Below are 57,671 nucleotides of genomic sequence, written 5' to 3' on the forward strand. Positions count from 1 at the left end.
TATGAATCGTGAGAAAGCACTTCATATTGTCAAACAACAAATGCATGAAAAACGTTACATACACACAATTGGTGTAATGGAGACAGCAATTGAACTTGCTAAGTTATACGGTGTGGATGAAAAAAAGGCTGAAGTTGCAGCTATATTCCATGATTATGCGAAGTGTAGAGCGATTTCTGAGATGGAAGAGATTATTAAAAGTGAAGATTTGCCGAAAGATTTACTTTGTTATAACAAAGAGTTATGGCATGCGCCTGTTGGGGCATACTTAGTAGAAAAAGAAGTAGGCATTACGGATCATGAAATCCTGCAAGCTATTACATATCATACAAGTGGTCATGAGAAAATGACGATGTTAGATAAAGTAATTTATGTAGCTGATTACATTGAGCCTGGGCGAAAGTTTCCAGGGGTGGAGGAAGCTCGTAAACTCGCATATACGGATATAAATCAAGCTTTATTATTTGCGTTAAAGCGAACAATTCAATTTTTAATGGAAAAAAATCAAACGATTTATCCATTAACATTCCAAACATACAACGCAGTTATCAAGGAGGAAATTAGTAAATGAAAGATAAAGAGTTATTAGTATTAGCAGCAAAAGCAGCTGATGATAAGAGAGCAGAAGATATGGTTGTCCTAAATATGCAAGGTATTTCACCAATTGCAGATTATTTCATTATTTGTCACGGTAACTCAGATAAGCAAGTGCAAGCAATTGCGCGTGAAATTAAATCAAAAGCACATGAGTTCCAAATCGACGTACAACGTATGGAAGGTTTTGACGAAGCACGCTGGGTACTAGTTGACCTTGGAGATGTAGTTGCTCATGTATTCCATAAAGATGAGCGTAATCACTATAATTTAGAGCGTCTTTGGGGCGATGTGCCACGTGAGGATATTACAGACGAGCTAGACCAATGAAATACGAACAATTTGCATTGTTGTACGACGAACTAATGAATGATGTTCCTTATGATAAATGGGTGGAATTTACAGAGGAGAGTTTACAGCAAGCGGATATGAAAGAGGCGAAGATTCTTGATGTAGCATGCGGTACTGGTAATGTAACACTTCCGCTTGTACAAAAGGGTTACGATTTAATCGGTGTCGATCTTTCAGAAGAGATGTTAACGGTCGCTCAGCAAAAACTGGGCGGAGAAGGATACTTTATTCCTTTTTACCAACAAGACATGCGAGAGCTTGACGTTCCAGGTGAGTTTGACTGTGTAACGATCTTTTGTGATTCATTAAACTATGTATTGCAAGAAGATGGAGTGCAAGAAACATTTCGAAGAGTGTTTCACCATTTACGTCAAGATGGTTTGTTTTTATTTGATGTACATTCTTTATATAAAATACATCATGTATTTCAAAATGAAACATACACAGTGAATGGAGAAGAAATATCTCTTATTTGGAATTGCTTCCCTGGTGAAGAATCAAATAGTGTAGAACATGATTTAACATTCTTTGTTCAAGACCCAGAAGAAGATGTGTACCATCGTTTTGACGAATGTCACGTGCAACGTGCATATCAGGTCGAAGAGTTAACGAAATGGCTTGAAGAAGCTGGTTTTACCGTGCTTCGCGTCACTGGTGACTTTGAGCGACTTGAAGTTACAGAACAAACAGAGCGTATTTTCTTCATGGCGAAGAAAAACGGGTAAAACAAAAGCAACCGAGAAGGTTGCTTTTGTTTTGTAAAGAAGTTGTAATTTTAGTTCTAGCATAATAAGAAGATGATATACGTGAAGTGTGAAAATACTAGTTTAAGTGAAAGTGTAATGTAAAAAAGTAAGTATTTATAAAAAGGATTTGGAATGACGATGACGTATTTATTATGTGTGTTTATTGAATTGTTGATCGACGCATTTTAAATCTTCATCAAATTTCTCATGTGTCCGCTCAATTAATTTATGAAACATATCCCCAACATGTTCTTCTAAAACACGAATGCCTTCTCCTGTAACGCCGCCTTTAACACATACTTTTTCTTGTAAAGTAGGCAATGTGAAAATCTCTTTTTCAAGTAGTTTCCCCATTCCAACGACCATTTCACTTACTAAAGTAGTGGCTTCTTCATGTGTAATATTTGTTTTATCTACAGCAGCGTTAATGAAACATTGTAATAAATAACTAAAGAATGCAGGGCCGCAGCTTGCTATATCAGATGAAACGCGCGTTATATCTTCTTCTATCATAAGGGGAGTAGAAATGTTTTTGAATAGGCGAAATAGCTTTTGTTGCCACTCTTCAGAGCATTTACTTCCAAATGTAAATAGTGATGCACCAGACAGGGCGCGGTTTGTAATGCTTGGAATGATACGTGCAACGTGGCAAGGTACAAGTGTCTCTAATTGTGACGGAGATATTGGACTTGTGATAGAAACTAAGCACTTTTCATCAGAAAAATGTTCAGCGTATTTTTGTAGGATCGGGTATATATCTATCGGCTTTACACAAATAAAAATAAGATGTGATCGTTCGATTACCTCATCGATAGTTTTGGCTATATGAACAGAAGGGTATTTTTCCTTTATATGATATGCTTTGGCGGGCGTTCGATTAATGATTGTAAGGCACGAAGGTTTGACAGCACGGGTTTCTAAAAATGCGTCGATTAGTATATTCCCCATGTTCCCTGTCCCTATAATTCCTATGTTCAATGTTTCATCCCTCCTTCGTAACAGCTTTCTCCTAAACAATATGAATGATGTTATAAATTTATGATTAGAGGTGTAAAATGATGTGGGATTTTCCAAAGAAATGGTTAGGATTAGTAGCTATTATTGGAACTGTACTTTTTCTTCTTTTTTGGAAAACGAACCAGCATACAGAGCGAACGGTCATTGCAACGGATGTTCAAGCGAAAGAGCTAGAGAAGAAAAGTAAACCAAAAATATCGGATACAAAGCAGCAAAAAAAAATAATTGTAATTGATATGAAAGGGGCTGTTGTTAAAGAAGGGGTGTATGAAATGAAAGAAGGGGACCGGGTCAAGGATGCTATTGAAAAGGCCGGTGGTTTTTTACCCGAGGCAGATAGGAAGAAGGTGAATTTAGCACAAATGGTACAAGACCAAATGATCCTTTATGTACCGAATGAAAACGAACAAGTGCAAGAGGTAGCTGCTATTTCAAAGGGGGAGGGGAAAGTTCAAATAAATGTGGCTTCTAAAGAACAACTTGAAAAAATTACAGGCATTGGTTCTCGGAAAGCAGAAAATATTTTGAAATATCGAGAAGAACATGGTCCTTTTCAGAAAATAGAAGATTTGTTAGAGATTGATGGGATTGGTGTGAAGTCATTGGAAAAAATAAAAGATCAAATTATTATTCCGTAAAAGATTGACGAAGTTTTTCTTCATTCGCTACACTACAAGTAGACAAAAAAGTAGGTGAAAAATATGGAACGAATTTCATGGGATCAATATTTTATGACGCAAAGCCATCTGCTATCTTTACGTAGTACATGTACAAGGCTTGCAGTAGGAGCGACAATCGTTCGTGATAAACGAATTATTGCTGGTGGATATAATGGTTCAATTAAAGGTGGCGTACATTGTATAGATGATGGATGCTACGTTATTGATAATCATTGTGTTCGTACAATTCACGCAGAAATGAATGCTTTATTACAGTGTGCAAAATTCGGTGTGAAAACGGAGGAAGCGGAAATTTATGTTACGCATTTCCCTTGTTTACAATGCTGTAAGGCGATTATTCAAAGTGGTATTACAGCAGTTTATTATGCGCAGGATTATAAAAATCATCCATATGCCGTAGAGTTATTTGAAAAAGCGAATGTAACAGTGAAACACGTTCCGCTAGAATATAATATTGCAGCATTAGAGGATCAAAAGCGTCATATGGAGTTAAAAGAACTATTTGCATCTTTAGAAAAAGAAAACTTATCAATGGAAGAATTACAGCATGTATTCACGAAAGCAAAAATGATGCTATAAGGAGTGAGTATGAGTTGTATGGACAATGGGGCTATGTTGCAATCTCGTTTATCATAGGGATTGCAATTGCCTTTTCCACTTCAGTTTTATTGCTGACTTGTTGTCTCGTTTTGTATGTTTTCTATTGTTTATACCGTGCTTCGCTTAAAACCTTCTTTTTTTGTATGTTAGCGTGTTTTAGTGGCGCTATGTACACTACGTATATTCAAGGGCAAAACAAGCCTCTAGGAGGATCTTACGAAGTTACAAGGGGATTAATACAAAATACACCTCTTATTAACGGGGATCGCCTAACATTTCAAGTTGAAGATCAGAATAAAAATATAGTGCAGTTAAGTTACAAAATTAAATCGGCCTTGGAAAAGAAACAACTGCGACAATTACATGCAGGAGTATCATGTGTATTCGAAGGTGAGAGGAAAGAACCACCAATAGCTCGGAATTTTCATGGTTTTAATTATCGTGATTATTTGTATAAGCAAAATATTCATTTCATATTGGAGGCTACATATATTTCTGAATGCCAAAAAACATCGTTGTCACTCGTGCAATGGATTCTTCTTTTGAGACAGCAAGCAATCTCGGGCGTTACAGAAATGTTTCCAGCGCAATCAGGTGCTTTTATGAATGCATTAGTATTCGGTGATAGACAACAAATGACATTTGAAGTTGAAGAGCAATATCAGCAATTTGGTCTTGTACATTTGTTGGCGATTTCAGGATCGCATATCGTATTGTTAATGGTGATTGTGTATTTTATTTTGCTAAGAAGTGGTGTAACGAGGGAGGTAGCGACAGTATGTCTTATCTTTTGTATTCCTCTATATATGATTTTAGCAGGAGCATCACCGTCTGTTCTAAGAGCTTCTATAACAGGAGTGTTGATGTTGATTGCTTTCATATGTTCTATTCGTTTATCTAGCTTAGATGCTTTAAGCGTTACAGCTATATGTATGCTTATATTTGATCCGTATCTTGTTTTTAATATTGGCTTTCAGTTTTCGTTCGTTGGTAGTTTCGCCTTGCTTTTGTCAGCCCCGCTTTTACTAGATAGTAGTAATGGAGTAATCCGAAATTCCATTTATATTTCTTTTATTTCACAACTCGTTAGTACTCCGATTTTGTTATATCACTTCGGTTATTTTTCTCCATATAGTATTTTTCTTAATATCCTATACGTTCCGTTTTTATCTCTTATTGTATTGCCGGGTAGTATTATCGTTTTGGTATGTATACCAATCGTCCCGTTTCTTGCAAAAGGACTTGCGAATGTACTATCAATAGGTTTGAATCTTTCTAATGATTTTCTAAGTTATTGTGAAAATTTACCATTTATCCGCCTTGTTTTCGGGCAAACATCTATACTTCTTGTAGCTCTATATTACGCGAGTATTGTCAGTATATTGATGGTTTGGGAAAGGCGGGTGTCGAAGAAAATTATGTTCGTAGCTTCGGGTATATTTCTTTTTGTTTGTACATGTCATTATGTATATCCGTATTTTCGAGAAAGTGGGAGTGTTACATTTCTTGATGTTGGACAGGGAGACGCAATTTTAATTCGCCTCCCGTACGATAAAGAGATTTACCTCATTGATACCGGTGGCACAATGCGTGCAAATAAGGAAGAATGGCAACGGAAAAAGCATGAATTTTCTGTTGGAAATGATATTTTAATCCCTTATTTACAAAAGGAAGGGATTAAAACAATTGATAAATTAATTGTAACGCATGGAGATGCGGATCATATAGGTGCTGCGCAAGAGTTATTATCAAATATAACCGTAAAAGAAGTTGTATTTGGCCGAAAAGAACAAGATGCGGTATTAGAAAAATTATTAAAGAAACAGGCATTAGAAAAGGAAGTGAAAATAAGTGAAGTGGGGGAAGGAGAGAGTTGGAGCGTAAATGAAGCAGAATTTTTTGTGTTAGCTCCAACAGGAAAAGCAAGAAGTGAAAATAATGCTTCAATTGTAATATGGGCAAAATTAGGAGGGGCAACGTGGCTGTTTACAGGTGATTTAGAAGAAGAAGGAGAGAAATTTTTAATAGCTACGTATCCAGATTTACGGGCGGATGTTTTAAAGGTTGCTCATCATGGGAGTAATACGTCATCTATAGTGCCTTTTTTGAGCGCTGTACAGCCTGATGTAGCGATTATTTCTGTCGGTGAGCGTAATAGGTATGGGCATCCTCATAAGGAAGTGATAGAGCGTTTGGAGAAGATGGGGATTGAAATATGGCGTACGGATAAGCAAGGCGCTATTTCCTATGTTTTTAAAGTGGAACACGGAACCTTTCGTAGCAAAATCACATATGATGAAACACATGATAGATAAAAAAGAAGACTGCCAGTAAGCAGCAGTCTTTAAGAACCGATAAATTTAATAACAGTTGCAATGATGAAAAGTGTTGCGAAAAAACCAAATGAGACGATAAATCCTACCCCTGAATCAATAGCGTCATTGCGTTTACTTTGAACGTTCTGTTCAAAATCATTCATTTAGAATCCCTCCCCAACATTCCACTTTAGTATAAAATATTGTCAGAAAAAAATCTACAATTTCCATGTGAAGAGAAATCGAGCGTTTTTACTACTTTAGATCATTAAGGAACGCGAGTTTTTTGTTTCCAAGCATGTTAACAGTTGGCACTTATACTCGAATTTTTATTGTGAATAATAAAGGGAAGGTGATTACCGCACACCAATAAGAAACCCGGGGCTTATTGCGTGGCGTTTAATATAAATAAAGGAACGGGTCATAAAGCCTGTTCCTTTGTACTTGTAAAACGAAAGCTAGGGCATTAGTATAAATATATATTGCCAAGTTAGGGAGTAGGAAAAAGTATGAGTGATATACATAAAAAGATTAAAAAGAAGCAGTTTGCTCCAGTGTATTTACTGTATGGAACGGAAGCGTTTTTTATAAATGAAACGATAAAGCTTATTACAACAGAAGCGCTTGAAGAGGAAGATCGCGAGTTTAATGTTGTGACATATGATTTAGAAGAAGCGTATTTAGAAGATGTGGTTGAGGATGCACGTACACTTCCTTTTTTCGGGGAACGTAAAGTGATATTAATAAAATCACCACTATTTTTAACTTCACAAAAAGAAAAATTAGAGCAAAATATAAAAATTTTAGAAGAATATATTGGGGAGCCTTCTCCATTTTCTATTCTTGTTTTTGTTGCGCCTTACGAAAAACTTGATGAACGAAAAAAAATTACAAAACTATTAAAGAAAACAGCGGATGTAGTAGAAGCGAATGCGATGCAAGTGCAGGATGTTCAGAAGTGGATTGTTGCTCGGGCAGATGAAGTGCATGTGCATATAGATAATGCAGCTGTTAGTTTGTTGTTAGAGCTTGTGGGAAGTAATGTAACGATGTTGGCGAAGGAAATGGACAAGTTAACGTTATACGTCGGTATGGGCGGAGAGATTACACCGAAACTCGTTGGGGAGCTTGTGCCAAAATCGGTTGAACAAAATGTGTTTGCTTTGACAGAAAAAGTGGTAAAAAAAGATATCGCGGGTGCGATGCAAATTTTGGATGGATTATTTACGCAGCAAGAGGAACCAATTAAACTGCTTGCGTTATTAGTAAGTCAATTCCGCTTGCTCTATCAAGTGAAAGAGTTACAGCAACGTGGTTATGGACAAAATCAAATTGCGTCTCATATTGGTGTGCATCCATATCGTGTAAAGTTAGCGATGAATCAAACGAAGTTTTTCTCTTTTGAAGAATTAAAAAAAGTGATTATAGAATTAGCGGAAGCTGATTATAGTATGAAGACTGGAAAAATGGATAAGAAACTTGTACTTGAGTTTTTCTTAATGCGGTTAAATCATATGTGATGAAACAAAAAGTTCACGTGCTTAGCACGTGAACTTTTTGTATATAAAAAAACGATCCAAATGGATCGTTTTTTAAACGCCTTACGCGTTTACTTGTTTCGCTAAGCGAGATTTTTGACGAGCTGCAGCGTTTTGGTGGATAAGACCTTTACGAGCTGCTTTGTCAAGTTTTTTAGAAGCAGTTTTGAAAGCTTCTTTAGCATTTTCAAGATCGTTATTAGTAACTAAAGCTTCTACAGTTTTAACAGCAGAACGCATGTCAGACTTGATAGAAGCGTTATGTGAACGACGCTCTTCGCTAAGTTTAGCGCGTTTGATAGCAGATTTGATGTTTGCCATACTTTTCACCTCCCTGGTGCAATCGAATGACTCGATTCTTAACATAGAACAAGTGATATTCTATCAAACGGTGAAGAGAATTGCAATAGTATATCAATGAAATTTCACGTAAAGGAAAGAATGACCTTATATAACTTTGGGAAATCTAACGATATTTACTATGAATTACGGAGGAGATACGATGAAAGAACCATTAGATTTAAGTAAATATAGTGTTAGAACGGACCTTGCTGTCGAGGCACATGAAATGCTGCAAGAGAGTCAAGAAGAGCAAAAAGGGATACAAGGAGTTATTGTCAAAGAGAGGGAAGAAGAAGGTATTACCATTACAAAAGTAACGATTGATGAAATTGCCTCTGAATCGATGGGTAAAAAACCTGGGAGTTATTTAACGCTTGAAGTACAAGGCATACGTCAACAAGATACGGAACTGCAACAAAAAGTAGAGCGCATTTTTGCAAAAGAATTTTCTTATTTCTTAGAAGAGGTTGGCGTTACGAAAGAAGCGAGTTGTTTAATTGTTGGTCTTGGGAATTGGAATGTAACGCCAGATGCGCTTGGACCAATCGTTGTAGAAAATGTATTGGTAACGAGACATTTGTTTCAATTGCAGCCTGAAAGTGTAGAAGAAGGGTTTAGGCCTGTTAGTGCAATTCGGCCGGGGGTAATGGGAATTACAGGAATCGAAACGAGCGATGTCATTTATGGAATCATTGAGAAGACGAAGCCAGACTTTGTCATTGCAATTGATGCATTAGCTGCCCGCTCTATTGAACGAGTAAATAGTACGATACAAATTTCTGATACGGGAATTCATCCTGGATCGGGTGTTGGGAATAAGCGTAAGGAACTTAGTAAAGAAACATTGGGTATTCCTGTTATCGCGATTGGTGTTCCGACTGTGGTTGATGCAGTTTCGATTACAAGCGATACAATTGATTTTATTTTGAAACATTTTGGAAGGGAGATGAAAGAAGGAAACAAACCTTCCCGTTCTTTGTTACCAGCCGGTTTTACATTTGGAGAAAAGAAAAAATTAACAGAAGAAGATATGCCGGATGAAAAGAGTCGGAATATGTTTTTAGGTGCTGTAGGTACACTGGAAGATGAAGAGAAGAGAAAATTAATTTATGAAGTGTTATCTCCTCTTGGTCATAATTTAATGGTGACTCCGAAAGAAGTGGATGCTTTCATAGAGGATATGGCGAATGTAATAGCGAGTGGTTTAAATGCAGCCTTGCATCATCAAATTGACCAAGATAATACAGGAGCATATACACATTGATGGGAAGAGACGATAATCGTTTAAGCCGTTTTTCGCTTTTATGTATATGTAGTGCGGCCTTATGTTTACTTATGATAATAGCAGGGGTGGCACTTGCTAATCATGGTTTGAAAAGTATGAAAGGTTATCAGCAAATGTCGTATGAACAAATCGCTCATATGACAGGAACAGAGGGTGCGGGTGCTGAATCAGAAATTTTGGGAAGTTCGTTTTCCGTTGCTGAAAAACAAAAACAATTAGAAAGCTTAAAAAGCTTTAATGTTGTAGAAGGAATTGGTATGGCAATAGCAAGTGCTACTTATGAAGTAACAAAGTTCGGAACGGATATAGTTGTTGGGAAAGTGAGAGAGATTTTTAGTTAAGGGTAGCAGGAAGAACGGTTGTCTTACCATTTTGTACGACAGCCGTTTTTAGATTTGAAAAAAGTTTGTCTCTTATGGTTTGTTCGCATAAGATATAGATAGAATGATTTGTATTGTAAGCAGCACGAGTTTTCATTGAATCTTTGCTGCTCTATTGATATAATCAGTGCTAGTGTATATTGGCGAGACTATTAGGAGTTGAGAACATAGATGAACAAAGAAGAAAGAGCAAAAAGACAGTCCAAAATCCGTAATTTCTCTATCATTGCTCATATTGACCACGGAAAATCAACGTTAGCAGACCGTATTTTAGAGAAAACAAACGCGTTAACACAACGTGAAATGAAAGCTCAATTGCTTGACTCTATGGATTTAGAGCGTGAGCGCGGTATTACAATTAAATTAAATGCAGTACAACTAACGTATAAAGCGAAAGACGGTGAAGAGTATATTCTTCACTTAATCGATACTCCAGGACACGTCGACTTTACGTACGAAGTATCTCGTAGTTTAGCGGCTTGTGAAGGTGCGATTCTTGTTGTGGATGCAGCACAAGGGATTGAGGCGCAAACATTAGCGAACGTATATTTAGCGCTTGATAATAATTTAGAAATATTACCAGTTATTAATAAGATCGACTTACCAAGTGCGGACCCAGAACGTGTACGTCAAGAGGTAGAAGATGTAATTGGTTTAGATGCATCGGAAGCTGTACTTGCTTCAGCGAAAGCTGGTATTGGTATTGAAGATATTTTAGAACAAATCGTTGAAAAGGTACCAGCTCCAACAGGGGATTCAGAAGAGCCTTTACAATGTATGATTTTCGATTCTTTATATGACCCGTACCGCGGTGTAATTGCATATATCCGTGTTGTAAATGGAACGGTAAAAGTTGGCGATAAAGTACGTATGATGGCAACTGGAAAAGAATTTGAAGTAACAGAAGTAGGTGTGTTTACACCGAAAACAACGCAACGTGACGAGTTAACAGTAGGTGATGTAGGTTTCTTAGCAGCATCTATTAAAAACGTAGGTGATACACGCGTAGGTGATACAATCACACATGCAAAACGTCCGGCTGCAGAGGCGTTAGCAGGTTATCGTAAATTAAACCCGATGGTATTCTGTGGTTTATATCCAATCGATTCTGCACGTTACAACGACTTACGTGATGCGTTAGAAAAATTAGAGTTAAACGATTCTGCTCTTGAGTTTGAACCAGAAACATCTCAAGCGCTAGGATTTGGTTTCCGTTGTGGTTTCTTAGGACTTCTTCACATGGAAATCATTCAAGAACGTATTGAACGTGAATTTAAAATCGATTTAATTACAACAGCACCAAGTGTTATTTATAAAGTTTATTTAACGAACGGTGAAGATGTTATTGTTGATAATCCATCTAATATGCCGGATCCACAATCTATTGATCGTGTAGAAGAGCCGTTTGTGAAGGCTTCAATTATGGTTCCGAATGACTATGTTGGAGCTGTAATGGAAATTTGCCAAGGTAAACGTGGAACGTTTATTGATATGCAATATTTAGATGAAACACGTGTTACACTAACATACGAAATCCCGTTATCAGAAATCGTATATGACTTCTTCGATCAGTTGAAATCAAATACGAAAGGATATGCATCGTTTGACTACGAGTTAATTGGTTACAAACCATCGAAACTTGTGAAAATGGATATTCTTTTAAATAACGAACAAGTCGATGCGCTATCATTTATCGTACACCGTGATTCAGCGTATGATCGTGGTAAAGTAATCGTAGAGAAATTAAAAGAATTAATTCCAAGACAACAGTTCGAAGTACCAATTCAGGCGACTATCGGAAACAAGGTTGTAGCACGTTCTACAATTAAGGCGATGCGTAAAAACGTACTTGCGAAATGTTACGGTGGTGACATTTCTCGTAAGCGTAAACTTCTTGATAAGCAAAAAGAAGGTAAAAAACGTATGAAGTCTGTTGGTTCTGTAGAAGTACCGCAAGAAGCATTCATGGCTGTACTGAAAATGGATGACAACTAATAATGGATTGTTATTTCATGCGGATTGGGATAAAAAAGAAGTCGTTTATACGGCTTCTTTTTTATGTATAATTACTTTTTAGACAACGTAGCTTCTCTCATTTACAATAGTGAGGTGGCTATATTTATGAATGATTGATATAGAGTTAGGAGACTATTAATGTCCGAAAATATTCGAAAAGATATTCACGAAAAAATACAAAATGGCAATTTTAATTGTGAAAAGGAATTGACGCTTTCTATTATTAGCGGGAAGTGGAAAGTTGTGATACTGTGGCATCTTGGTGTGGAAGGGCCTCATCGTTTTAGTGAATTACAACGATTATTCCCAAGCATTTCTCATAAAGTTTTGTCGAACCAATTAAAAGAGTTAATGGAAGATGGGATTGTTGACCGAACGGTATACCCAGAAATTCCTCCGCGAGTAGAGTATTATATGACGGAATTAGGCATGTCGCTTTTACCGATCGTTGAAATGATGTATGATTGGGGAAAAATGCGAATGGAACAAATTCGTAATACGTTAGAGAAGTGAAGATTCCTCCGGAGTGCGGAGGTTTTCTTTTTAGAAAGGTAGGAGTTATATTTGGTTCAAGCTGCATATATTCATATTCCATTTTGTCAGCATATTTGTCACTATTGTGATTTTAATAAAGTGTTTATTGAACGCCAACCGGTCGATCAATATTTAGAGTATTTAGAGAAAGAAATAATAAATACAGTTCAAAAAGTACCGTTTGATAGTATGAAAACGATTTTTGTTGGTGGAGGAACTCCGACAGCGTTAAATATGGAACAGACAAAAAAGTTACTAGATATTATAAACCGTCGCTTACGTCCGTTTGCCCCAAATTGTGAATTAACATTTGAAGCGAATCCAGGTGATTTACCAAAAGAGAAGTTAAATGTATTGCTAGAAGGTGGAGTGAACCGAATTAGTTTTGGTGTGCAAACATTTCGGGATGAGTTGCTTGAGAAAATTGGGCGTAAGCATACGAGGGAAGATGCATTTGTAGCAATTAGAGAAGCGCAGGAAGTGGGCTTTAAAAATATAAATGTAGATATTATTTATGCTCTGCCAGGGCAGACGATAGAAGATGTAAAAGAAACATTAGACATTGCTTTTACGCTTGGTGTACAACATTTCTCAGCATATTCATTAATTGTGGAACCGAAAACTGTGTTTTATAACTTAATGAATAAAGGGAAATTAAGACTTCCAGGTGAAGATCATGAAGCGAAAATGTATGAAATGGTAATGGATGAAATGGAGAAACACGGCTATAGCCAGTATGAAATTAGCAATTTCTCAAAAGGTGATAATGAAAGTAGACACAATCTCACATACTGGAATAATGAGGAGTATTATGGATTTGGAGCTGGAGCGCATAGTTATGTAAATGGAGAACGTATCCAAAATGTAGGGCCGCTCAAGCAATATTTCAATGAAATCGATGAAACTGGATTTCCATATTTAGATGTTCACGCGGTGACGGAGAAAGAAAGAATGGAAGAAGAGTTATTCTTAGGACTTCGAAAAACACAAGGTGTATCTAAAATATTGTTTCAAAAGAAATTTAATATGGAGATGAATCAAGTTTTCGCGAAGCAGTTGCAAAAAAATCAAGAACAAGGATTGCTTGAAGAGAAAGATGGATATGTTCGTTTAACGCGAAAAGGAAAATTATTAGGGAATGAAGTATTCCAATCATTTTTGATTGACTAATTAAATGTTCCATAAACGTGAAAAAGTTTCATTATTTCGTGACGTTTCCGTTGACAATTCAATGTCAATTTTGGTAAGTTATTAATAGATTTAGCACTCGAAGACAAAGAGTGCTAACAGAGGTGATGATGAGATGCTTACGGAACGTCAGCTCTTAATTTTACAAACAATTATTGATGACTTTATTGGATCAGCGCAACCTGTTGGGTCGAGGACGTTGGCTAAGAAAGATGAAATTACGTTTAGTTCAGCTACTATTCGAAATGAAATGGCTGATTTAGAGGAACTAGGATTTATTGAGAAAACGCATAGTTCTTCAGGACGTGTTCCTTCTGAAAAAGGATATCGTTTTTATGTAGACCATCTTTTAGCGCCGCAAAACTTACCGAACGATGAAATTGTACAAATTAAAGATTTATTTGCTGAAAGAATTTTTGAAGCGGAAAAGATTGCACAGCAATCGGCTCAAATTTTATCAGAGCTTACGAATTATACGGCCATTGTTCTTGGACCTAAGTTAAGCACAAATAAACTTAAAAACGTACAAATTGTACCGCTTGATCGTCAAACTGCAGTCGCTATTATTGTAACGGATACAGGGCATGTACAAAGCAAAACGATTACCGTTCCGGAATCTGTTGATTTATCAGATTTAGAAAAAATGGTTAATATTTTAAATGAAAAGCTGTCGGGTGTACCAATGGCAGAACTGCATAACAAAATCTTTAAAGAGATTGTTACAGTTTTACGTGGATATGTTCATAATTACGATAGTGCAATAAAAATGTTAGATGGTACATTTCAAGTTCCTTTATCGGAAAAGATATACTTTGGAGGCAAAGCAAATATGCTTTCGCAACCAGAGTTCCATGACATTCACAAAGTAAGATCCTTGCTGACGATGATTGATAATGAAGCCGAGTTTTATGACATTTTGCGTCATAAACAAGTAGGTATTCAAGTGAACATTGGTAGGGAAAACTCTGCGACGGCCATGGAAGATTGTAGTTTAATTTCTGCAACATATTCGATTGGAGAAGAACAGCTTGGAACAATTGCTATTTTAGGTCCGACAAGAATGCAATACTCTCGGGTAATTAGTTTGTTACAGTTATTTACGAGACAATTTACTGATGGACTTAAAAAGTAAATGAGAGTAATACATTCGCTCAAGTAATGAAATTTTCATTGCTGTGTGTAATATATAATGCTTAAGGAATTGTGTTCAGCATAATACCTAATACCTTTTAAGGAGGTGAATATTGTGGAAGAGCGTAACGAACAAGTGGTAGAAGAAGTAAAAGAAGCGCAAGTTGAAGAAGCTGTCACGACAGAAAACAGTGAAAAAACTGTAGAAGAAAAAAGTGAGGCTGCTCTTTTACAAGAAAAAGTAGATGAGTTACAAGCGAAGCTAACGGAAACGGAAGGTCGCACATTACGTCTACAAGCTGATTTTGAAAATTATAAGCGTCGTGTCCAAATGGATAAACAGGCTGCTGAAAAATATAGAGCACAAAGTCTAGTTTCAGATATTTTGCCAGCTCTTGATAATTTTGAAAGAGCGATGCAAGTGGAAGCAACTGATGAGCAAACGAAATCCTTGTTACAAGGTATGGAAATGGTGCATCGTCAATTGCTAGAAGCGTTGACTAAAGAAGGCGTTGAAGCGATTGAAGCTGTTGGTAAACAGTTTGATCCTAATGAACACCAAGCTATTATGCAAGTGGAAGATAGTGAATTTGAATCAAACGCGGTAGTTGAAGAATTCCAAAAAGGTTATAAACTAAAAGACCGTGTGATTCGCCCATCAATGGTAAAAGTAAATCAATAATTTACATAAAAGTAGGAGGATTCGCCATGAGTAAAATTATCGGTATTGACTTAGGTACAACAAACTCTTGTGTAGCTGTTATGGAAGGTGGAGAACCAAAGGTTATCCCAAATCCAGAAGGAAACCGTACAACACCTTCTGTTGTAGCTTTCAAAAATGAAGAGCGTCAAGTTGGGGAAGTTGCAAAGCGTCAAGCAATTACAAACCCAAATACAATCATGTCTGTTAAACGTCATATGGGTACAGACTACAAAGTAGAAGTTGAAGGTAAAGATTATACACCTCAAGAAATTTCTGCAATCATTTTACAAAACTTAAAAGCTTCTGCTGAAGCATACTTAGGTGAAACAGTAACGAAAGCTGTTATTACAGTACCTGCATACTTCAACGATGCAGAACGTCAAGCAACAAAAGATGCTGGTCGTATCGCTGGTTTAGAAGTTGAGCGTATCATTAACGAACCAACAGCAGCAGCGCTTGCTTACGGTTTAGAAAAACAAGATGAAGAGCAAAAAATCTTAGTATATGACTTAGGTGGCGGTACATTTGACGTATCTATTCTTGAGTTAGCAGATGGAACATTCGAAGTTATTTCAACTGCTGGTGACAACCGTCTTGGTGGAGATGACTTTGACCAAGTTATTATTGACCACTTAGTAGCTGAGTTCAAAAAAGAAAATAACATTGATTTAAGCCAAGATAAAATGGCACTTCAACGTTTGAAAGATGCAGCTGAAAAAGCGAAAAAAGATCTTTCTGGCGTAACACAAACACAAATTTCATTACCATTCATTAGTGCTGGAGCTGCTGGTCCATTACACTTAGAATTAACGTTAACAAGAGCGAAATTCGAAGAGATTTCAGCAGGTCTTGTTGAAAGAACGTTAGAGCCAACTCGTCGTGCATTAAAAGACGCTGGTTTTGCTCCAAGCGAATTAGATAAAGTTATCCTTGTTGGTGGATCTACTCGTATCCCAGCTGTACAAGAAGCTATTAAACGTGAAACTGGTAAAGAACCATATAAAGGTGTAAACCCTGATGAAGTTGTAGCATTAGGTGCTGCAGTTCAAGGTGGCGTACTTACTGGTGATGTAGAAGGCGTACTATTATTAGACGTAACTCCACTTTCTTTAGGTATTGAAACTATGGGTGGTGTGTTCACGAAATTAATCGAGCGTAACACTACAATTCCAACAAGTAAGTCACAAGTATTCTCAACAGCTGCTGATAACCAACCGGCAGTAGACATTCACGTATTACAAGGTGAGCGTCCAATGTCAGCTGACAACAAAACATTAGGTCGTTTCCAATTAACAGACCTTCCACCAGCACCACGTGGTATTCCACAAATCGAAGTAACATTCGATATTGATGCGAACGGTATCGTTAACGTACGTGCAAAAGACTTAGGAACAAGCAAAGAGCAAACTATTACAATCCAATCTTCTTCAGGTCTTTCTGATGAAGAAGTAGATCGTATGGTACAAGAAGCGGAAGCAAATGCTGACGCTGACCAAAAACGTAAGGAAGAAGTTGAACTTCGTAACGAAGCTGACCAACTTGTATTCCAAACGGATAAAGTTGTAAAAGATTTAGAAGGTAAAGTGGATGCGGCTGAAGTTGCAAAAGCAACAGAAGCGAAAGAAGCATTACAAGCTGCGATCGAGAAGAACGAGCTTGAGGAAATCCGTGCGAAAAAAGACGCTTTACAAGAAATCGTACAACAATTAACTGTTAAATTATACGAGCAAGCTCAAGCAGCTGCAGGGCAAGCAGAAGGTGCACAAGGAGCACAAGATGCTGGCGCGAAGAAAGACAATGTAGTAGACGCTGAGTTCGAAGAAGTAAAAGAAGATAAGTAATATAAATAAGTAAGATGACAAAAAGTCAAAGTCAAGCGTGCCTTGACTTTGGCTTTTTTCACGAATGAAAAGAAAAGTGTGAGGTTCTTAAATTTTTTACTTTGCATACTGTAAGTGAGGAAACTTTGTTGCAAAGCACTTTCTTTCGGTGTTAAAATTACGTTTATGTGAAAGATTCGGGGGTTGTAAATTTATGAGTAAACGAGACTATTATGAGGTCCTTGGACTTAGCCAGGGTGCTTCAAAAGATGAAATAAAAAAAGCGTATCGTCGTTTGGCTAAAAAATACCATCCAGACGTAAGTAAAGAAGAAAATGCAATTGAAAAGTTTAAAGAAGTACAAGAAGCATACGAAGTATTAAGCGACGATCAAAAGCGCGCGCAATATGATCAATTTGGTCATGCTGGTGCAAATCAAGGTTTCGGTGGCTTTGGCGGCGGAGGAGACTTCGGCGGTGGCTTCGGTTTCGAAGATATCTTTAGTTCGTTCTTTGGCGGCGGTGGCGGTAGACGTCGTGATCCAAATGCTCCGCGTCAAGGTGCTGACTTACAATATCAAGTTACTTTAGAGTTTGAGGAAGCTATTTTTGGTAAAGAATTAAATGTTGAGATTCCAGTAGAAGATCCATGTGATACTTGTAAAGGTAGCGGAGCGAAACCAGGAACTTCAAAAGAAACATGTAAACATTGTTCAGGATCAGGGCAAGTAAGTGTAGAACAAAATACACCATTTGGTCGTATCGTAAACCGTCAAGCTTGTGGTCATTGTTCAGGAACTGGTCAAATGATTAAAGAAAAATGTACGACATGTCACGGTTCTGGTAAAGTACGTAAACGTAAAAAAATCAATGTTAAAATTCCAGCAGGTATTGATAATGGTCAACAAATTCGTGTATCTGGAAAAGGTGAAGCGGGCGTAAATGGCGGACCGGCAGGAGATTTATATGTTGTTGTTCATGTGAGAAATCATGAATTCTTTGAGCGTGAAGGAGATCACATTATTTGTGAAATGCCATTAACATTTGCGCAAATGGCACTTGGTGCTGAAGTGGAAGTTCCTACTGTTCATGGGAAAGTGAAGCTAAAAATTCCAGCAGGAACACAAACAGGAACAGAATTCCGCTTAAAAGGAAAAGGTGCTCCGAACGTACGTGGATACGGTCAAGGAGATCAATATGTAGTCGTTCGTGTTGTTGTACCGACGAAATTAACTTCACATCAAAAAGAGTTATTACGTGAATTTGCGGGACAAGAAGAGCAGGATGATAGTTTATTTGGAAAGCTTAAACGTGCTTTCAAAGGGGAATAATGGAAATGAAAAATGGAGTTGGTAAATTGTGAAATGGTCAGAAGTTAGTATTCATACAACAGAAGAAGCAGTAGAAGCTGTCTCTCATATTTTACATGAAGCTGGTGCTAGTGGAGTTGCGATTGAGGATCCAGCGGAGTTGACGAAAGAGCGCGAGCAACAATATGGTGAAATTTATGCATTGAACCCAGATGAATATCCGGCGGAAGGTGTATTAATAAAAGCATATTTCCCACAAACGGATTCTTTACAGGAAACGATTGCGGGTGTAAAATCATCTATTGATATGCTTCCATCTTACGACATCGAAATTGGTACTGGAAATATTACCGTTAACGAAGTCAATGAAGAAGATTGGGCTACTGCTTGGAAAAAATATTACCATCCAGTACAAATTTCTGATACATTCACAATTGTGCCGACGTGGGAAGAATATACACCAGCTTCTCCGGAAGAAAAAATTATTGAATTAGATCCAGGTATGGCGTTTGGGACAGGAACTCATCCGACAACAACGATGTGTATTCGTGCTTTAGAAAAAACAGTTCAGCCAGGTGATACTGTCATTGATGTAGGAACAGGTTCTGGTGTACTTAGTATTGCAGCGGCAAAATTAGGTGCCTCTTCTGTTCAAGCGTATGATTTAGATCCGGTTGCAGTGGAAAGTGCAGAAATGAATGTACGTTTAAATAAAACAGATGATATCGTGTCTGTTGGGCAAAATAGTCTTTTAGAAGGTATTGAAGGTCCTGTTGATTTAATCGTAGCTAACTTATTAGCAGAAATTATTCTTTTATTCCCTGAGGATGCAGCAAGAGTTGTGAAGTCGGGCGGATTATTTATTACATCGGGCATTATTGCAGCGAAGGAAAAGATAATTTCTGAAGCGCTAGAAAAAGCTGGATTTACAATTGAAGAAGTATTACGAATGGAAGATTGGGTAGCAATTATTGCACGAAATGCGTAATATAGATTTTAGTTTATAATGAAAAGGGGAGTCTCTCACTATAAGGTGAGGGACTTGCCGTTTGTTATATGAAAAAATGATAACGTTTCGTTCTTTTCGTAAGTGTTGACTTACGAAAGGAACGAAACTCTACTAAGGTGATTATATGCAACGTTATTTTGTAGAAGAGAAATATGTAAATGAGACAAGTATTCGCATTGTAGGTGATGACGTACATCATATCGCAAGAGTGATGCGTATGTCAGCTGGTGATCACATTTATTGCTGTGTAAACGGAAAAACAGCAGTATGTTCAATTGATGAAATTACCAGTGAATTTATTAATACGGCTATTGTAGAATGGGTAGAGGCGTCAAGTGAACTTCCTGTTTTCGTGACGATTGCAAGTGGACTGCCAAAAGGAGACAAGCTAGAGTTAATTTTCCAAAAAGGAACTGAGCTTGGGGCGGCCGCATTTTTACCATTTCAAGCATCTCGCTCTATTGTAAAATGGGATGCGAAAAAAGCTGATAAAAAAGTTGAGCGTTTAAGAAAAATTGTGAAAGAAGCTGCGGAACAATCGCATAGAAGCGAAATTCCAGAAGTGCATGCTCCGGCATCATTTAAGCAATTGCTTTCAATGAGCAGTGAGTATGATGTATGTCTTGTTGCGTACGAAGAGGAAGCGAAACAAGGTGAGAAATCCAATTTTGCTAAAGCTTTAACGACGATGAAACCAGGCCAAAAACTATTGATTGTATTTGGACCAGAAGGTGGTTTAGCGGAGGAAGAGATTACTACGCTTCGTGAACATAAATTTGTACCATGTAGTTTAGGACCAAGAATTTTAAGAACAGAAACGGCGCCGTTATATGCGTTAAGTGCTGCTTCGTATCATTTTGAATTGATGGGGTGATGATCAATGTCAACTGTTGCGTTCCATACGTTAGGTTGTAAAGTAAACCACTATGAAACAGAGGCCATTTGGCAATTGTTTAAACAAGGTGGATATGAAAGAACTGAATATGAAAAGAAAGCTGATGTATATGTTATTAATACGTGTACAGTAACGAATACGGGGGATAAGAAAAGCCGTCAAGTTATTAGACGTGCTGTTCGTCAAAATCCGGATGCGGTTATTTGTGTAACGGGATGTTATGCACAAACATCTCCAGCGGAAATTATGGCGATTCCAGGTGTAGATATTGTAGTTGGTACACAGGATCGTGAAAAGATGTTAGGATACATTGAAGAATTCCGCAAAGAGCGTCAACCAATTAATGCGGTCCGCAACATTATGAAAACACGTGTATACGAAGAACTGGATGTACCTTATTTCACGGATCGTACACGTGCATCTTTAAAAATACAAGAAGGTTGTAATAATTTCTGTACATTCTGTATTATTCCTTGGGCACGTGGTTTAATGCGTTCTCGTGATGGAAAAGAAGTTATTAAACAAGCGCAGCAACTAGTAGATGCAGGTTATAAAGAAATCGTATTAACAGGTATTCATACAGGTGGGTACGGTGAAGATATTAAAGATTATAACTTAGCTGGATTACTTCGTGATATGGAAGCGGAAGTAGGCGGATTAAAACGTCTTCGTATTTCTTCTATTGAAGCGAGTCAGATTTCAGATGAAGTAATTGAAGTGTTAGATAAGTCTGAAGTAGTTGTACGTCACTTGCACATTCCATTGCAATCTGGATCTAATACTGTATTAAAGCGTATGCGTCGTAAGTATACGATGGAATTTTTCCAAGAGCGTTTAGATCGATTGAAAGAAGCGTTACCAGGCCTTGCGATTACATCGGATGTAATTGTTGGTTTCCCAGGTGAAACAGAAGAAGAATTCATGGAAACATACAATTTCATTAAAGAGAATCGCTTCTCTGAGTTACACGTATTCCCTTACTCAAAGCGTACAGGAACACCTGCAGCGCGTATGGAAGATCAAGTTCCTGAAGATGTGAAGAATGATCGTGTTCATCGTTTAATTGAACTATCTAACCAATTAGCGAAAGAGTATGCGTCACAGTTTGAAGGGGAAGTGCTTGAAATCATTCCGGAAGAGCAATTTAAAGAGGGCGACCGTAAAGGGTTATATGTAGGCTATACGGATAACTACTTAAAAATTGTATTTGAAGGATCAGAAGAATTAATTGGTAAGCTAGTGAAAGTGAAAATTACGAAAGCTGGTTATCCATATAACGAAGCGCAATTTGTTCGTGTTCTTGAAGATGATGTAAAAAAAGAATCAGCAAGCGCATAAAATGAAACTTTAATGAGTAGGGTTTTTGTTCCTCCCCACTAATTATCAGCCGGATTTCTACCTAAGTTCTTTGCTTGTGCTGAATCTTGAGATGGGGGTCTTACTGCCCGGCAAATAGCGGGATAAAAAAAGCATGCAAACGGAAACGATTTGCATGCTTTCTTTTTTTCGTGAAGAAGTTAAGTACTGAAAAAGGCAGGTACGTCGAATGAGTAGTTGTTTCGTACATTCCTGCATTAAAAAAGATGTAATGATAAAAATATAGTTGTCTTCAGGGGAAAAGGATAATAGCTATCTACGTAGCTTTTGAACAGGAAAGGGCATCTATTCTTCTTTTATTCTGCCAAATAGTTGACCTGAAGTGATAAAATGTATTATAATCGTAAAAGACATGCTGAAGAAGGGTTTCTTTTTGCATGCTGAAATTAGTATGTAAGTGTGATGTTTCGGAGGGAGGGAAAGAGAATGTCAAAAACAGTCGTTCGTAAAAACGAGTCTTTGGAGGATGCACTTCGCCGTTTTAAAAGATCGGTTTCTAAAACTGGTACACTTGCTGAAGCAAGAAAGCGCGAGTTTTATGAAAAACCAAGTGTAAAACGTAAGAAGAAATCTGAAGCGGCAAGAAAGCGTAAATTCTAAGAGAGGGTGTAAGTGATGAGTCTTCTCGGTCGTTTAAACGATGATATGAAACAAGCGATGAAGAATAAACAAAAAGAAAAATTAACCGTTATTCGTATGGTTAAGGCTGCTTTACAAAATGAAGGTATTAAACTGCAACATACTCTTACTGAAGAAGAGGAATTAACAGTTTTAGCTCGTGAAGTAAAACAGTATAAGGACTCCCTCCTTGAATTTAAAAAAGCTGGTCGTGAAGACCTTGTTAATAAACTGCAAAGTGAAATTCAGATTTTAAGCGCATATTTGCCGGAGCAATTAACAGAAGAAGAACTAGCGAATGTAATTAAGCAAGTTATTTCTGAAGTTGGTGCAACTTCTAAAGCAGATATGGGTAAGGTGATGACTGCTGTTATGCCGAAAGTAAAAGGTAAAACAGACGGATCACTTGTGAATAAGTTGGTTATCCAGCTATTAGCATAAAAAAACGTCTCATTTCGTATGAGACGTTTTTTTATGCTTTTTTTCAGTTTGGACGTGATATTACAAGCTCTTTTTTCATACATATGGGATGAGAGGGGGTCTTTTGAGATGAAAAAATTAGAACAAATGAAGAATTGGTTAACAAAGCAAATAGACCTGCCAGTGGATGTGCTAATGGATCTACCTCGGATCACGCTTGTTGGGCAAGTGCATATCTATATAGAGAATCATCGGGGTTTATTAGTGTTTTCAGATAAAGAAGTAAGATTGTTATTAAAGCACGGTCAATTATTAATTAAAGGGCAATCCTTTATTATTAAAACAATCCTTCCAGAAGAACTTTTGCTTGAAGGAATAATTGAGCAAGTGACGTTTTTAGAAAACGAAAAAAAAGAGGAGTGAGGGAAACTTCCATATGTGAAGTTTTTCTTCGTTATTTTCGTGATTTGACCTTACTATTCAGTTTATCTCGCTATTTATGGGTGGTAGAACTCTTTATTTTATTTTCGTACGAGCTATTTTGCTAATTAAAGTGAAAAAAGTAGTGTGTATACTTTTGGAAAGGTAGTGGAGATAGTAGATGAAAAATAAATGGTTTATAAAATGGCTTGGATATGTAAAAGTACGAATTGAAGGTAGAGGAGCGGAACGGTTCGTTAACGAATGTGTACGTAGAAAATTATTAGTTTGGGATGTTAAGAAGATTGCTGATGAAACGTTAGTTTTTTGTATGTTATTACGAGATGTGAAGAAAATAAAACCAATTTATAGAAAAAATGAATGTAAACTATATTTTATTGGGCGTTACGGTTTTCCTTTTTTGAATAAACGTTTAATTAAAAATAGTGGATTCTTAATTGGTTTTTTAATTTTCTTTTTTGGCATGATTGCATTATCCAATATGGTTTGGAAAATTGAAATTACAGGAGCGAAACCTGAAACAGAATATATATTGATGAAAGAATTGGACAAAATGGGTATTAAAAAAGGAAAATTACAATTCCAAATGCCTAATGTAGAAGATGTACAACGTCATTTGACAGACAATATTAATGCGATTACTTGGGCGGGATTAGAAATAAGAGGAACGACGTACCATTTTAAAATTGTTGAAAAAAACGAGCCGAAAAAAGAAAAGGAACAAAGACCGCAAAATTTAGTTGCAAAAAAAGAAGCGATTGTGACAAAAACATTTGTTGAAGTAGGAAAACCAGTTGTCTTGAAAAATGACCATGTCGAAAAAGGACAGCTTCTCGTATCAGGGATATACGGTAATGAGGAGAGTCCGACGATTGTTTCGGCGAAAGGTATTGTATATGGAGAAACATGGTACACATCTGAGGTGAGTGTACCACTAAAGACGCAATTTCAAGTATATACTGGCAATGCATATAATGAGCATTACCTTACATTTGGGAGTGCGAAAATAAAAATATGGGGATTTCAACATGATAAGTATAAACGCTCTCGTACTGAAAGTGTAAAACACGATGTGAAACTATTTGGTTTTACACTGCCGATCGCGTATGAAAAAGATATTGTACGAGAAGAGGAAGAAGCGAATCGGGAATATACAGAAAAACAGGCAATGAAAGTAGCGAAAGAGATGGCTGAAAAAGAACTAAAGAAAAAATTGGATGAACATGCTATGATTGTAAGTGATAAGATTTTGAGTAAAGAGGTTGAGGCGGATCAACTAAAAGTCACATTGCATTATACTGTGATCGAAAATATTGCAGAGCCACAACCAATATCCGAATCCGATATTCAAGGAGACTGAGTAATGGCAGAACAATTAGTAGAAATGAACCAACAATTGGAAAATGCTAACGAAGCAATCGCTCTTTTTGGAGTCAATGATGCTCATTTGAAAGTAATTGAACGGGAATTGAATGTATCGATTGTAACTAGAGGTGAAACTGTTCATGCATCTGGAGCAGTTGAAACTGTGACACTCGTAGAAAAAATTTTACAGCAATTACTTGTTGTTATTCGAAAAGGTATAACAATTACAGAAAGAGATGTTGCGTATGCAATTCAGCTCGCACAACAAGGGAAAATTGCTCAATTTGAAGAGTTATATGAAGAAGAAATCTTTAAAACGGCAAAAGGTAAATCCATTCGTGTAAAAACAATGGGGCAAAGAAGATATATTCATGCAATGAAGAAGAATGATATTGTATTTGGAATGGGACCTGCTGGGACTGGGAAAACATACTTAGCTGTAGTAATGGCTGTGAGAGCTTTAAAGCAAGGGTATGTAAAGAAAATTATTTTAACGAGACCGGCTGTAGAAGCTGGAGAAAGTTTAGGTTTTTTACCAGGAGATTTGAAAGAGAAGGTAGATCCGTATTTACGTCCATTGTATGATGCTTTGCACGATATTCTTGGACAAGAATATACGCAACGTATGATGGAGCGAGGGGTAATTGAAATTGCACCTCTTGCTTATATGAGAGGGCGTACGCTCGATGATTCATTTGTTATTTTAGATGAAGCGCAAAATACAACGGGTGCACAAATAAAAATGTTTTTAACTAGATTAGGTTTTAGTTCTAAAATGGTTATTACGGGGGACCCTTCACAAGTAGACTTACCAAAAGGGGTAAAATCAGGGCTTTCGCTAGCTTCTAACATTTTATCTGGTGTATCAGGTCTTTCATTCATTACATTAGAACAAACGGACGTTGTGAGGCATCCGCTGGTGCAACGTATTATTGAGGCATATGATAAAATGGAATGATCCTATTTGTCAGGATCATTTCTTTTTGTATTAAGGTTGGCGAACGGCATATTTTTTACTATCATAAAAGATAAGAGAAATAAACTATAGGTGCTGGTGTATCAAAATGTTACTTAAAAGTATTGTTGGCTAGAAGAAATGAAAGCTATAAATAGTTTCACTTTATTTCTGGAGAGGAGAAGGTATTGAAATCATGTTAAGATCTGAAGAAATTTCTAAGTGGTTTCGTAATTTACAACATTCGAAAAAACTAAGTTGGATTTCTTACGTTTTATTAGGAGCAGTGCTGTTTTTTGCACTTATGAATAATGTAAAACCAGAGCAATTAGATGTTGATATGTATTCTATTGCAAAAAAAACAATTCATTCTCCTATTAAAATTGAAGATAAGGTTATAACGGACAGAAAAAAACAAGAGGCCGCTCAAAAAGTTGGAGATCAATATACATATAGAAGTGAATATAAACAAAATAGAGTAGATATTGTAAATGATGTTTTTGCTAAGGTAAATGAAGCAATTCAAGAGATGAAAGCTGCTGGACCTGAAGAGCAAAAAAAGATGACCGATGCAAATAAATTAGAAAAATTGAAGAAGAAGTTGCCATCTAATTTAACAAAGGAATTATCTGATGAGAATTTATTATATTTTATTAATGCAGAACCAGATCAATTAGAATTAGCAAAGAACGCGGCTCTAACGTCTATTAGTGTTATTATGGGTGGAAATATTAAAATGTCCGAAGAAATAGCAGCAAAAGAGCGATTTGTTAATGAAATGAAAAGCCTCAATGTGAATAGTGGATTGAAGGAAGCTGTGAACGCGCTAGGATCATATGCGATTACAGCAAATTATTTTTATGATCCGGCTGTAACGAAAGAGAAGAAGAAAGCGGAAGAAGATTTAATTCCACCTGTTTATATTCTTCAAGGACAAGTTATTGTTAGAGAAGGTGAAACAATTTCAAGTGATATGTATAATCAGTTGAAATTAGTCGGTTTATTAGAGAAAGGTAATAGTTTTCAGCCTTATGTTGGATTAGCAGTGCTCATTGGTGTGTTACTGTACTTTATGCATAAGCAGTTTGAAGTATTTTTACAGCGTAAAAGAGAAGATAGACCGTATATTTTAGCGTATATTACAATTTTATCTATCACGATTGTTTTAATGAAAACGATTAGTTTGTTTCAAAAGCTTGAATATGCAGGAATTGCGTATGTTGTCCCGGTTGCGATGGGAACAATACTTGTAAAACTAATGATTGGCGACCGATTTGTATTTTTAACAAGTATGATTTTTTCTGTGTGCGGAAGTATTATGTTTAATGAAGGGGTAACAAGTACACTGAATTATAGTGTAGGTATTTATGTGTTGTTAAGTTCATTATCAGTAAGTATTTTCTTAAGAGAAAAAAATCGTCGTACGATGATTTTGCAAGCTGGTATACTCGTTTCTATCTTAAATGTGGTCGTCTTAGCGGCGTTATTATTATTACGTAATGGGAATTTTTCACCTCTTGAAATTGGAACGCAATTATTGATGGCTTCCGTTTCAGGAATTATCTCATCCGTTTTGGCTATGGGGATATTACCGTATTTAGAGAGTGGACTTGGAATTGTATCAAGCATGAAGCTTATGGAACTATCAAGTCCGAATCATCCGCTTTTACGTAGAATTTTGTTAGAAGCGCCAGGAACGTATCACCACAGTGTAATGGTAGCGAATCTTTCTGAGGCAGCGTGTGAAGCGGTTGGAGCAAATGGTGTATTAGCACGTGTAGGGGCGTATTATCATGATGTAGGAAAAACAGTACAACCGCAATTTTTTATTGAAAACCAGATGGGAATTGAAAATCCACATGATAAATTAGATCCTGTGACGAGTAAAGATATTATCATTGCTCATGTAACAGATGGAGTCAGAATGCTCGAAGAATACCATATTCCGCAAGAAATTATCGATATTGCTGGACAACACCATGGTACAACATTACTTAAATATTTTTATTATAAGGCGATTAAAGAAGATAAAGAAAAATATACAGAAGAGATGTTTCGCTATCCGGGATCAAAAGCAACTTCTAAAGAGTCGGCAATTGTTGGTATTGCTGATAGTGTTGAGGCGGCGGTACGTTCTATGAATCACCCAACGCCAGATCAAATTAATAATTTAGTACAAAGTATTATTAAAGATCGCCTGCAAGATGGGCAATTTAGTGAATGTGATTTGACGTTTAAGGAACTACAAATCGTTGGAAAAACGTTATGTGAAACGTTAAATGGTATTTTCCATTCGCGTATTACATATCCGGAACCACCGGAAGAGAAGGAGAAAGAATGAGTTTATTAATTGATTTCATTGATGAAACAGAAGAAGTGAAAGAAGAATATGTGAATTTAATTCGTGAGATATTAGAAAAAGCAGCTCAAATGGAAAAAATAGAGGATGGTGCGGAGTTATCAGTGACATTTGTAGATAACGAACGCATTCGCGAGATTAATCGTGATTACCGAGATAAGGATCAGCCTACTGATGTCATTTCCTTTGCTATGGAAGAAATGGGAGAAGGAGAAATGGAAATTGTAGGTGCAGAGATGCCTCGTATGTTAGGTGACCTTATTATTTCTATTCCGAGAGCGAAAGAACAAGCTGAAGAGTATGGACATTCTTTTGATCGTGAACTTGGCTTTTTAGCGTTACATGGCTTTTTACATTTACTTGGTTATGACCACATGACAGAAGAGGATGAAAAAGAAATGTTTGGAAGACAAAAAGAAATTTTAGAGGCATTTGGATTAGGTCGATGAAAAAAGGAAAACTTATAAATAGTTTTGGATATGCTATAGCAGGTATATTCTTTTGTCTTCGTCATGAACGCAATATGAAAATTCATTATGTAGCCGCAGTCATTGTTATATGCTGCGGCTTTTATTTCCATATTACGAAAGTAGAGTGGATCGTATTACTTATTGTAATAGGAATTGTAATGAGTTTAGAGATGGTAAATACGGCTGTGGAAAAAACAGTAGATTTAGCGACTACCGATATACATCCGTTTGCGAAAATTGCAAAGGATGTCGCAGCCGGATCGGTTTTATTGTTTGCGATAATAGCCGTTATAATTGGTGCTATTATCTTTTTGCCGTATGTGGTATAGTTGCATTCCAAAGCTTTTATGAAGCTTTGAAAGTGCCGTAAAGGCCTTTAATGAGAGAGTGTATCTATTCACAGCTGTGGACAGGAAGGATGCGGGAATATGAATAGTAAACAATTAATTCAAGAAGCAATCGAAGCGCGTAAACAAGCGTACGTACCATATTCTAAATTTCAAGTAGGTGCAGCATTATTAACACAGGATGGAAAAGTATATCGTGGATGTAATGTTGAGAATGCATCATATGGCTTATGTAACTGTGCAGAAAGAACAGCTTTATTTAAGGCGGTTTCTGAAGGAGATAAAGAGTTTGTAGCTATCGCGATTGTGGCGGATACAAAGCGTCCAGTACCTCCTTGTGGAGCATGTCGACAAGTTATGGTAGAATTATGTAAACAGGATACGAAAGTATACCTATCAAATTTACATGGTGACGTTCAAGAGACGACAGTCGGAGAATTGTTACCAGGAGCATTTTTAGCGGAGGATTTACATGAATAGAAAAGGTTATAAATCAGGTTTTGTCTCTATTATTGGCAGACCGAATGTTGGGAAATCTACATTTTTAAATCGTATTATCGGCCAGAAAATTGCCATTATGAGTGATAAGCCACAAACAACTCGTAATAAAATTCAAGGCGTATATACAGAAAATGATTCACAAGTAATTTTCATTGATACACCAGGAATACATAAACCTAAACATAAATTAGGCGACTTCATGGTGAAGATGGCTCAAACGACATTAAAAGAAGTTGATATTGTTCTGTTTATGGTCAATGCAGTTGAAGGATTTGGTCGCGGTGAGGAATTCATTATTGAGAAATTAAAAGAAACGAAACAACCAGTATTTTTAGTAATTAATAAAATTGACCAACTTCATCCAGAGCAATTATTAGAGTTAATTGATCAATACCGTAAACTATATGAGTTTGCAGAGATTGTACCAATTTCTGCATTAGACGGCAATAATGTGGATGCTTTAATTGGAACAATTAAAAAGTATTTACCAGAAGGACCGCAATACTACCCAGATAATCAAGTAACGGATCATCCAGAGCGATTTATTATTTCAGAGCTTATTCGTGAAAAAGTATTACATTTAACACGTGAAGAAGTGCCGCACTCTGTAGCGGTTGTTATTGATGCAATTCAAAAACGTGAGGGCGGAGCGGTTTATATAAACGCAACGATTGTTGTTGAACGTGCATCACAAAAAGGAATTATTATAGGTAAGCAAGGAAAGATGTTAAAAGAAGTCGGTAAGCGAGCTCGTTTTGACATTGAAGCATTACTTGGTTCTAAAGTATTTTTAGAAGTATGGGTAAAAGTGCAAAAAGATTGGCGTAATAAAATGTCTCAGCTTCGTGACCTTGGTTTCCGCGAAGACGAGTACTAAAATAGAGTAAAGCTGTAATCAGCGGATGTTTTGTTCATCCGCTGATTATTGGTTTTTATGAGTTTTGATAAATTAGGAAAAATTTTTCTCACATGAAAATGGACAAAATGGGTCAATTTAATAACAACAAAGGAAATTGGTTTATAGGCTACGCTTATTGAGAAAGGTGGATTCTTATGCTAGATTTTACCTGGAAGTTTTTCTCCAAAACAGGAAGCATTGAAACGTACTTGCTTTTGAAAGAAATGGAAAAAGACGTAAACGATGAGATGGATCAACATGAAGAGGAGCTAGCGCATCTAGACTCTCCAATTTCTTGACCCGTTTTGTTCAAACCTTGGATGGTGACGAACATGTTTCAAAAAGTTGAGGGCATCGTTATCCGTACGACAGATTACGGAGAAACGAACAAGATTGTTACAATATTCTCAAGAGAATTGGGTAAGGTAAGTGCAATGGCAAGAGGAGCGAAAAAACCGAAAAGCCGGTTAGCATCTGTTTCGCAACTTATGACCCATGGTAATTTTCTTATTCAAATGGGATCTGGACTTGGAACTTTGCAACAAGGCGAGATTATTTCAACTATGAAAGAAATTCGCGAGGATATATTTTTAACTGCTTATGCATCATTTATTGTTGAGTTAACTGATAAAGCAACAGAAGATAAAAAACATAATCCATATTTATTTGAAATGTTATATCAAACGTTGCATTATATGTGTGAGGGTGTTGATTCAGAAGTATTATCATTAATTTATCAAACGAAAATGCTTCCGGTATTAGGGATGCGCCCGTACTTTGATACATGTGCGATTTGTCATCAAGAAACAGATTTTGTCGCCTTCTCTGTCCGGGAAGGCGGTTTTCTGTGCTCGCGTCATGCTGAGCAAGACCAGTATCGTATACCAGTGGGGGAAGCTGTTCATAAATTATTACGTCTTTTCTACCACTTTGATTTACATAGACTTGGCAATGTATCGGTGAAGGATAGCACAAAAAAACAAATACGTTTAGTATTGAATACATATTATGATGAATATTGCGGGATTTATTTGAAGTCAAGACGTTTCTTAGAACAACTTGATAAGTTTCAAATATAATTTGGGGCCGTATACGGTCCTTTTTACATCCTATCTTTTTCAAATAGCATATTTAGTATATAATATTTAAGAGATAGTATAACTTTTTTCGTTGTGCATTAAAGGTGGTGATTATCATAGAGCTGAATAAACGGCAAGAACATATCATTCAGATTGTAAAAGATCACGGTCCTATTACAGGGGAGTCAATTGCTGCGCAATTAGGATTAACACGTGCAACACTAAGACCAGACTTAGCAATTTTAACGATGGCTGGTTATTTAGAAGCGCGTCCACGCGTAGGTTATTTTTATACGGGTAAAACCGGGGGGCAGCTATTATCTGAGGCTGTTAAGAAAATTAAAGTACAAGATTATCAATCTAGACCAGCTGTAATTGATAAAAATGTATCAGTATACGATGCGATTTGTACAATGTTTTTAGAGGACGTAGGTACCTTATTTGTTGTAGATCAGGCGATTCTATTAGTTGGTGTTGTGTCTCGTAAAGATTTATTAAGAGCTAGCCTTGGAAAGCAGGATTTAACCTCTCTTCCGGTTAATATTATCATGACAAGGATGCCAAACATTGCGATGTGTCGTAGAGAGGATTCTTTATATGATATTGCGATGGAATTAATAGAAAGACAGATTGATGCGATGCCGGTTGTGAAAGATACGAAGCAAGGTTTAGAAGTGATTGGACGAATTACAAAAACAAATATTACACGTGCGTTTGTAAACTTAGTAAATAACGAATAAGTGTAATTTGTTTAAAGTGAGGTAATATAATGGATAATAAAATCGTATATGTCGTATCTGACTCTGTTGGAGAAACGGCTGATTTGGTTGTTCGAGCAGCGATGGGGCAATTCCCATTTGCTCCTGATATTAGACGTGTACCGTATGTAGAAGATACAGGGACATTAAAAGAAGTGATTTCGATTGCTAAGAGCAATCAAGCGCTTATTTGTTTTACGTTAGTAAAGCCTGACATGCGTCAGTATTTAGTGACAGAGGCTGCGAAAGAAGGCGTAGAGGCATATGATATTATCGGGCCTCTTATCGATCAAATTGAAGAAATTACAGGGCAAGTACCAAGATATGAGCCGGGTGTTGTTCGTAGATTAGATGAAGAATACTTTAAAAAGATTGAAGCGATTGAGTTTGCTGTAAAGTATGATGATGGTAGAGACGCGCGTGGTATTTTAAAAGCAGATATCGTGTTGATTGGGATTTCGCGCACATCAAAAACACCACTTTCTCAATATTTAGCTCATAACAAACGTTTGAAAGTTGCTAATGTACCGCTCGTACCAGAAGTAGATCCGCCTGAAGAGTTATATCAAGTGGCTAAAGAAAAATGCTTCGGTTTGAAAATTACGCCAGAGAAGTTGAATCATATTCGAAAAGAGCGATTGAAATCACTTGGACTAAGTGATGGTGCAACATATGCCAATATTAATCGTATTAAAGAAGAAATTGATCACTTTGAGAATGTAGTTGGTAAAATAAATTGTCAAGTAATTGATGTATCGAATAAAGCGATTGAAGAAACAGCCAACATTATTGTGAATGCAGTGCAAAACCAAAAATTGTTTTAGCACATTTACCAAAGGTGAATGTGCTTTTTTCGCTCGTGAGAAACACAATACCTGTTGATTTCGTAATAGATTATAGCGGAGTGGTTATACTTATATTCTTCTGTCTTTTTATTATGCTAAAGGCAGGGTTTCGTTATCCTGAAATAGAAGATGAAAAAATAAAGGGATATGTAGCGTAGTTGAAGAAAATATATTATAATAAAAAATTGTGATAAAAACCTATATTTTACGTTTAGACTTTAATTTTTCAGAATAAACTAGGGATAGGATTTACGAAAAGACATGTAATTACGTTAAATCGACAAAATCTATACAAGAAAACGCACATTATGGAAGGATTCGCAGAAGGGATGTAGAATACAGAAATATGCAAAACATCAATATCGTATTAGTTGATGCAGATGCATAGCCTGTGAATGCTGAAAATTGTGCAAGTTGGAACGAAAGTTCATGTCGAAATTTTGTTTGTCACATCGTATGCTCATCGTTTAAGGAAGTAGCAAGGGAAATTGGATCTATGTAGATACTGAATAAGCTACAGTTGATTTTTTATATGTATCAACATGCAAAAAAACAGATCTCGTGATCACATAGGATATGGTGCTTGCTAGTCTTCTTGTAAAAAGTGTATATGTATTGTCTCCAGGAGGTACATTTGTAACAGGTGAGCAAATGGATACAATTTTATATAGTAGGTACGTATCTGCGAAATTACGCAGAAAAGGGCCTACAAAATCGTTTGATAACGTGATCGACAACACTTTCTAATAAGTTTAGAAAAAATATTGTCGAATTATAAAGGAATTTTTTAATTTTTATCGAATACAAAATACGACACGGAGATGGATTTATGGGGAACAGAATTCCCGAAGAAGTTGTTGAACAGATTCGGACGTCATCGGATATTGTAGAAGTGATTGGTGAATACGTTCAACTTAGAAAACAGGGGCGTAACTATTTTGGCCTTTGTCCATTTCATGGTGAGAATTCTCCTTCATTCTCTGTTTCATCTGATAAGCAAATTTTTCATTGCTTCGGATGTGGAGAAGGTGGAAATGTATTTTCCTTTCTAATGAAAATGGAAGGATTGGCTTTTACCGAGGCTGTTCAAAAGCTAGGTGAAAGAAATGGAATGGCGGTTGCGGAGTATACATCAGGGCAAGGACAACAAGAAGACATATCTGATGACACTGTCATCATGCAACAGGCTCATGAACTTTTGAAAAAGTATTATCATCATTTATTAGTAAATACAGAAGAAGGAAATGAAGCACTTTCGTATTTGTTAAAACGTGGTATTACGAAAGAGATGATTGAGAAGTTTGAAATTGGTTATGCGTCACCTGCTTGGGATGCAGCAACGAAAATTTTACAAAAAAGAGGTTTATCGCTGTCTAGTATGGAACAAGCTGGTCTTCTCATAAGAAGCGAGAAGGATGGTAGTCATTATGATCGCTTCCGTGGAAGAGTTATGTTTCCAATCTATACGTTACAAGGTAAAGTGATAGCGTTTAGTGGAAGGGCATTAGGAGATGACACTCCGAAATATTTAAATAGCCCTGAAACACCGATTTTTCATAAAAGTAAATTGTTGTATAACTTCCACCAAGCGAGGCCGTTTATTAGAAAACGTGGGCAAGTGGTCCTTTTTGAAGGGTATGCCGACGTAATGGCTGCGGTAAAAAGTGGTGTGGAAGAAGCTGTCGCGACAATGGGAACAGCTTTAACTGAAGAACAAGCAAAACTTCTGCGACGTAACGTTGAAACTGTTGTTCTTTGCTATGATGGTGATAAAGCAGGGCGAGAAGCAACGATGAAAGCAGGGCAATTATTGCTAAAAGTTGGTTGCCAAGTGAAAGTTACATCCTTGCCAGATAAGCTTGATCCTGATGAATATGTGCAACAATATGGGACAACTGCTTTTGAAAATCTTGTGAAATCAAGTATAAGTTTTGTTGGTTTTAAAATAAATTATTTGCGTTTAGGGAAAAATTTGCAAGATGAGTCTGGCAAAGAAGAATATGTGAAAAGTGTTTTAAAAGAGTTATCGTTGCTACAGGATGCGATGCAGGCAGAATCATATTTGAAGTCATTATCGCAAGAATTTTCGTATTCAATGGAAACTCTTTTGAATCAATTGCACCAATATCGCAAAGAACAAAAGGTACAGCAAAAACAAGTAAAGCAGGTTTCTAAGCCGTCTCAAATTGTTCAAACAAAACCGAAGTTAACAGGTTTTGAAAGGGCAGAAAGAGAAATTATTTATCATATGTTGCAAAGTCCAGAAGTGGCTGTTCGTATGGAATCCCACATAGAAGATTTTCATACAGAAGAACATAAAGGGATTTTATATGAACTATACGCATATTATGAAAAGGGAAATGAACCTTCAGTCGGAACATTTTTAAGTTGGCTCTCTGATGAGAAGTTGAAAAATATTATCACTGATATTTCGACGGATGAATTTATTAATCCAGAATACACAGAAGAAGTGTTACAAGGCCATTTGGAGACGCTCAGCCGTCATCAAGAAAAACTTGAAAAGATGGAAATCATCTTTAAGGTAAAACAAATGGAAAAAACAGATCCTGTAGAGGCTGCTAAGTATTATGTAGCATATTTACAAAATCAAAAAGCGAGAAAATAGCTTTTTTGATAAATTTTTAGTATAATGAATGTTTGTATCTCGCGTAAGGAGGGGAACAGATGGCTGACAAACCAGCTCGTTCTAAACAAATTGAAACTGAAATGACCCTTGAGCAAGTGAAAGAACAACTCACTGAGCTCGGAAAAAAACGTGGCGTTCTTACATATGAAGAGATTGCAGAACGCATGAATGGATTTGAAATTGAATCCGATCAAATGGATGAATACTATGAATATTTAGGTGAACAAGGGATTGACTTAGTTGGTGACAATGATAACGACGAAGGTCCTAATAATCGCCAAATTACAAAAGCGGAAGAAGAATTTGACCTTAATGATTTAAGTGTACCACCTGGGGTTAAAATCAATGATCCCGTTCGTATGTATTTAAAAGAAATTGGTCGTGTAGATTTACTATCTGCAGAAGAAGAAATTCGACTTGCAACGCGTATTGAAGAAGGCGATGAAGAAGCTAAACGTCGTCTTGCAGAAGCAAACTTACGTCTTGTAGTAAGTATTGCAAAGCGCTACGTGGGCCGTGGTATGCTTTTCTTAGACTTAATCCAAGAAGGGAATATGGGTCTAATTAAAGCGGTTGAAAAGTTCGATTATCGTAAAGGTTTCAAATTTAGTACGTATGCAACTTGGTGGATTCGCCAAGCGATTACACGTGCGATTGCAGACCAAGCACGAACAATTCGTATCCCAGTTCATATGGTTGAAACGATTAATAAGTTAATTCGTGTACAACGTCAATTACTACAAGATTTAGGACGCGAACCATCTCCTGAAGAGATTGGTGAAGAAATGGATCTTGCCCCAGAAAAAGTACGCGAAATCTTAAAAATTGCACAGGAGCCAGTTTCTCTTGAAACACCGATCGGTGAAGAAGATGACTCCCATTTAGGTGATTTTATTGAAGACCAAGAAGCAACATCGCCTGCGGACCATGCAGCGTATGAATTGCTAAAAGAACAATTAGAAGATGTGTTAGATACACTAACAGATCGTGAAGAAAATGTTCTACGTCTTCGTTTTGGTTTAGATGATGGACGAACTCGTACGCTTGAAGAAGTTGGGAAAGTATTCGGCGTAACGAGAGAACGTATCCGTCAAATTGAAGCAAAAGCACTTCGTAAATTAAGACATCCAAGCCGTAGTAAGCGTCTTAAGGATTTCTTAGAATAGGCTACCTTTAAGTTTACTTCACCTTTGTGAAGTAAACTTTTTTATTTTGTTAACTTTTGTTAAACTTTAGCTATCAGCAACGATTACAATTTCTTGTAATTTATTTTACAGAATTGTCTTTTGATTTGCAAATGCTCATTTTTCGATTTTTCGATTAATTTTGTGTATTCTATACAAAAATATATGTAGAAAAGTGAAAAATATGATGAGAAACGTTAATAATTATCGAAATAATAAGCGATATAACAATAAAAAACAATAAACTGAATTTATGGAATATTTTTAACGATTGGTAGTTTACTCTTTTCTGATAGAGCGTTTTCAAGTACAATATAAATGACTGAATCATCTAACTATTTAGGGGTATAGAGGGGGGAGAAGAGATATGAAACGTAATCCGCTGATTCCGTTCGCTCTTATTGCAGCATTAGGTATTATCGTTATGTTTGTATTTTCATTTCAGGGGCTAAATAAATCTAAAGAGTTAGCTGATGCAAAAAATGGCGGGAAGCCAGCACAAACAGCATCAAAACCAGAGGATATTGTGAAGCAAAGCTGTACGAGCTGCCACGGTGATCAGTTACAAGGGGCAGTAGGACCTAATTTACAAAAAATTGGTGGAAAACTTTCAAAAGATGAAATTAAAGAAATTCTTTCGAAAGGAAAAGGAAATATGCCTGCCAATATCGTTCCAGCTGATCAAGCCGCTAAAGTAGCTGATTGGTTATCGAAGAAAAAATAAAGTTCCGTATGACAAGCCTTTTGCTTATGCAAAGGGCTTGTTTTTCTATATTTTCTAAAATACGGTGAGTGATAGAGAAGTGAATTGTTTTTATAGGCTTGCAACAACTACTATAAATTCATTATCATGGAGACAGACTGACAAGAGAAGGAGTAATGGAAATACATGAATGAAGTAAAGCTTTCAAAACGATTAGAAGAAGTAGTGCGTGAAATACCGGTAGGATCTACAGTAGCTGATATTGGATCGGATCATGCGTATTTACCGTGTTATACAATTATAAATAATATTGCTACAAAAGCAGTTGCTGGAGAGGTTGTAGATGGACCATTTCGCTCTGCACAAGCAACTGTAGCTGAAAGTGGCTTACAAGATAAAGTAGATGTGCGTAAAGGGAATGGATTAGCTGTTATCGCGCCAGGAGAAGTAGATGTAATTACGGTTGCTGGAATGGGCGGAGCGTTAATTCGTGACATTTTAGAAAGTGGTAAAGAAAAATTAGAAGGGGTAACTCGTTTAATTTTACAGCCGAATATTGCAGCGCATCACATTCGTGAATGGTTTATTGAGAATGGATGGGAGCTTATCCATGAAAAAATCGTAAAAGAAGATGGGAAAATTTACGAGATTTTAGTAGGCGAGCGAGGAGACATTGCGGTGCCTTATTCTGAAAATAAACAAGCGGAATTATTTATGGGACCATTTTTAATAAAAGAAAAAGGTGAAGCTTTCGTTGAAAAATGGGAAGGGGAATTGAAAAACTTCCAAAATATTTTAAAGCAGTTAGAACGTGCGGCTGATTCTGAAGAAACAAAAGCGAAGCGTGCGGAAGTAGAAGCGAAAATGAAAATGATACGGGAGGTTTTATCATGAGTAAAATTCCAAATGGCCATGAAATTATTTCTTTATTTGAAAGTATGTATCCGAAGCATTTGGCGATGGAAGGAGATAAGATTGGCCTGCAAATTGGAGCGCTTAATAAACCCGTACAACACGTATTGATTGCGTTAGATGTAACGGAGGAAGTTGTGGATGAAGCAATTCAATTAGGGGCGAATGTCATTATTGCGCATCACCCTTTAATTTTTAATCCGTTAAAAGCGATTCATACAGATAAAGCGTACGGAAGAATTATTGAAATGTGTATTAAAAATGATATTGCCATTTATGCAGCACATACAAATGTGGATGTTGCTAAGGGTGGGGTAAATGATTTACTTGCTGAGGCGTTAGGGTTGCAAAATACAGAAGTTTTGGCACCGACATATGCAGAAGAAATGAAAAAAGTTGTTGTGTTTGTGCCAGTAACTCATGCAGAAGAAGTACGAAAAGCATTAGGAGACGCAGGTGCTGGTCATATAGGCAATTATAGCCACTGTACGTTTAATAGCGAGGGTACAGGTACGTTTGTACCTCAAGAGGGAACAAATCCTTATATCGGGGAAACTGGGCAGTTAGAACGCGTAGAAGAAGTGCGAATCGAAACGATAATTCCAGCTTCACTACAGCGAAAAGTGATTAAAGCAATGGTAACGGCACATCCATATGAAGAAGTAGCATATGATGTGTATCCACTTGATAACAAAGGTGAAACATTAGGGCTTGGAAAAATAGGATATTTACAAGAAGAACTGACACTTGGACAGTTTGCGGAACATGTAAAGAAATCATTAGATGTAAAGGGTGCACGAGTTGTTGGGGATTTAAATGATAAAGTGCGCAAAGTAGCTGTACTTGGTGGCGATGGTAACAAATACATCAATCAAGCTAAATTTAAAGGAGCGGATGTATATGTAACAGGTGACATGTATTATCATGTTGCTCATGATGCGATGATGCTCGGTTTAAATATAGTTGACCCAGGACATAACGTTGAAAAAGTAATGAAGCAAGGTGTACAAAAGCAATTACAAGAAAAAGTGGATGAAAAGAAACTCAATGTACACATTCATGCTTCGCAATTACATACAGATCCATTTACATTTGTATAAGAATAATAAAAACCGTTGCTTATAGGCAACGGTTTTTATTATTGTTCTTTTTTCACTTTTACACGAGGTAATATTTTTTGTAATGGTACTTTTCGAACTCTCTCCCATGTAGCGGGATTCATTGGATCATATTGATCTAAGAAAGCGATAACTTCTTTTGTAATTGGAGTTGGAGTAGAAGCACCTGCTGTAACAGCTACGTTTTCTACACCTTGTAGCCACTCTAATTTAATCTCACTTACGTCTGCAACGCGGTATGCTTTCGTACCAGCGATTTCTTGTGATACTTGTGCTAAACGGTTTGAGTTGTTACTTTTCGGATCACCGACAACAATTGTTAAGTCTGCAACATCAGCTTGTTTAGCGACAGCTTCTTGGCGAACTTGAGTTGCTAAACAAATTTCCTTATGGAATTCTGCTGTTGGGAATTTCTTCTGAATGTCCTCCATTAAATGTTGAACATCCCATTGGCTCATCGTTGTTTGATTTGTAACTAAAATTTTATCTGTTGGAATTTCTAATGTTTTTAAATCATCAGCTCTTTCGATAAGGTGAACGATGTCAGGTGCAATACCAACTGCGCCTTCTGGTTCTGGATGATTTTTTTTGCCGATATAAATGACATGGTAACCTTCAGCTTTCTTTGCTTCAATAAGGTCATGTGTTTTTGTAACATCTGGACAAGTGGCATCGATTGTCGTTAAACCTTTTTCTTTTGCACGTTGTTTAACTTCTGGAGAAACACCGTGTGCAGTGAAAATAACAGTACCAGAATCGATTTTATCTAAAATTTCTAATCGACTTGGACCGTCTAATGTAATGATGCCATCTTCTTCGAATGCATCTGTTACATGTTTGTTGTGAACAATCATACCTAAAATATAAATAGGTCTTGGTAATGATGTATCTAATGCGGCGTTACGTGCAATAACCATCGCGTCCACAACACCGTAGCAATAACCACGAGGGGAAATTTTAACAATTTTCATATGAGTAATCCTCTCCTTCTAAACAAGGGATACTTTTGTGCATAGTCTTTTACATTATAAAGGAGGAATGGATAGAAAACAAAGGATTGTTACACATATAGTTTTGGTTTTGTTGCTATTTTTTGAACAGGCTCCTCTCGTAATTCTTTTTCTATGACAGGCTCAATCACTATTTTTTTTCTTTTTCTTTTTTTTTGTGGAGGAGGCGGAGTTGCTACCTCAACCTTTTCTGTTATGTCTTCAGTTGGATTTTTAGTTGGATCTTCTTCCGTACTTTTTCCAGAGGTGAGGATTTTAACAATGCTTGGTAGGTTACGCATAATAGGACCGTACTGTTCGACGACAGGGCTTACAGATTGAACGACTTGGGATACTTTTTCAATATTGTTTATCATATTAGTTGGATTCGAAATTAAATTTGCAAAAAAACTGCCGATGCCGCTACTTGATGCTGCTGTAGTTGCTGCACCGCCGCGCGTTTCATTTGATTCATACATTTGAGGGGGAATCATTTGCTCTGGATGTTGCTGCATGTATGGTTGATATTGTTGTGAGTATTGCTGCGGGTATTGTTGTTGGTATTGGTATTGTTGTTGATATTGGGGCGGCGGTTGCTGGTGCATCATTGGCGGCGGTCCATCCATTTGTCGATAAGGTGGAACCATTTGCATGAAAGGCTCGGTTGGATCGTGTTTTTTAAACAGTTTAGCAAGGAACCCTTTCTTTTTTTGTGCCATCGGTGGTAGTTGTGGAATTGGATATGGTGTATAAGGTTGCTGTCCTTGATTCGGATACATTTGCCTTGTATGGGATTTTGGAAACATGTGAGAAATCCTCCTTTCTTCAGTTAGGTATATACACATACAATATGCAATAAGAGGGAAGAAGGTTAGTTTTTGAAGTAAAAACCTAAACTAAAGATGGATTTTACTTGTAGATTTCGATATAATGTAGACTTGGCTGATTTGTGCGCGCAGTAGAAATTTAGAAAGAAGGTGTAACTTATGACACAACAAACTTTTACACAGTATGATTTTAAACCATTTTTAATAGATGCAGTTCGTGAACTACGCTTTACAGAGCCGACAGGAATTCAAAAGAAAATTTTCCCGGTCGTGAAAAAAGGTGTAAGTGTAATTGGACAATCCCAAACAGGTTCTGGGAAAACACATGCATACTTACTTCCTACATTGAACAGAATTAATGCAAGTCGTGAAGAAGTACAACTTGTTATTACAGCGCCTACTCGTGAGTTAGCACAACAAATTTACGAAGAAATCGTGAAATTAACAAAGTTTTGTGCGGAAGATCAAATGATTACAGCACGTTGTTTAATTGGTGGAACAGATAAACAACGATCAATTGAAAAGTTGAAAAAACAACCTCATATTGTAGTTGGAACACCAGGACGTATTAAAGATTTAGTGGAAGCACAAGCATTATTTGTTCATAAAGCAAATACTATTATTGTCGATGAAGCAGACTTAATGCTTGATATGGGATTCATTCATGATGTAGACAAAATTGCATCACGCATGCCTAGAAACCTGCAAATGCTAGTTTTCTCTGCAACAATTCCTCAAAAATTAAAACCGTTTCTGAAGAAATATATGGAGAATCCAGAGCATATTCATATCAATCCAAAACAAGTTGCGGCTGGGAATATTGAGCATTATTTAGTACCTTCTAAACATCGGAACAAAATCGACTTAGTGAACAAAATGTTGCTACAATTTAAACCTTATTTAGCAGTTGTTTTCACGAATACGAAGAAGATGGCGGATCAGGTTGCTGACGGATTAATGGAACGTGGCTTAAAAGTTGGACGAATTCACGGAGATTTATCACCGCGTGATCGTAAAAAAATGATGAAACAAATTCGTGATCTTGAATTCCAATATATTGTTGCAACTGATTTAGCAGCACGTGGTATTGATATTGAAGGAATTAGTCATGTTATTAACTACGAACTTCCATCAGATTTAGATTTCTTCGTTCACCGCGTTGGAAGAACAGCACGTGCGGGGCATTCAGGTATTGCAGTGACGATTTATGATCCAGCAAACGAAGAAGCGTTAGATAGTTTAGAAAAACAACGTCATATTGAGTTCAAGCATGTAGAGTTACGCGGAGATGAGTGGGCGGATTTAGGTGAACGTCGTCGTCGTAAGAGCCGTAAAAAGCCAAATGATGAACTTGATGTTATGGCAACGAAAGTTATTAAAAAGCCGAAAAAAGTAAAACCAAACTATAAACGTAAACTTGCAACAGAACGTGATAAAGTGAAGAAAAAATATAGTAATAAAAAAAGATAAGGGGAGCCCCCTTATCTTTTTTTATCCGGATATTTGCGGGATAATAATCGGTGGGGAATGAAAAAACACTGATTAAAGTTTCGGTGTAGCTAGTTACAATTTGCGTAGTGTTTTAGGAACAAACAATTCGCTACATATTTCTACAAATTATGCTATCATTATATCTATTGTATATTGAAGAGGTGATTGTATGTTAAAGATTGGATCTCATGTTTCTATGAGTGGTAAGAAAATGTTATTAGCAGCAAGTGAAGAGGCTGTTTCATACGGTGCAACGACGTTTATGATTTATACAGGTGCACCGCAAAATACACGAAGAAAACCAATTGAAGAATTGAACATAGAAGCAGGAAGAAAACATATGGAACTAAACGGTATTGAGGAAATTATCGTACATGCGCCATATATTATTAATCTTGGGAATACGACGAAGCCAGAAACATTCCAATTAGGTGTAGACTTCCTTCGCATGGAAATTGAAAGAACATCGGCATTAGGTGTAGCGAAACAAATCGTTCTTCACCCAGGTGCGCACGTTGGTGCAGGAGCGGATGCTGGTATTCAACAAATTATTAAAGGGCTTAATGAAGTATTAATGCCAGAGCAGACGGTTAACATTGCGTTAGAAACGATGGCAGGAAAAGGAACAGAATGCGGTCGTAGCTTTGAAGAAATTGCAAAGATTATTGATGGTGTAAAATATAATGAAAAATTATCAGTATGCTTTGATACGTGTCATACGCACGATGCAGGATATGATATTGTAAATGATTTTGACGGCGTATTAAATGAATTTGATAAGATTGTTGGTATGGATCGTTTGCAAGTACTTCATATTAATGATAGTAAAAATGTATGCGGCGCAGGAAAGGACCGTCATGAAAATATCGGCTTCGGTTATATCGGTTATAAAGCGTTACATCATATTGTGCATCATCCGCAGTTAATGCACGTACCAAAAATTCTTGAAACGCCATATGTAGGTGAAGATAAAAAAGATAAGAAGCCACCATATAAATTAGAAATCGAAATGCTGAAAAATGGTACTTTTGATGAAGGAATTCTTGAGAAAATTAAAGCGCAATAAGCAATAAGGAGGGGATTTTCCCCTCCTTATTTTAGTAGTTGCTGAAATAAAGTATTTACTTGTTGGGCAGTAGCAGGGGAGGTTACTTTTGCTATTTGTTTTAAGAGCTCTAGCCGTTCGTCATTATCGTAAATGTTAATATTCTTTCCTTTCATAAGTAAAACAATTTGATCCGCTTGTGCAGTCGTAATAGAAACTTCATATTCTTTACTATATTTCAATAACTCTTTTGTAGAAATATGATTTAATTTTTTATTTACAAGTTGTTTAATGAGGTTCATCGAGTTATCCTCCTTCACACGTTCTTCTATCGAAATATATGAGTACGTAGCTTGTACATATTCGTATAGAGTTTCTTTTTCCATGAGAAAAAGAAGCGTATGTTATAATATAAGGACAAAACTATAGAAAAAGAGTATAAGGAGGACTTATGGAACAAAAGCAACATCGAAAAGAAAGTGTTATCCATCTTATTTATCGTTTAGTTATGATTATTTTTGGGGCAGCATGCGCAGCGGTAGCGATTGAACTATTTTTAATGCCAAATAAAATTATTGATGGTGGAATTATTGGTATTTCTCTTATATTAGATTATCTTACTCCTAATATTTGGTGGTTAAGTTTCTCTACTTTAGTCGTTATTCTCAATATCCCATTCATGTATTCAGGTTATAAGCAAATCGGGAAAACGTTCATGTTATCTTCGGCGTTCGGTATTGTAGCTTTAGCGTTTATTGAATCAACGTTACATGCTGTTCCGCCATTTACAACAGAGCCGATTTTAGCAACAGTGTTTGGTGGTCTTATTTTAGGTATTGGTGTAGGGCTCGTTATTCGCCATGGTGGATCAATGGACGGAACAGAAATTATGGGTATTTTATTAACGAAGAAATTACCTTTCTCTGTTGGCGAATTTGTAATGTTTGTGAACTTATTCATTTTTGCATGGGCAGCATTTGTATTTGGTGTTGAACAAGCTATGTATTCTGTTATGACGTACTATATCGCATTCAAAACAATTGATACAGTCATTCAAGGTTTAGATGAAACGAAAGCAGTTTTAATTGTATCAGATCAATATGAGGAAGTATCAAATGCGATTTTGCATCGTCTTGGTCGTGGAACTACAAAGCTTGTAGCGAAAGGCGGTTACACGGATAAAGAAAAAGAAGTTATTTATGCAGTTGTAACGCGTCTGGAAGTGACGAAGTTAAAATCAATTGTGTATGAAATTGATGCGAATGCGTTTGTTACGATTATGAATACACAAGAGACAAATGGTGGCAAGTTTAAATCGGCTATCCACTAGAAAATTTATCCAGTAAAAATCCTCGCCAATCGTTAGGGGATGGCCTCATCTGATTAAGGTTTCATTTTATAGGAATATTTTTCGGAAGCAGAGAATTTTTCTCTGCTTTTTGTTATAATAGTAAGGTTTCTTGAAAAAATTGATATATTTTAGGCAGATTGGTTTACAACTATAATAAGCTGTACTATAATTCAAATAGATATAAATCGGAATCATTCTGAATTAAAATAGGTGAGATGCTATGAATAATATATTAGAAATAGAAGGATTGTCATTTCGATATGAAGATCGAAATGTGTTAGAAGATATTAATTTGCAAGTTCCGAAGGGAGCTTTTTTAGGTTTAGTTGGGCCAAATGGTTCTGGGAAATCTACTTTGCTAAAATGTTTATTAGGCGTTTTAAAGCCAAAACAGGGAAGTATTCGTTTGTTTGGTGTTGACAGTAAGAAGTTTAAAGAATGGAACAAAGTTGGTTATGTGTCGCAAAAGGCAAATAGCTTTAATTCTGGTTTTCCGGCCACTGTTTTTGAAGTTGTATCAATGGGACTCGTTTCGAAAAAAGGGCTGTTTCGCTTTTTCACGAAAAACGATAAGGAAAAGGTAGAAAAAGCGATTGCTGATGTAGGGATGAGTGAGTTTCAAGGGCGCAATATCGGAGAACTTTCTGGTGGACAACAACAGCGTGTATTTATTGCTCGTGCGCTCGTTAGTGATCCTGAATTACTTATTTTGGACGAGCCCACTGTTGGAATAGATGTGAAGAATGTAGAAAGTTTTTATGAGACATTAGAGGATTTAAACAAAAGGTTAGGAATCACATTAATTCTCGTTACTCATGATATGGGAGCTGTTACTGAGAAGGTAACACATGTTGCATGCTTAAACCAACATCTACATTTCCATGGAAATGTAGATAAGTTCCGAGAGTTAGAAGATGCAGAAATGTCCGTCTTATATGGACATCATGTTCATCGTTTAGAACACGAGCATGAGCATCACGGGAGGATATAATGATACAAGATTTTTTACAATATGACTTTTTACGTAACTCTTTATATGCAGGGATTTTAATAGGACTTGTTGCGCCGCTTATCGGTGTATTTGTTGTCATTCGCCGAATGTCGCTTATTGCGGATGCTTTAAGTCACGTGACATTATCGGGTATTGCTGCAAGTTTACTACTAGAAAAAACAATTTTCACAGGAGGATTTTTAAATCCGTTATATATGGGAATGATTTTTTCTATTGGTGGGGCGTTACTAATTGAAAAATTACGTACTGTATATAAACATTATCAAGAATTAGCAATTCCGATTATTCTTTCAGCAGGAATGGGGATTGGGGTTATTTTTATATCACTTGCAAATGGATTTAACACTGATTTATTTAGTTATTTATTTGGGAGTGTAAGTGCTGTAACAAGTACGGATTTAATAATCATCGGCATTGTAGCAATTGTTGTTATTGTAACGATCACTTTATTATACAAAGAGTTATTTTTACTATCGTTTGATGAGGAATATGCTGTATCAACCGGTTTGAGTGCAAAGTGGATTCATTTTATTTTCATTATATTGGTTGCTCTTGTTATTGCAGTATCAATGCGTGTAGTAGGAGTTCTTCTCGTATCATCATTAATGACGTTACCAGTTGCAGCAAGTATTCGTATTGCAAATGGATTTAAACAAACAATTTTCTTTTCCATTTTATTTGGTGAAATTTCAGTAATTGGTGGAATGTTTGCTTCATATCAACTTGATCTAGCACCAGGTGGTACAATTGTTATGATAGCAGTTCTTATTTTAATTGGTGCGATTTTATGGAAAAAGAAAAAAACTGCATAAAGTAGGGATAGGTATGAATCTAACAGAAGCTTTACGCCTAATGAAAGATAAAGGATACAAACATACGGGGAAAAGGGAAGAAATGCTCAGGTTATTTGCAGCTCACAATCGTTATTTAACGGCGAAAGACGTTTTAGAGCATATGAAGGATGATTATCCAGGTCTTAGCTTTGATACGATTTATCGTAACTTAACGGTGTTTGCTGAAATCGGTGTTTTAGAACAAACGGAATTAAATGGTGAAAAACATTTTCGTTTTACATGTTCTATTATGGAACATCATCATCATTTTATTTGTTTAGATTGCGGGGGAACGAAAGAGATTACTTCCTGCCCGATGGATTTTATGAATAAAGATTTTAACGGTTATGAAGTAACCGGTCATAAGTTTGAAATATATGGCCGTTGTCCAAAATGTGCAAAATAAGAACTCGTCGGTTACATAACTGACGAGCTTTTTTACGTAAAAAAGAAGGTTGCCCACAAATATTGTGGCAACCTTCTTTTTATTGTTCTTGTGTTTCTTTTTCTTTTTCTTTTTCTTTTTCTCGTTCAGCAGCCATTTCAGCAGCAATTACATCGATTTCTTTTTTCAGTTCTTCTACCATTATTTCTTCTGGTACTTTACGAACAACTTGCCCTTTACGGAATAATAATCCTTCTCCACGTGCACCGGCAATACCGATATCAGCTTCACGAGCTTCACCAGGACCGTTTACAGCGCAACCAAGTACTGCAACTTTAATTGGTACTTTTAGTGTAGAGATGTATTCTTCCACCTCGTTAGCGATGCTAATTAAATCAATTTCAATACGACCACAAGTTGGGCAAGAAATAAGTGTTGCTGCATTAGATGCAAGACCGAATGACTTTAATAGTTCACGCGCAACTTTTACTTCTTCAACTGGGTCAGCACTTAATGAAATACGTAGTGTATTTCCGATGCCTTTATTTAAGATTGCGCCAAGACCAGCGGCACTTTTTACAGTTCCGGCAAATAATGTTCCGGATTCTGTAATACCTAAATGTAATGGGTAATCAAAAGCACGCGCAGCTTTTTCATATGCTTCAATTGCTAAGTTAACATCAGAGGCTTTCATAGATACGATAATATCGTGGAAATCTAAATCCTCTAAAATTTTAATGTGATGTAGGGCGCTCTCGACCATACCATCTGCAGTTGGGTATCCGTACTTTTCTAAAATGTGACGTTCTAATGAACCTGCGTTTACACCGATACGGATTGGAATACCGCGTTCTTTTGCTGCATTTACAACAGCTTCTACTTTATGGCGACGACCAATGTTACCTGGATTGATACGTACTTTATCAATGCCACCTTCAATTGCTTTTAAAGCAAGACGATAATCAAAATGAATATCAGCAACAAGTGGAATGTTGATTTGTTTTTTAATATCAGCAATAGCATTTGCTGCGCGTTCGTCTGGAACAGCAACACGGACGACTTGACAGCCAGCTTCTTCTAAACGTTTAATTTCAGCAACTGTTGCTTCAACATCATGTGTTTTTGTTGTTGTCATACTTTGTATAATTAATTCATTATTACCGCCAATTGTTAAATTACCGACTTTAACTGGACGTGTTTTTGTACGATGAGTCATTTCATTCACGAATAGATCGCTCTCCTTATAAAAGAAGTTTCTTATTTAGTCCCTCATATCAATGAAAGTATACGTGATACAGGGCTATAGAAACCGAAGTGCTCGGTTTCACTTTTACTATTGTATCAGCGCCTTTATGTAATTGACAAGGATTAAGTGATTGCTCATTGATATAACGGGAATTTATAAGACTTTCCAATTTGTATTTTTGTAGCAGATGTACTTTTGTTTAGTTGTTTAAAGTCATCAATTACCTTTTCAATGGAAGGGATTTTTTTCTTATTAATTTGTTCGGTAATAGAAAGAACTGTCTCACCTGTTTTGACTTCGATTGTTTTATAAGTTACATCTGTTTCTTTTGCTGCTTTGTTCTCTTTCTTTTGTTTTGTATCTGTATTTTCTTGCTTTATCGTTTGGGCAGCGGTTGTTTTTTTATATGAACTTAACATCGGTAAAGTGCCGATTTTTATATCGTAATAAAATATATAACCAAGAACAAGCACGAATAAGAATATACCTAATCTTTTCATATTCTTCACTCCTTTGCTAGGAATATATGCTTGTCCAAAAAAAAAATGCCTATTTAGGCATTTTTTCGTTTTTATTTTTCTTTCGGTTTTGGAACTTCTTTAATCGTTAAGTAAAGAACAATTAAAACAACTGCGATATAAATGAATGTTGAACCAGGTACAACAATTTTGAATAGATCCATAATCATAAAGAAGATTGTTGGAATTGTGTAGCTGTATGCAGTTAACGTCCATACTTGCTTATAAGATAATTTACGTTGACCGCTCATAGCAGAACCTATAAACGCAAGTAAAGTAATTCCTAAGAAAGTAATAAACAATTGGAATAGATATACTAACACGCCGATAACAGCTAGTAAAATTGGATAAATACTATCGAATACAGAAATGAAATTTTGCAAGTCTTTCTTCTCAAGAGATGTCCCTAATAAATCATTATAGGAGTATGTTTGTGTTTGACCATTTCCTATAGAAACTACTTTATCTTTTAAAATAAATAAACCAGTTTTGTTTTGATATGTTTCTATATCTGTTGTATTGGGATCAAATACGAAAAGAGCATCTCCTTCTTCCTTTAGAATAGGTTGTTCAATATCTGCTTTTAGTTCACCGTTTTCGATTTTAAAATCAGGTAAATCTTTTTCAATTGCTTGATTTACCATGGTAACACTATCTTGAATAAAGCTGCCGTAAAAGAATGTTCTTGGAATAGTAGTGATTAGACAAAGTAGCATAATATACAAAATGGTTTTTCCGATTTTTTGAAAACGGAATAACGCCATATCTTTAGGCGAATATACGCTTTTTGCTAATTGGGTAAATATGGACATAGATTCACTTCCTTTATGTATGTATAAAATCATTGTAACGTAGGAATCTAGAGAATCTCAAGATATATTATATTTACATATAGTGGAGATAACTAAATTTCTTTTTATTAATTTTCTTCTTTTATATGAGAAAAATACAATTGACACTTTTCTTTGCCATATGGTAAATTTATCTTACATTTCTTAAAGGATATATCCGATAGGAATTCCTTTATTTGATATGTTGTTACATACATAATTGTGGACCCTTAGCTCAGCTGGTTAGAGCAGACGGCTCATAACCGTCCGGTCGTAGGTTCGAGTCCTACAGGGTCCATATCCATTTCGCATGTTTATTATGTCAGTGGGAAGCTTCCTTGTAGAAGGGAGCTTTTTTTACGGAATATATGAGCATTTTAATTGAAAAGAAGTGGGATTTTTGCTACGTTAATGATAGCAAGACAATGTGATTTATTTGTTTGCACCCTATGGCAATTAGGGTAGAATGAAGTTGTATGTCACTTAAGTGGCAATACATAAACTGGGAGGAATATAACAATGGCAAAACACGAATTACCAAATTTACCTTATGCGTATGATGCTTTAGAGCCTCACTTTGACAAAGAAACAATGAACATCCATCATACAAAACATCATAACACTTACATTACAAACTTAAACGCTGCTTTAGAAGGTCATGCAGAATTAGCTGACAAAAGCGTAGAAGAATTAGTTGCAAACTTAAACGAAGTACCAGAGGCAATCCGTACAGCAGTACGTAACAATGGTGGCGGACATGCTAACCATACATTCTTCTGGACAATCTTATCTCCAAACGGCGGCGGACAACCAGTAGGCGAACTTGCAACTGCAATTGAAGCGAAATTCGGTAGCTTCGATGCATTCAAAGAAGAATTCGCAAAAGCTGGCGCAACTCGTTTCGGTTCTGGTTGGGCTTGGTTAGTAGTAAACAATGGTGAGCTAGAAGTAACAAGCACGCCAAACCAAGATTCTCCTTTAACTGAAGGTAAAACTCCAGTTGTAGGTTTAGATGTTTGGGAACATGCTTACTACCTAAATTACCAAAACCGTCGTCCTGACTACATCGGTGCATTCTGGAACGTTGTAGATTGGAACGCTGCTGAAAAACGTTATCAAGAAGCAAAATAATTGTAATAACGATAGAAAAAGCTAGGAGAATGCTCCTAGCTTTTTTCTATGCTTTCCTTTTACATAATTGAGCTTGTCTTTGGAAGACTAGAACATGAAGTAAAGGAGAGTTGTGTATGAAGTGGAAACATATAATTGGTGACGTTGAAGTGAATCGGGATTTAGTGTTGTTGCTCCTTATTGGAGGTTTATACACGCTCGCAATTTCTTTATCGAATACGTTTGTTAACATTTATTTATGGAAACAAACACAAAATTATGTGAATCTTGGCTTGTATAATTTGGCCAGCGTTGTATTACAGCCTCTCACATTTCTTATAGGTGGGAAATTAGCGAAGCGTATTGATCGCTCAATCTTGTTACGAATAGGCGTAGGCACGTTAGCTATTTTTTTTATCGTTGTTTTAGTAGCGGGAAAAAGCGCTTCTCACTATATTTTATTAATGGGGGCTCTTTTAGGAGTCGGATATGGTTTTTACTGGCTCGCGTTTAACTTATTAACATTTGAGATTACAGAACCAGAAACAAGAGATTTCTTTAATGGGTTTCTTGGACTTCTTACATCCTTCTCTGGCATGATTGGACCGATAGCAGCTGGATACACAATTTCACGTATGGAAAAATGGAGTGGCTATACGGTCATATTCTTTCTTTCGTTAGTGTTATTTGCAATTGCTGTTATTTTAAGCTTTTTTGTATCTAAGAGAGAATGTGAAGGACGGTATGAAATTGTACAAGTATTGAAAGAGCGGCAGATTGATAAAAATTGGGGAAGAATTACACGTGCTCATTTTTTCCAAGGGTTGAGAGAGGGAACGTTTATTTTTGTGATTTCCGTGTACGTGTATTTAGCGACGGATAGCGAACTCGCCTTAGGGAAATATAGCTTAGTAAATTCTGCTGTATCATTTGTATGTTACTACTTAGTCACTCGTATGTTAAAGAAAGAGTGGCGGAAAAAAGCAATTTTGCTTGGAGGCATTATTTTATATGCTGTCGTATTTTTAGTTATATTCAACGTTACATACGCAAAATTACTTATTTATGCAGCGTGTATTGCGGTTGCGTACCCTATTTTGCTCGTTCCGTATGGGTCCATGACGTATGATGTAATTGGCAGAGCGAAAAATGCGAGAGAGTGGCGTGTAGAGTATGTAGTTGTCCGGGAATTATGGTTAAATGCAGGAAGAATTTGTTCGATTTTAAGTTTTTTATGTGCTGTACTATTCTTTCCGCCTGAAAAAAGTTTACCTTACTTATTATGTATTTTAGGTGTAGGACATTTTCTTATTTATTTTGCAGTTAAAAATGTCAAATATGATGAGGGAAATGCAAGTAAAACAAGTGTTGTAACGCAAGCAAATGCGCAGAATCAAACAGAACCAGAAGGTTAACTTCTCGGTTGTTTTATGCTAGAATAGAAAAAGATGTAAGACAGCAGTGAGGACACCTGTATGAAGGTGTCCCTTTCACATTACATAGCTGTTGGTAGAGGGGGTTTGTATGAGCAAGAAGCAGAAACAACAAAAGAAAAAGACTCACGTTCCTTTTCGGTTAAACGTGCTGTTTTTCTGCGTGTTTTTAATGTTCTCCGCGGTTATTGTAAGGCTTGGTTATGTACAAATTGTTCGCGGTGAGGAATATAAGAATGAAGTGGAGAGGAAAGAAAACTCGACGATAAGTAATCCTGTACCACGTGGGAAAATATTTGACCGTTTTGGGCGAGCTGTAGTAGATAATGCAGCTGTACGTACGATTACATTTACAAAAATGAAAGGGTCAACTGCAGAGGCTCGCTTAGAAACAGCGGAAAAGTTAGCAGATTTGATTGAAGTCCCGACAGATAAATTAACAGATCGCGATAAAAAAGACTATTGGCTTGCTACGCACAAAGAGGAAGCTAAAGAAAAAATTACAAATAAAGATCGTCAAGAGTTAAAAGATAAAAAAATTGACGATAAAGAATTAGATGAGCGTCAACGAAATCGCGTGACAGAAGAAGAAGTGAATCAATTATCCGCAAAAGATTTAGAAGTGCTAGCGATTAAAAGCAAAATGGACGGCGGATATGCGATGACGCCACAAGTCATTAAAAAGGATGCTACAGAAAAAGAATACGCGATTATTAGTGAAAATCTAGCAACATTACCGGGTGTAGATACAAATGTTGATTGGGATCGAAAGTATATTTATGATGATTTATTCCGAAGTGTACTTGGCGGGGTGTCAACGTCTGATGAAGGTTTACCGAGAGAAAGACTAGATTACTATCTTGTTCGTGATTATAATCGAAATGACCGCGTAGGGAAAAGTTATCTTGAGCAGCAATATGAAGATAGTTTGCACGGTAATAAAGCGGAAGTGAGAAATATTACAGATAAAAACGGTAATATTTTAGAAACGATTAATGTATCAAAAGGGCAAAGTGGTAACAATCTGAATTTAACAATTGATATGGAATTACAAAAGCGTGTAGAAGAAATTATCACTAAAAATTTATTGAGATATAAAGGGGGACAACCTCTTTTAGATCGTGCATTCGTTGTAATGATGAATCCGAAAAATGGTGAAGTTTTATCTATGGCAGGGAAACAGTTAGTGGAAGAAAATGGCGAAACGAAAGTGCAAGATTTCGCATTAGGAACGATGACAAGCTCTTATCCGATGGGATCAACTGTAAAAGGTGCGACGGTACTTACAGGATATCAAACAAATGCCATTCAACCAGGTTCCTACCAACTTGATGAACCAATCGTATTGAAAGGAACGCCGAAAAAATCTTCTTGGAAGACGATGGGATCTATTAATGATTTGACAGCATTAAAAATGTCTTCTAACGTTTATATGTTTAAAACGGCGATGAATCTCGCAGGTGTTCAATATGTGAGAGGTGGTACGTTAGATATACCACAAAAAGCATTTGATACGATGCGTTATTATTTCGGACAGTTTGGACTTGGTGTGAAAACAGGTATTGATTTACCGAATGAATCAGCGGGCCAAACAGGTAAAGGAATTCAGCCAGGTTTCTTATTAGATTTATCAATTGGACAGTATGATACGTATACACCACTTCAATTAGCGCAATATGTTTCAACAATTGCAAATGGTGGTTACCGTATGCAGCCGCAAGTTGTGAAAGAAATTCGTCAACCGGCAGTGAAACCAGACGAAGTTGGAAAAGTGGTTCATTCAATGGAACCGAAAGTACTAAATCGTATTGATATGCCTGAATCACAAATTAAACGTGTTCAAGAAGGATTTAGACAAGTATTTAACGATTCTGGTGGTACAGCTACGAAATACTTTACAGGTGCACCATATAAAGCTGCTGGTAAAACAGGTACAGCTCAAACTGTGTATGGCGGAGATAAAGAGATAGGTAGAAAGGCAAACGGTGAGCGTAAAGAAACATATAACTTAACGTTAGTAGGTTATGCGCCACTTGAAGACCCTGAAGTAGCATTTTCTGTTGTTGTACCTTGGGTGGATGATAAATCAGGTATTAACGGATATATTAGTCGTGATATTATGGACGCGTACTTTGATTTGAAAAAAATAGAAAATGGCGAAGCTTCAAAAGAGGAAATAGATAATAAAAAGAAAAATCAAGATCAAGATGACGAATAAAAAAGTTGTAAAAAAAGCACACTATCTGAAAAGATAGTGTGCTTTTTTTTAGGGTTCATGCATACGTTTTAATAAAATGGACAAGCATAGCATATCGGAAAATTGAGGAATCTCACAAATGATATGTATGTATCTCCTCTGAAGGAGAACGGTTTTATAGACCAATCATCAGTGAAGATGAACGGTGGCTACGGATTCAAGTTTCCCCTTATGTTGATTCTTGTGGAACTTTACAAAACTTTTACAAACAATTAAAACCGAATTAATAGTTTAGCAGTATTCTTATATCTGTAATCCTGTTATTTCCGGTTACTTCTAGGAGGAAGAACACGTGAAATGGATAAGTGCATCGATTAAAGTTTTCATGCTGTCGACATGTTTTCTTTATGTTGGCACGTCTACTGTATTTGCTGTGAATGAAATGGGAGAAGTGAGAGTTGATGGATCCTCAACAGTTTTCCCTATTATAGAAGCGGTAGCGGAGGAATATACAAAGGCGCATCCAAACGTGAAAATTTCTATCAGTGTTTCTGGAACAGGAGGAGGATTTAATCGTTTCAGTAAAGGAGAAGTAGATATAAATAATGCTTCGAGAGCAATGAAACAAGTGGAAGAAAATGAAATGAAGAAAAACTCTATTCAGTTTACACCGTTTGAAGTCGCTTACGATGGTCTTACGATCGTTGTGAGTCGCCAAAATACTTGGGTAAACAATATGAAGGTAGACGAGTTACGTCTATTATGGAGTGAAGATGGAAACGAAAAGCGATGGTCACAAATTCATTCTTCATGGCCACGTGAACAGGTGAAGTTTTATGCGCCAGGTGTAGACTCTGGTACGTATGATTATTTTCAAAATGTCATCTTACAAAATAGTCGCATTGTAAAAAAAGTCTCTTTGTCTGAAGATGATCAAGTTATTATGCAAGGGGTAATGAATGATAAAAATGCCATTGCTTTTGTAGGATATGCTTATTATATGGCCAATCGAGATAAGGTGAGAGCAATAAAAGTGAATGGTGTACTTCCGACGAAAGATACCATTCAATCAGGTAAGTATAAGCCATTATCTAGGCCACTATTTGCTTATGTGAATGATGCATCTATCCGAAATAAAATGAATGTAGCAAATTATATTGAGTTTATGATTCAGCATGTTGGTAATCTCGCTGAAGAGGTTGGATATGTAAAATTACCAAAAGTAAAATATAATGAACAGCTGCGGATGTTAACAGAAATAAAAAGGTAATGTCAGGGTGGAAAGGGGTTTTCATCTTTGGCTCATAATGACAAAAGTCAAATTACATTTTCTGTACAACATTTGATTGAAAGAAATACAAAACAAAGAAAAAAAACGCAGCGAATCAATCGAATAGTTCCGTTATTACTAAAAATAATTGCTAGCGTGTCTATTGTAACGACACTTGGAATTATTTTTACATTGGCAAATGAAACAATGATGTTTTTTCAAAAAATACCATTACACTCCTTTTTGACGGGAAAAGAATGGTTACCTTTTTTTGAAAATCCTAAATTCGGTATATTACCACTTATATGTGGAACGTTCCTTGTAACAGCAATTGCCATGTTCGTAGCAATTCCTATCGGTTTAGCGTGTGCCGTATTTTTAAGCGAATATGCTTCAAGCAGTGCAAGGAAAGTATTAAAACCGCTGTTAGAACTATTAGCAGGTATCCCGACAATTGTATATGGTTTTTTTGCATTAACAGTTGTCACACCACTTTTACAACGGATTATACCAGATTTACAGTTTTTTAATGCGATTAGTCCAGGTATTGTTATTGGCTTTATGATGATACCTACAATTGCATCTCTATCTGAAGACGCGATGAGAGCTGTAGCGAAAGGAACGAAAGAAGCTTCGTTAGCACTTGGAGCAACTCGGTTTGAGATGGTAAAACAAGTCGTGTTTCCTTCGGCTTTTACAGGGATTATGGCAGCAATCCTATTAGCTGCTTCCAGAGCAATTGGCGAAACGATGATAGTTGTAATTGCAGCGGGATCCACGCCGAACGTATCGCTCGATCCGACACACTCTATTCAAACGCTAACAGCCTATATTGTGCAAGTGAGCTTAGGTGATGCTCCGCATGGAACAATTACGTATTACAGCATGTACGCTGTAGGCGCAACGTTATTCTTTTTTACTCTTATAATGAACATCATTTCACACTCTATTATGCGCCGCTTTAGGAGGGTGACATAATATGCGAATGTTGAATCATAAAAAAATACAAGAAAATATGGCATCACGTTTTTTAAAAGACCGAGTTTACAAGTTGTTATTTTATATAGCAATTTTGTTTTCAATAGTAATACTGCTTATTTTACTTTTTCAAATTTTTGAAAAAGGTATAAGTTACCTTTCGTTAGATTTCTTTACAAACTTCGCTTCGCGTAATCCGAAAGAAGCTGGGATTGCTGCAGCTTTGTCAGGAACAATATTATTTATGAGTATTGTTATACCAGTCTCCTTTATATTTGGAGTTGGAACTGCTCTTTATTTGGAGCAATATGCGAAGGAATCTATATTTAAAAAGGTAATAGAAATTAATAATCAAACGTTAGCAGGAGTACCTTCTGTTGTATTTGGATTACTCGGCTTAACTATTTTTGTATATGCTCTTCATTTAGGAGAGAGTATTATTGCGGCGGCACTGACGATGAGTTTACTCGTTTTACCGACAGTTGTTGTAGCGAGTCAAGAAGCGATACGATCTGTACCAAGTTCATTATTAGAAGCTTCTTACGGATTAGGTGCTACGAAGTGGCAAACGATGTATCAAATTGTATTGCCATCTGCTTTCCCAGGAATTATAACGGGTTGTACGTTAGCGATATCAAGGGCGATTGGAGAAGCGGCACCGCTATTAGTTATCGGGGCACTTGCATTTGCAAATTATGTTCCATTT

The 57,671-nt window shown here is 36.5% G+C and carries 61 protein-coding genes and 1 tRNA gene (2 of these 62 only partly in view); 53 read left to right on the forward strand and 9 right to left on the reverse strand.

Features of this window, described 5'->3' with window-relative positions:
- The 4 genes in view from nadD to QCI46_RS05675 are tightly spaced (each overlapping or abutting the next) and all read left to right on the forward strand, a layout consistent with a single transcriptional unit that may run on beyond the window.
- Positions 1–12, forward strand: the final stretch of a protein-coding gene (nadD, locus tag QCI46_RS05660) for a nicotinate-nucleotide adenylyltransferase (RefSeq protein ID WP_001226041.1). The gene continues 558 nt to the left of window position 1, outside the view; 12 of the gene's 570 nt are visible here — the last part of the coding sequence; its start codon lies beyond the left edge, outside the window; the stop codon is at positions 10–12.
- Complete coding sequence (gene yqeK, locus QCI46_RS05665) at positions 2–571, forward strand: bis(5'-nucleosyl)-tetraphosphatase (symmetrical) YqeK (RefSeq protein WP_048541499.1); 570 nt, start codon at positions 2–4, stop codon at positions 569–571. The genes nadD and yqeK overlap by 11 nt, the downstream gene beginning before the upstream one ends.
- Positions 568–924, forward strand: coding sequence for a ribosome silencing factor (gene rsfS / locus QCI46_RS05670; RefSeq protein ID WP_000653210.1), 357 nt, complete (start codon positions 568–570; stop codon positions 922–924). Before yqeK ends, rsfS begins: the two co-directional genes overlap by 4 nt.
- Positions 921–1,670, forward strand: coding sequence for a class I SAM-dependent methyltransferase (locus QCI46_RS05675; protein WP_000873069.1), 750 nt, complete (start codon positions 921–923; stop codon positions 1,668–1,670). Before rsfS ends, QCI46_RS05675 begins: the two co-directional genes overlap by 4 nt.
- A 171-nt stretch (positions 1,671–1,841) precedes the next feature.
- Here QCI46_RS05675 and comER read toward each other — a convergent pair whose 3' ends face one another.
- Positions 1,842–2,669 (reverse strand): late competence protein ComER, encoded by an 828-nt coding sequence (gene comER / locus QCI46_RS05680; RefSeq protein WP_098076748.1) that lies wholly within the window; start codon positions 2,667–2,669, stop codon positions 1,842–1,844.
- 77 nt (positions 2,670–2,746) lie between these two features.
- Here comER and QCI46_RS05685 point away from each other — a divergent pair, with 77 nt between their 5' ends.
- The 3 genes from QCI46_RS05685 to QCI46_RS05695 all read left to right on the forward strand — a co-directional run bounded on the left by QCI46_RS05685 (position 2,747) and on the right by QCI46_RS05695 (position 6,303).
- Entirely contained in the window at positions 2,747–3,346 is a 600-nt protein-coding gene (locus QCI46_RS05685) for a helix-hairpin-helix domain-containing protein (protein WP_353839773.1), read from the forward strand.
- A gap of 63 nt (positions 3,347–3,409) precedes the next feature.
- The gene (locus QCI46_RS05690; RefSeq protein ID WP_000439786.1) at positions 3,410–3,967 is read left to right on the forward strand and encodes a ComE operon protein 2; all 558 of its coding nucleotides are present in this window, start codon (positions 3,410–3,412) and stop codon (positions 3,965–3,967) included.
- 14 nt (positions 3,968–3,981) lie between these two features.
- A complete protein-coding gene (locus tag QCI46_RS05695; RefSeq protein ID WP_353839774.1) occupies positions 3,982–6,303 on the forward strand; it encodes a DNA internalization-related competence protein ComEC/Rec2 in 2,322 nt (773 codons plus the stop codon).
- A 29-nt stretch (positions 6,304–6,332) separates the two neighbouring features.
- Here the strand turns inward: QCI46_RS05695 and QCI46_RS05700 are convergent, their stop codons facing one another.
- Positions 6,333–6,467, reverse strand: coding sequence for a YqzM family protein (locus QCI46_RS05700; protein WP_000997609.1), 135 nt, complete (start codon positions 6,465–6,467; stop codon positions 6,333–6,335).
- A 345-nt stretch (positions 6,468–6,812) separates the two neighbouring features.
- Between QCI46_RS05700 and holA the strand changes: the two genes are divergently transcribed.
- Positions 6,813–7,823, forward strand: coding sequence for a DNA polymerase III subunit delta (gene holA / locus QCI46_RS05705; RefSeq protein ID WP_001279932.1), 1,011 nt, complete (start codon positions 6,813–6,815; stop codon positions 7,821–7,823).
- 81 nt (positions 7,824–7,904) lie between these two features.
- Here the strand turns inward: holA and rpsT are convergent, their stop codons facing one another.
- The gene (gene rpsT, locus QCI46_RS05710; RefSeq protein ID WP_001274014.1) at positions 7,905–8,162 is read right to left on the reverse strand and encodes a 30S ribosomal protein S20; all 258 of its coding nucleotides are present in this window, start codon (positions 8,160–8,162) and stop codon (positions 7,905–7,907) included.
- Positions 8,163–8,343: 181 nt separating this feature from the next.
- Between rpsT and gpr the strand changes: the two genes are divergently transcribed.
- The 32 genes from gpr to QCI46_RS05870 all read left to right on the forward strand — a co-directional run bounded on the left by gpr (position 8,344) and on the right by QCI46_RS05870 (position 39,432).
- On the forward strand, positions 8,344–9,447 hold the full coding sequence (gene gpr / locus QCI46_RS05715) for a GPR endopeptidase (protein WP_000662625.1): 1,104 nt from the start codon (positions 8,344–8,346) through the stop codon (positions 9,445–9,447).
- A complete protein-coding gene (locus tag QCI46_RS05720; RefSeq protein WP_002107663.1) occupies positions 9,444–9,809 on the forward strand; it encodes a YqxA family protein in 366 nt (121 codons plus the stop codon). The genes gpr and QCI46_RS05720 overlap by 4 nt, the downstream gene beginning before the upstream one ends.
- Positions 9,810–10,019: 210 nt before the next feature.
- On the forward strand, positions 10,020–11,843 hold the full coding sequence (lepA, locus tag QCI46_RS05725) for an elongation factor 4 (RefSeq protein WP_001030960.1): 1,824 nt from the start codon (positions 10,020–10,022) through the stop codon (positions 11,841–11,843).
- Positions 11,844–12,002: 159 nt separating this feature from the next.
- The gene (locus tag QCI46_RS05730) at positions 12,003–12,377 is read left to right on the forward strand and encodes a winged helix-turn-helix transcriptional regulator (protein ID WP_001293536.1); all 375 of its coding nucleotides are present in this window, start codon (positions 12,003–12,005) and stop codon (positions 12,375–12,377) included.
- A 51-nt stretch (positions 12,378–12,428) separates the two neighbouring features.
- Positions 12,429–13,568 carry a radical SAM family heme chaperone HemW gene (hemW, locus tag QCI46_RS05735; RefSeq protein WP_353839775.1) on the forward strand — a complete coding sequence of 380 codons (1,140 nt, stop codon included), beginning with the start codon at positions 12,429–12,431 and terminating at the stop codon, positions 13,566–13,568.
- A gap of 133 nt (positions 13,569–13,701) precedes the next feature.
- On the forward strand, positions 13,702–14,718 hold the full coding sequence (gene hrcA, locus QCI46_RS05740) for a heat-inducible transcriptional repressor HrcA (protein WP_000954947.1): 1,017 nt from the start codon (positions 13,702–13,704) through the stop codon (positions 14,716–14,718).
- Between the two features lie 114 nt (positions 14,719–14,832).
- Positions 14,833–15,399, forward strand: coding sequence for a nucleotide exchange factor GrpE (gene grpE / locus QCI46_RS05745; RefSeq protein ID WP_000392716.1), 567 nt, complete (start codon positions 14,833–14,835; stop codon positions 15,397–15,399).
- A 26-nt stretch (positions 15,400–15,425) separates the two neighbouring features.
- Positions 15,426–17,261, forward strand: a complete 1,836-nt coding sequence (gene dnaK, locus QCI46_RS05750; RefSeq protein WP_000034697.1) for a chaperone protein DnaK — start codon at positions 15,426–15,428, stop codon at positions 17,259–17,261.
- Between the two features lie 193 nt (positions 17,262–17,454).
- Positions 17,455–18,570 carry a chaperone protein DnaJ gene (gene dnaJ / locus QCI46_RS05755; protein WP_000043954.1) on the forward strand — a complete coding sequence of 372 codons (1,116 nt, stop codon included), beginning with the start codon at positions 17,455–17,457 and terminating at the stop codon, positions 18,568–18,570.
- Between the two features lie 28 nt (positions 18,571–18,598).
- A complete protein-coding gene (gene prmA, locus QCI46_RS05760; RefSeq protein ID WP_000872122.1) occupies positions 18,599–19,537 on the forward strand; it encodes a 50S ribosomal protein L11 methyltransferase in 939 nt (312 codons plus the stop codon).
- A 145-nt stretch (positions 19,538–19,682) separates the two neighbouring features.
- Positions 19,683–20,432 (forward strand): 16S rRNA (uracil(1498)-N(3))-methyltransferase, encoded by a 750-nt coding sequence (locus QCI46_RS05765; RefSeq protein ID WP_353839776.1) that lies wholly within the window; start codon positions 19,683–19,685, stop codon positions 20,430–20,432.
- 6 nt (positions 20,433–20,438) lie between these two features.
- Positions 20,439–21,791: a tRNA (N(6)-L-threonylcarbamoyladenosine(37)-C(2))-methylthiotransferase MtaB gene (gene mtaB, locus QCI46_RS05770; protein WP_000108688.1), complete on the forward strand. Its 1,353-nt coding sequence runs from the start codon at positions 20,439–20,441 to the stop codon at positions 21,789–21,791.
- A gap of 465 nt (positions 21,792–22,256) precedes the next feature.
- The gene (gene rpsU, locus QCI46_RS05775; RefSeq protein WP_000048061.1) at positions 22,257–22,430 is read left to right on the forward strand and encodes a 30S ribosomal protein S21; all 174 of its coding nucleotides are present in this window, start codon (positions 22,257–22,259) and stop codon (positions 22,428–22,430) included.
- Between the two features lie 15 nt (positions 22,431–22,445).
- A complete protein-coding gene (locus tag QCI46_RS05780) occupies positions 22,446–22,889 on the forward strand; it encodes a GatB/YqeY domain-containing protein (protein WP_000054579.1) in 444 nt (147 codons plus the stop codon).
- A 108-nt stretch (positions 22,890–22,997) separates the two neighbouring features.
- Positions 22,998–23,291, forward strand: coding sequence for a sporulation protein YqfC (gene yqfC / locus QCI46_RS05785; protein WP_000732264.1), 294 nt, complete (start codon positions 22,998–23,000; stop codon positions 23,289–23,291).
- Between the two features lie 178 nt (positions 23,292–23,469).
- Positions 23,470–24,669 carry a sporulation protein YqfD gene (yqfD, locus tag QCI46_RS05790; protein ID WP_000792473.1) on the forward strand — a complete coding sequence of 400 codons (1,200 nt, stop codon included), beginning with the start codon at positions 23,470–23,472 and terminating at the stop codon, positions 24,667–24,669.
- A gap of 3 nt (positions 24,670–24,672) precedes the next feature.
- Positions 24,673–25,632: a PhoH family protein gene (locus QCI46_RS05795; protein ID WP_353839778.1), complete on the forward strand. Its 960-nt coding sequence runs from the start codon at positions 24,673–24,675 to the stop codon at positions 25,630–25,632.
- Positions 25,633–25,825: 193 nt separating this feature from the next.
- Positions 25,826–27,970, forward strand: a complete 2,145-nt coding sequence (locus QCI46_RS05800; protein ID WP_048541521.1) for an HD family phosphohydrolase — start codon at positions 25,826–25,828, stop codon at positions 27,968–27,970.
- Positions 27,967–28,437, forward strand: coding sequence for an rRNA maturation RNase YbeY (ybeY, locus tag QCI46_RS05805; RefSeq protein WP_000054689.1), 471 nt, complete (start codon positions 27,967–27,969; stop codon positions 28,435–28,437). Before QCI46_RS05800 ends, ybeY begins: the two co-directional genes overlap by 4 nt.
- Complete coding sequence (locus QCI46_RS05810) at positions 28,434–28,787, forward strand: diacylglycerol kinase family protein (RefSeq protein ID WP_149213020.1); 354 nt, start codon at positions 28,434–28,436, stop codon at positions 28,785–28,787. Before ybeY ends, QCI46_RS05810 begins: the two co-directional genes overlap by 4 nt.
- Before the next feature lie 99 nt (positions 28,788–28,886).
- Positions 28,887–29,285: a cytidine deaminase gene (locus tag QCI46_RS05815; protein ID WP_001086294.1), complete on the forward strand. Its 399-nt coding sequence runs from the start codon at positions 28,887–28,889 to the stop codon at positions 29,283–29,285.
- A complete protein-coding gene (gene era / locus QCI46_RS05820; protein ID WP_001080239.1) occupies positions 29,278–30,183 on the forward strand; it encodes a GTPase Era in 906 nt (301 codons plus the stop codon). Before QCI46_RS05815 ends, era begins: the two co-directional genes overlap by 8 nt.
- A 176-nt stretch (positions 30,184–30,359) precedes the next feature.
- Positions 30,360–30,503, forward strand: coding sequence for a YqzL family protein (locus QCI46_RS05825; RefSeq protein WP_000883924.1), 144 nt, complete (start codon positions 30,360–30,362; stop codon positions 30,501–30,503).
- A 33-nt stretch (positions 30,504–30,536) separates the two neighbouring features.
- Complete coding sequence (gene recO / locus QCI46_RS05830; RefSeq protein WP_070169124.1) at positions 30,537–31,283, forward strand: DNA repair protein RecO; 747 nt, start codon at positions 30,537–30,539, stop codon at positions 31,281–31,283.
- A gap of 107 nt (positions 31,284–31,390) precedes the next feature.
- Complete coding sequence (gene ccpN, locus QCI46_RS05835) at positions 31,391–32,023, forward strand: transcriptional regulator CcpN (RefSeq protein ID WP_002077328.1); 633 nt, start codon at positions 31,391–31,393, stop codon at positions 32,021–32,023.
- A gap of 29 nt (positions 32,024–32,052) precedes the next feature.
- The gene (locus QCI46_RS05840; RefSeq protein WP_000368941.1) at positions 32,053–32,865 is read left to right on the forward strand and encodes a pyruvate, water dikinase regulatory protein; all 813 of its coding nucleotides are present in this window, start codon (positions 32,053–32,055) and stop codon (positions 32,863–32,865) included.
- 597 nt (positions 32,866–33,462) lie between these two features.
- Positions 33,463–33,633: a DUF188 domain-containing protein gene (locus QCI46_RS29870; RefSeq protein ID WP_179862445.1), complete on the forward strand. Its 171-nt coding sequence runs from the start codon at positions 33,463–33,465 to the stop codon at positions 33,631–33,633.
- Positions 33,634–33,715: 82 nt separating this feature from the next.
- Complete coding sequence (dnaG, locus tag QCI46_RS05850; RefSeq protein ID WP_000528234.1) at positions 33,716–35,512, forward strand: DNA primase; 1,797 nt, start codon at positions 33,716–33,718, stop codon at positions 35,510–35,512.
- Between the two features lie 59 nt (positions 35,513–35,571).
- Positions 35,572–36,699, forward strand: a complete 1,128-nt coding sequence (gene rpoD, locus QCI46_RS05855) for an RNA polymerase sigma factor RpoD (protein WP_000764061.1) — start codon at positions 35,572–35,574, stop codon at positions 36,697–36,699.
- A 385-nt stretch (positions 36,700–37,084) separates the two neighbouring features.
- On the forward strand, positions 37,085–37,441 hold the full coding sequence (gene cccA, locus QCI46_RS05860) for a cytochrome c550 (protein ID WP_000828141.1): 357 nt from the start codon (positions 37,085–37,087) through the stop codon (positions 37,439–37,441).
- 165 nt (positions 37,442–37,606) lie between these two features.
- The gene (locus QCI46_RS05865; protein ID WP_098199630.1) at positions 37,607–38,314 is read left to right on the forward strand and encodes a tRNA (adenine(22)-N(1))-methyltransferase; all 708 of its coding nucleotides are present in this window, start codon (positions 37,607–37,609) and stop codon (positions 38,312–38,314) included.
- Positions 38,311–39,432 carry a Nif3-like dinuclear metal center hexameric protein gene (locus QCI46_RS05870; protein ID WP_353839780.1) on the forward strand — a complete coding sequence of 374 codons (1,122 nt, stop codon included), beginning with the start codon at positions 38,311–38,313 and terminating at the stop codon, positions 39,430–39,432. The genes QCI46_RS05865 and QCI46_RS05870 overlap by 4 nt, the downstream gene beginning before the upstream one ends.
- Positions 39,433–39,470: 38 nt before the next feature.
- On the opposite strand, the gene QCI46_RS05875 is transcribed toward QCI46_RS05870, so the two are convergent.
- Both QCI46_RS05875 and vrrA read right to left on the reverse strand, forming a co-directional pair.
- A complete protein-coding gene (locus QCI46_RS05875; protein WP_087985254.1) occupies positions 39,471–40,421 on the reverse strand; it encodes a 4-hydroxy-3-methylbut-2-enyl diphosphate reductase in 951 nt (316 codons plus the stop codon).
- A gap of 89 nt (positions 40,422–40,510) precedes the next feature.
- A complete protein-coding gene (gene vrrA / locus QCI46_RS05880) occupies positions 40,511–41,245 on the reverse strand; it encodes a VrrA/YqfQ family protein (protein WP_097907663.1) in 735 nt (244 codons plus the stop codon).
- Positions 41,246–41,425: 180 nt separating this feature from the next.
- Here vrrA and QCI46_RS05885 point away from each other — a divergent pair, with 180 nt between their 5' ends.
- Complete coding sequence (locus QCI46_RS05885) at positions 41,426–42,736, forward strand: DEAD/DEAH box helicase (RefSeq protein ID WP_000194012.1); 1,311 nt, start codon at positions 41,426–41,428, stop codon at positions 42,734–42,736.
- A 190-nt stretch (positions 42,737–42,926) separates the two neighbouring features.
- Positions 42,927–43,823 (forward strand): deoxyribonuclease IV, encoded by an 897-nt coding sequence (locus QCI46_RS05890; protein ID WP_353839781.1) that lies wholly within the window; start codon positions 42,927–42,929, stop codon positions 43,821–43,823.
- 26 nt (positions 43,824–43,849) lie between these two features.
- Here QCI46_RS05890 and QCI46_RS05895 read toward each other — a convergent pair whose 3' ends face one another.
- On the reverse strand, positions 43,850–44,104 hold the full coding sequence (locus tag QCI46_RS05895) for a DUF2624 domain-containing protein (RefSeq protein WP_001048965.1): 255 nt from the start codon (positions 44,102–44,104) through the stop codon (positions 43,850–43,852).
- Positions 44,105–44,253: 149 nt separating this feature from the next.
- Between QCI46_RS05895 and QCI46_RS05900 the strand changes: the two genes are divergently transcribed.
- From QCI46_RS05900 to QCI46_RS05915, 4 genes are all read left to right on the forward strand, one after another.
- On the forward strand, positions 44,254–45,132 hold the full coding sequence (locus tag QCI46_RS05900; RefSeq protein WP_000435955.1) for a YitT family protein: 879 nt from the start codon (positions 44,254–44,256) through the stop codon (positions 45,130–45,132).
- A 241-nt stretch (positions 45,133–45,373) separates the two neighbouring features.
- Positions 45,374–46,144: a metal ABC transporter ATP-binding protein gene (locus QCI46_RS05905; RefSeq protein WP_353839782.1), complete on the forward strand. Its 771-nt coding sequence runs from the start codon at positions 45,374–45,376 to the stop codon at positions 46,142–46,144.
- Positions 46,144–46,977 carry a metal ABC transporter permease gene (locus QCI46_RS05910; RefSeq protein ID WP_088608153.1) on the forward strand — a complete coding sequence of 278 codons (834 nt, stop codon included), beginning with the start codon at positions 46,144–46,146 and terminating at the stop codon, positions 46,975–46,977. The genes QCI46_RS05905 and QCI46_RS05910 overlap by 1 nt, the downstream gene beginning before the upstream one ends.
- A 13-nt stretch (positions 46,978–46,990) precedes the next feature.
- Positions 46,991–47,404 carry a Fur family transcriptional regulator gene (locus QCI46_RS05915; protein WP_001054512.1) on the forward strand — a complete coding sequence of 138 codons (414 nt, stop codon included), beginning with the start codon at positions 46,991–46,993 and terminating at the stop codon, positions 47,402–47,404.
- 79 nt (positions 47,405–47,483) lie between these two features.
- On the opposite strand, the gene ispG is transcribed toward QCI46_RS05915, so the two are convergent.
- The 3 genes from ispG to QCI46_RS05930 form a co-directional block, all read right to left on the reverse strand.
- A complete protein-coding gene (ispG, locus tag QCI46_RS05920) occupies positions 47,484–48,599 on the reverse strand; it encodes a flavodoxin-dependent (E)-4-hydroxy-3-methylbut-2-enyl-diphosphate synthase (protein WP_131934101.1) in 1,116 nt (371 codons plus the stop codon).
- A 164-nt stretch (positions 48,600–48,763) separates the two neighbouring features.
- Positions 48,764–49,129: a hypothetical protein gene (locus QCI46_RS05925; protein WP_353839783.1), complete on the reverse strand. Its 366-nt coding sequence runs from the start codon at positions 49,127–49,129 to the stop codon at positions 48,764–48,766.
- Between the two features lie 71 nt (positions 49,130–49,200).
- Positions 49,201–49,959: a DUF1189 domain-containing protein gene (locus tag QCI46_RS05930; protein WP_353839784.1), complete on the reverse strand. Its 759-nt coding sequence runs from the start codon at positions 49,957–49,959 to the stop codon at positions 49,201–49,203.
- Between the two features lie 242 nt (positions 49,960–50,201).
- On the opposite strand from QCI46_RS05930, the gene QCI46_RS05935 reads away from it, so the two are divergent.
- The 7 genes from QCI46_RS05935 to pstA form a co-directional block, all read left to right on the forward strand.
- A tRNA-Ile gene (locus tag QCI46_RS05935) sits at positions 50,202–50,275 on the forward strand.
- A 221-nt stretch (positions 50,276–50,496) separates the two neighbouring features.
- Entirely contained in the window at positions 50,497–51,108 is a 612-nt protein-coding gene (gene sodA / locus QCI46_RS05940; RefSeq protein WP_001052034.1) for a superoxide dismutase [Mn], read from the forward strand.
- A gap of 116 nt (positions 51,109–51,224) precedes the next feature.
- A complete protein-coding gene (locus QCI46_RS05945; protein ID WP_353839785.1) occupies positions 51,225–52,502 on the forward strand; it encodes an MFS transporter in 1,278 nt (425 codons plus the stop codon).
- A gap of 109 nt (positions 52,503–52,611) precedes the next feature.
- The gene (locus tag QCI46_RS05950) at positions 52,612–54,738 is read left to right on the forward strand and encodes a peptidoglycan D,D-transpeptidase FtsI family protein (RefSeq protein ID WP_353839786.1); all 2,127 of its coding nucleotides are present in this window, start codon (positions 52,612–52,614) and stop codon (positions 54,736–54,738) included.
- A 331-nt stretch (positions 54,739–55,069) separates the two neighbouring features.
- On the forward strand, positions 55,070–55,987 hold the full coding sequence (gene phoX, locus QCI46_RS05955; RefSeq protein WP_353839787.1) for a phosphate ABC transporter substrate-binding protein PhoX: 918 nt from the start codon (positions 55,070–55,072) through the stop codon (positions 55,985–55,987).
- A 27-nt stretch (positions 55,988–56,014) separates the two neighbouring features.
- A complete protein-coding gene (gene pstC / locus QCI46_RS05960; protein WP_353839789.1) occupies positions 56,015–56,965 on the forward strand; it encodes a phosphate ABC transporter permease subunit PstC in 951 nt (316 codons plus the stop codon).
- 1 nt (position 56,966) lies between these two features.
- Positions 56,967–57,671, forward strand: partial view of a phosphate ABC transporter permease PstA gene (pstA, locus tag QCI46_RS05965; protein WP_001242549.1) — the 5' portion only. It continues 162 nt past the right edge of the window; 705 of the gene's 867 nt are visible here — the first part of the coding sequence; it begins with the start codon at positions 56,967–56,969; the stop codon falls past the right edge of the window.

Origin of the sequence: Bacillus cereus group sp. RP32 (assembly GCF_040459735.1) — a bacterium.
Classification (GTDB): Bacteria; Bacillota; Bacilli; order Bacillales; family Bacillaceae_G; genus Bacillus_A; species Bacillus_A wiedmannii.

Coding starts and splice junctions, on each gene's coding strand:
- yqeK (WP_048541499.1), top strand. CDS start 2: ATGAATCGTGAGAAAGCACTTCATATTGTCAAACAACAAATGCATGAA.
- rsfS (WP_000653210.1), top strand. CDS start 568: ATGAAAGATAAAGAGTTATTAGTATTAGCAGCAAAAGCAGCTGATGAT.
- QCI46_RS05675 (WP_000873069.1), top strand. CDS start 921: ATGAAATACGAACAATTTGCATTGTTGTACGACGAACTAATGAATGAT.
- QCI46_RS05685 (WP_353839773.1), top strand. CDS start 2,747: ATGATGTGGGATTTTCCAAAGAAATGGTTAGGATTAGTAGCTATTATT.
- QCI46_RS05690 (WP_000439786.1), top strand. CDS start 3,410: ATGGAACGAATTTCATGGGATCAATATTTTATGACGCAAAGCCATCTG.
- QCI46_RS05700 (WP_000997609.1), bottom strand. CDS start 6,467: ATGAATGATTTTGAACAGAACGTTCAAAGTAAACGCAATGACGCTATT.
- holA (WP_001279932.1), top strand. CDS start 6,813: ATGAGTGATATACATAAAAAGATTAAAAAGAAGCAGTTTGCTCCAGTG.
- rpsT (WP_001274014.1), bottom strand. CDS start 8,162: ATGGCAAACATCAAATCTGCTATCAAACGCGCTAAACTTAGCGAAGAG.
- gpr (WP_000662625.1), top strand. CDS start 8,344: ATGAAAGAACCATTAGATTTAAGTAAATATAGTGTTAGAACGGACCTT.
- lepA (WP_001030960.1), top strand. CDS start 10,020: ATGAACAAAGAAGAAAGAGCAAAAAGACAGTCCAAAATCCGTAATTTC.
- QCI46_RS05730 (WP_001293536.1), top strand. CDS start 12,003: ATGTCCGAAAATATTCGAAAAGATATTCACGAAAAAATACAAAATGGC.
- hrcA (WP_000954947.1), top strand. CDS start 13,702: ATGCTTACGGAACGTCAGCTCTTAATTTTACAAACAATTATTGATGAC.
- dnaK (WP_000034697.1), top strand. CDS start 15,426: ATGAGTAAAATTATCGGTATTGACTTAGGTACAACAAACTCTTGTGTA.
- dnaJ (WP_000043954.1), top strand. CDS start 17,455: ATGAGTAAACGAGACTATTATGAGGTCCTTGGACTTAGCCAGGGTGCT.
- QCI46_RS05765 (WP_353839776.1), top strand. CDS start 19,683: ATGCAACGTTATTTTGTAGAAGAGAAATATGTAAATGAGACAAGTATT.
- mtaB (WP_000108688.1), top strand. CDS start 20,439: ATGTCAACTGTTGCGTTCCATACGTTAGGTTGTAAAGTAAACCACTAT.
- rpsU (WP_000048061.1), top strand. CDS start 22,257: ATGTCAAAAACAGTCGTTCGTAAAAACGAGTCTTTGGAGGATGCACTT.
- QCI46_RS05780 (WP_000054579.1), top strand. CDS start 22,446: ATGAGTCTTCTCGGTCGTTTAAACGATGATATGAAACAAGCGATGAAG.
- yqfC (WP_000732264.1), top strand. CDS start 22,998: ATGAAAAAATTAGAACAAATGAAGAATTGGTTAACAAAGCAAATAGAC.
- yqfD (WP_000792473.1), top strand. CDS start 23,470: ATGAAAAATAAATGGTTTATAAAATGGCTTGGATATGTAAAAGTACGA.
- QCI46_RS05795 (WP_353839778.1), top strand. CDS start 24,673: ATGGCAGAACAATTAGTAGAAATGAACCAACAATTGGAAAATGCTAAC.
- QCI46_RS05800 (WP_048541521.1), top strand. CDS start 25,826: ATGTTAAGATCTGAAGAAATTTCTAAGTGGTTTCGTAATTTACAACAT.
- ybeY (WP_000054689.1), top strand. CDS start 27,967: ATGAGTTTATTAATTGATTTCATTGATGAAACAGAAGAAGTGAAAGAA.
- QCI46_RS05810 (WP_149213020.1), top strand. CDS start 28,434: ATGAAAAAAGGAAAACTTATAAATAGTTTTGGATATGCTATAGCAGGT.
- QCI46_RS05815 (WP_001086294.1), top strand. CDS start 28,887: ATGAATAGTAAACAATTAATTCAAGAAGCAATCGAAGCGCGTAAACAA.
- era (WP_001080239.1), top strand. CDS start 29,278: ATGAATAGAAAAGGTTATAAATCAGGTTTTGTCTCTATTATTGGCAGA.
- QCI46_RS05825 (WP_000883924.1), top strand. CDS start 30,360: ATGCTAGATTTTACCTGGAAGTTTTTCTCCAAAACAGGAAGCATTGAA.
- recO (WP_070169124.1), top strand. CDS start 30,537: ATGTTTCAAAAAGTTGAGGGCATCGTTATCCGTACGACAGATTACGGA.
- QCI46_RS05840 (WP_000368941.1), top strand. CDS start 32,053: ATGGATAATAAAATCGTATATGTCGTATCTGACTCTGTTGGAGAAACG.
- QCI46_RS29870 (WP_179862445.1), top strand. CDS start 33,463: ATGGTGCTTGCTAGTCTTCTTGTAAAAAGTGTATATGTATTGTCTCCA.
- dnaG (WP_000528234.1), top strand. CDS start 33,716: ATGGGGAACAGAATTCCCGAAGAAGTTGTTGAACAGATTCGGACGTCA.
- rpoD (WP_000764061.1), top strand. CDS start 35,572: ATGGCTGACAAACCAGCTCGTTCTAAACAAATTGAAACTGAAATGACC.
- cccA (WP_000828141.1), top strand. CDS start 37,085: ATGAAACGTAATCCGCTGATTCCGTTCGCTCTTATTGCAGCATTAGGT.
- QCI46_RS05865 (WP_098199630.1), top strand. CDS start 37,607: ATGAATGAAGTAAAGCTTTCAAAACGATTAGAAGAAGTAGTGCGTGAA.
- QCI46_RS05870 (WP_353839780.1), top strand. CDS start 38,311: ATGAGTAAAATTCCAAATGGCCATGAAATTATTTCTTTATTTGAAAGT.
- QCI46_RS05875 (WP_087985254.1), bottom strand. CDS start 40,421: ATGAAAATTGTTAAAATTTCCCCTCGTGGTTATTGCTACGGTGTTGTG.
- vrrA (WP_097907663.1), bottom strand. CDS start 41,245: ATGTTTCCAAAATCCCATACAAGGCAAATGTATCCGAATCAAGGACAG.
- QCI46_RS05885 (WP_000194012.1), top strand. CDS start 41,426: ATGACACAACAAACTTTTACACAGTATGATTTTAAACCATTTTTAATA.
- QCI46_RS05890 (WP_353839781.1), top strand. CDS start 42,927: ATGTTAAAGATTGGATCTCATGTTTCTATGAGTGGTAAGAAAATGTTA.
- QCI46_RS05895 (WP_001048965.1), bottom strand. CDS start 44,104: ATGAACCTCATTAAACAACTTGTAAATAAAAAATTAAATCATATTTCT.
- QCI46_RS05900 (WP_000435955.1), top strand. CDS start 44,254: ATGGAACAAAAGCAACATCGAAAAGAAAGTGTTATCCATCTTATTTAT.
- QCI46_RS05905 (WP_353839782.1), top strand. CDS start 45,374: ATGAATAATATATTAGAAATAGAAGGATTGTCATTTCGATATGAAGAT.
- QCI46_RS05910 (WP_088608153.1), top strand. CDS start 46,144: ATGATACAAGATTTTTTACAATATGACTTTTTACGTAACTCTTTATAT.
- QCI46_RS05915 (WP_001054512.1), top strand. CDS start 46,991: ATGAATCTAACAGAAGCTTTACGCCTAATGAAAGATAAAGGATACAAA.
- ispG (WP_131934101.1), bottom strand. CDS start 48,599: ATGACTCATCGTACAAAAACACGTCCAGTTAAAGTCGGTAATTTAACA.
- QCI46_RS05925 (WP_353839783.1), bottom strand. CDS start 49,129: ATGAAAAGATTAGGTATATTCTTATTCGTGCTTGTTCTTGGTTATATA.
- QCI46_RS05930 (WP_353839784.1), bottom strand. CDS start 49,959: ATGTCCATATTTACCCAATTAGCAAAAAGCGTATATTCGCCTAAAGAT.
- sodA (WP_001052034.1), top strand. CDS start 50,497: ATGGCAAAACACGAATTACCAAATTTACCTTATGCGTATGATGCTTTA.
- QCI46_RS05945 (WP_353839785.1), top strand. CDS start 51,225: ATGAAGTGGAAACATATAATTGGTGACGTTGAAGTGAATCGGGATTTA.
- QCI46_RS05950 (WP_353839786.1), top strand. CDS start 52,612: ATGAGCAAGAAGCAGAAACAACAAAAGAAAAAGACTCACGTTCCTTTT.